Origin of the sequence: Streptococcus sp. KCJ4932 (assembly GCF_004352745.1) — a bacterium.
GTDB lineage: Bacteria > Bacillota > Bacilli > Lactobacillales > Streptococcaceae > Streptococcus > Streptococcus ruminicola.
Window position 1 is genome coordinate 57,672 of record NZ_SJWW01000003.1, and the last position, 57,671, is coordinate 115,342.

Below are 57,671 nucleotides of genomic sequence, written 5' to 3' on the forward strand. Positions count from 1 at the left end.
CGTAGCATAAATAAGTAATATTGAATTTTAACCATCACATTAATGATAGAACTATTGTATCATTTTAAACTTGGATTTCAAGATGACATTGGTCCTATTATTAAAGAAGTAATATTCTGAAAATAACGACAACTTTCCTGTTCTAAATTGAATCACCATTCCAGATTGAATTTTTAACGATAACATAATCAACACGTGTCAAGGCATGCAAATCACGACCACCAGCGTATGAAATTGAGCTTTGAAGATCTTCTTGCATTTCAACAAGTGTGTCTTTCAGATGTCCTTTGACAGGGAGTAAGATTTTCTTACCTTCAACGTTTTTGTGTTCTCCTTTTTGGTACTCAGAAGCAGAACCGTAGTATTCTTTATATTGTTTTCCATCTACTTCTACCAATTTTCCTGGGCTTTCTAAGTGTCCAGCAAAGAGAGAACCAATCATAACCATTGTCGCACCAAAACGAATAGATTTGGCAATGTCACCGTGAGTACGAATACCACCATCAGCGATAATTGGTTTACGAGCTGCTTTTGCGCACCAACGTAGTGCTGCTAATTGCCAGCCGCCTGTTCCAAAACCAGTTTTCACTTTTGTGATACAAACTTTACCAGGACCAATCCCAACTTTTGTGGCATCAGCACCTGCATTTTCCAACTCACGAACAGCCTCAGGTGTTCCAACATTACCAGCGATAACAAAAGTATCTGGCAATTCTTTTTTAATGTGCTTAATCATCTCAATGACACTATCAGAATGTCCATGAGCGATATCAATGGTAATGAATTCCGGCGCATCATCTTTTAAGCTTGAGACAAAGTCGTACTCATAATCTTTAACACCTACTGAGATTGAAGCAATCAAGCCTTGGTCATGCATGCGTTTGACAAAAGGTTTTCGAGAAGCTTCGTCAAAACGATGCATAATGTAAAAGTAACCATTTTTAGCAAGCTTTTCAGCGATATCTTCATCGATAATCGTCTGCATATTAGCAGGAACAACTGGCAATTTAAAGGTAAAATCACCAAGTGTTACATGCGTATCAGCTTCCGAACGGCTTTTAATGATACATTTGTTAGGAATGAGTTGAATATCTTCATAATCAAAGACAGGCATTGCGTTATACATATCAATTTCTCCGTGGTCTTTGTGTCAGTGAACACTCAGACAAGGTCAAAGGACAATCTAAAAAGGTCACCTTTTCTCTGTCAGAGTAGCTCAAAAACACATCGACTCTTTCATTAAAAAATGACCTTCCTATAACTCTATTAAGCATTGACTTAATAAAGCATCGCTAGGTAAAACCTTACCCTTCCATTATCATTCTACAACTTCATTCGTTTTATGTCAATTATTTTTATTTTATATTTTTTATCGTTCGGTTTTTACGGACGATATTTGGCGGCTGCATTTTCACAATTTTTAAGTTTTGTTTCAGTTTTCTTTCAGTTTGACTTAAGATTAATCCCCTAGACTTTTTTGTAATACGATTGCAAAGGAGTTATTGACATGAATTTTATTAAGCGAGCCTGGCTTGCGACAAAAGCTAAAAAAGGGCGCACAGGACTACTCGTTTTGGTGACCAGTGCGATTTTGATTTTTGTCTTAGCTGGGTTAACCATTAAAAATGCGGCAGATTCTGCTGTCACATCAGCTAAAAAACAAGCGGGTGCAACAGTGACTTTATCCGTTAATCGCAAAGCTATGATGAAGGCTTTTAAACCTGACAACGAAAATAGTTCTGACTCAAGTAGCACCACCACAGCTACTACTTCTGTTGAGCTTGCAACAGCAAAATCAATCGCAGAAAAAAGCGATGTCTCATCATACCTTTTCACAACGACAACAACGGCTAGCGCAGGTGACGGCATTTCTGCTATCTCTACTTCTTCATCTTCTGAGAACTCAAGTGATGATGCTTCACAAAATGGCAACCAACCTGAGAACCACGGCGCCATGATGGCATCGGGTGATTTTACCATTACTGGTGTTAACACAACTGACAATGTCAGTGACTTCACTTCAGGCACAAGTGAGATTAAAAAAGGTGTTGGCATTACGTCAGATACTGCCGACAACTCAGCACTTATCTCTTCAGATTTAGCTAGCGAAAACAATTTAAGTGTAGGTGATACTTTCACAGTAACAACTACTGTAGATAGTACTGAGACAAACTACACTCTAACTGTCATTGGTATCTATGACAATTCATCAACAGCAACGACAGCACAAATGATGTCAAATGCCTCAAACCCACAAAACAACATTTACACAACACTGACAACAGCTAATACCATGAAAGGTGAAACAGATAAACTTGATTCAGCTGTCTATACCCTTTCAAATCCCGAAAAAATGAACAGTTTCGTTAAAGAAGTAAAATCAAAAATCGATACTGACACTTACTCTGTGACATCAAGCGATGAAATCTACGAACAAATGCTTTCACCACTTAATAACATTTCATCAATTGCACAAAATATTGTTATTTTGGTGGCTATTGCTGGCGCAGTTATCCTAACCTTGATTGTTATTTTAAGCATTCGTGAGCGCCGTTACGAAATTGGAGTTCTCATGAGCTTGGGTGAAAATCGCCTTAAAATCATCGGCCAATTCTTCACAGAGTTATTCATGGTAACTATTGTTTCTCTTGTGATTGCATCATTTGCAGGAAATTTTGTCGGAAATGCCCTTGGTAATCAACTGTTGTCATCTTCGACTCAGACACAACAAACTACAAACCAAGGACCTAATGGCGGTGGTCCTGGTCAAGAGACAAACTCTTCTAATGATGACAATAAGCAAAATGACTCAAAACCCAAAAATGACAAACCATCCGGCGGTGGTTTTGGCAACATGATGTCAATGGCAACAACCTCACCAAAAGAAATCGATAATCTCGATATCAAACTAACAGGAACTGATGTCGCAAAACTCGGTGGAATTGCCCTTCTCATCTCATTTATCTCAACTATTTTAGCAAGTATCGGTATCATTCGCATGAAACCAAAAGATATCTTATCATCAAATTAGAAAGGACACTCATATGACCTTACACACAAAAAATATTGGCTATTGGTATACTAATAATCCAGATGATTACCTGTTCAAAGATGTTAATTTAAGCTTCGAAAGAGGAAAAATTTATGCCATTCTTGGTCAATCAGGAAGTGGAAAAACCACCTTTCTTTCCTTGCTGGCTGGCTTAGATAGCCCAAAAGCAGGCAAGATTTACTTAGATGACAAAGATATTAATAAGTCTGGCTTGACCAATTACCGTAAAAATGCTGTTTCCACTATTTTCCAAGCTTATAATTTAATGACTTACATGACCGCACGTCAAAATGTTCAAACAGCACTCGAAATCACAAACACTCCCGTTGACAATGCTAAAATCGATGAGCTTTTTGAGCTGGTGGGCATTCCTAAAGAAATGATTGACAAGCCAGTTCTTCAACTTTCCGGTGGTCAACAACAGCGTGTTGCCATCGTCCGAGCCCTAGCAACCAATCATGATGTCATTATAGCTGATGAACCAACAGGAAACTTAGACGAAGAAACTACCCAAGACATTGTCAATATCTTCAAAGACATCGCCCATCAGCAAAATAAAACCGTGATTATCGTGACACATGAAACGGCTGTCGCTAAAGAAACAGATGTCGTTTTTGAACTCAAGAAAAAACAATTCACCCAACTATAAACGAAAAACACCCAGCAAAACTGCTGAGTGTTTTTTCTTATTTTAGTCTGACAAATCTTGTCCGTTACTTGCGATAACTTTTTTATACCAGAAGAATGAATCTTTGCGGTAACGTTCAAGGCTGCCAACTTCTTCATCAGTACGGTCAACGTAAATGAAACCATAACGTTTACGAATGCCTTCGTGTGTTGAGATAAGGTCAATAGCTGACCATGGATTGTAACCGAGCATATCAACACCGTCCGTAATCGCTAATTGAATTTGTTCAATGTGAGCACGAAGATAATCGATACGGTATTGGTCGTGAACTTTACCATCTTCTGTCAAAGTATCGTAAGCTCCAAGACCGTTTTCAGTAACCAAAAGTGGCAAGCGGTAACGGCTGTACATTTCACGAACAGTTGCACGGAAACCGACTGGGTCAATTTCCCAACCAAATTCAGTTTTTGGAAGATTTGGATTGTCAACACCACGGTAGAAACCTGCTTCTCCACGTGCTGTTTGTTGGTCAGCTGATGGGTTCAAGCTTTCTGTACCATCTGATGCAGCTACTGTTGCTGTATTATAGTAGTTAAATCCGATAAAGTCTGGTTTTGCAGCTTTCATGATGGCACGATCTTCATCAGTAATCACTGGTGTAGCATCTTGTTCTTCAAGGTATGCCCAGACAAGGTTATTGTACTCACCTAGGATATAAGCATCAAGATAGAGCCAATTACGAATTGCATTGAAGTTTTGAGCAGCTAGAACATCTTCTGGTTTTGATGAAGCCGCATAAACCAATGAAATGTTTGGCGCTGGACCAATTTTAGCTTCTGGAAGCATTTCGTGACAAAGTTGCATAGCTTTAGCTTGCGCTACCAATTGATGGTGGTTTTGTTGGTAAATTTCTTTTGTAAGGTTTGTTGTTCCTTCTGGCACATGAAGAGTACCGATAACAGGGCCAACCAAAGTAAGCATATTTTGTTCGTTGATTGTTAGCCAATATTTAACACGGTCACCAAAGTTTTCAAACAAGACACGCGCATATTCAGCAAACCAATCTACTGATTCGTGTGTTGACCATGAGCCACGTTCATCAAGCGCTGCTGGCATATCAAAGTGGAACATTGTCACAATTGGTTCGATACCATATTTCAAACATTCATCAATCAAATTGTTATAGAATTCAATTCCTTTTGGATTCACTTCGCCAGTTCCTTTTGGCAAAACACGTGACCAAGAAATTGAAAAACGGTATGATTTAAAGCCCATCTCTGCCATCAAGGCAATATCTTCTTTGTAGTGATGATAATGGTCAACTGAAACTGTCAAATCGGCAGTACCTGCAGGCAATTCTTTCACATCTTGACAAGAAGGTCCTTTACCATCTTCTAAAGAAGCCCCTTCAACTTGATAAGCTGACGTAGATGCTCCCCACAAGAAGTAATCTGGAAATGGTTTTAGCGTTTTGTGTAACATGTCAATCTCCTTTTAACTTTTCATTGACTACAATTATAGCGCTATCATTTCTAAAAAACTAATGCTATCCAACGCTATCCTTGTACTATCATACGAAAAAATGACGACAAATATCAGATATCGAAACAAAATATAAACAATCCGACAATTCCTATCTCAAGTCATTTTCATTCCATCAAACCTAATTTGGCAAAGGCGTTGTAAAGACCATCTTCTTCGACATCGTCAGTCACCATATCAGCCATCGCTAGAATTTCTGGGCCACCATTTCCCATAGAAACACCAATCTTACAACACTCAAGCATTGGAATGTCCACTTTGGCATCACCAAAAGCAATGGTATCCTCACGACTAGCCTGCAAATGCTCTAAAATAACGTCAATGGCATGCGCTTTGGTAATGTCTTTAACGCCGAGGTCGCCAAATAAAGCTGTTTCCCCTCGACCACCCCAAGTGCCAGCTTTTAAGTTTGGAAAAGCCTTAGCAGAATCCAAATGATCTTGGTAAGAATTCAAAATAAAGCTGACTTTATTTAGGTCATCACGGTATAATTCGCCACCATAAACCAAACCATGAAGAGCATCTTCAGCTTCCATGTGTTCTACTTCTGCGGCTGTTTTTCCTTTTTGCATGACGTACTTGCGCATGACTGGGCGAGCAGCTTCTTTAAAGTTTTCTGAAGCAAACAAGCCATTATTAGATTCCAAATAGAATCCTAATCCACGCTCATGCAGCCAATCAACAATCGCTCTCGAATCTTCTTTTGAAATCATCTGGTGCATGATAACTTCTTCATTGTATTCGACATATGAGCCATTACCACCAATCATGCCATCAAGCCCAATTTCCCATAATTCAGGTTGCATTTCTGCACGACTACGTCCCGTACAGACAAAGACTTTATGCCCATTAGCACGCGCTTGTCGAATTGCGATCGCAGCAGATTCTGGAATACGATTGTGATAATCCACCAAGGTTCCATCAACATCTAAAAAAATAATTTTACTCACAGCACTGTCCTCTTCGTTTTTAATGCCTCTATTTTACTAAGAAAAGTTTGAAAACGATAGTTATATCTTACGAAAAACTGATACTTTCCTCTGCTTTTTTTCCAGCTGACAGCTTTCAGACAGCTTGCTTGCATTTCTGATACAAAATCGCTATCCTAAAACCATGAAAAATGTAAAAGACTTACTAGCTCATCTTCCTTACCGAGCTAGTTTTTATGATAAAAATTTAAAACTGATTTATAGCAATAATCGTTCAGACGGCTCTTTTTTCTCTGAACCCGAAGAAAATGAATTACCACAATGGGTTTGGACCAGCCTTGAGCAAGCACCAGAACAATCCCTTCATTTTCAAATTCCTACCGAATCATTTGACCGTATCTTATTTCAAACTTATCAAGCAGTTAAAGATGATTCTGGTGAACTTATGGGTGTTATTACTTTTATCCAAGACTTAAAGCCTGTTCTGGCAAGTTACCTAAATGAATCTGGTCAAGCAATCGTTGGCTGGTCTGATGTCACTTCTGGACCTTCTAGCACTAATCCTATTTTCGATGATTAAAAAAGAGCCCTAAGGCTCTTTTTGCTTATTCTTAATCACGGTAAACAGGCTGTGCACCGTATGTTTGAGACACTGGCATCATTTCAATGCGGTTGAAATTCACATGCTCTGGCTGACTAGCCACCCAAGAAACGGTATTGGGGATATCTTCTGGCGTAATAGCATGCGCTCCTTCACTCATCATAGCTAAGAACAAACAACATAACTCTTATTTTAACCAACTGTATCTATCAATAATACCTTAGCTTCTTTCCTTAATTTTACGTGTTACAACGGCTACCTAAGTTCCATATTCTATGTAAAAGTTTACTTCAATATTTTTAAGAAATCTATTTCACTCATGCCTATTTGTTGCTCAAAACCCTTATAATCACTCACATCATGGGGTATTTTAAGTCCATGTTTTATGAGGCATACATCATCTCTGGCAGAAACATTATCTTCAAAAGATGACCCCTTATTAAGCCATAATTCTTTATCATTCTGATTAGATGCCTCTGGGTAAAAGTAAAATGCCCTCTTAGCGTCAAATCTAAACATATACGCCAACACCTGCAAATAATCCTGATTACCAATATTTCCTATCGGCTTATACTTTGCATCTGCAATAACACGATTTTCATCGTCTTTTCCTATGAAGTCTGGATAAATGAGACCGTTGTTGCCACCAAAGAGCCACTGCTTATCTTCGCCAGCCTTATTCATAGGATGATAGAAATAATCCTCCACGAGAGAATTCACATATTCTTCCCACAGCCAAGCGCCATCAAACAAGATTCCATAGACTTTTTGCTTACCGTATCCCATCTGCTGCTTTTCATTCTGTAAAATCAGAATACAAAGGCGCTGTAAGTCACGGTATTCGTGATAATATGCATGTCTTATAGTATTCTTCTTATTGTCTTCAATAATATCACTTCGGTCAGCCGGTCTATACGATGGTGTTGAATCCACAACAAGCTTTACTTCATCCTTAGTACTTTTCAAAAGTCTACTTCCATAAGGCCTGGCCTTAATATATTCAACCGAATGTCTTACAAGCTCCATCAAATAATTGTCGTAAGAATACTCACGCTGACTGTATGCGATATTTCCAACAAAAGGCGTATTCTTACGTATATGCCTAGCCACATCTATAATGCCTTTAACGTTTCCATCATTGTATTCTCTGTGAATATATGTCTTAAACGCACCTTTCCGAACAGCTTTCTTTAAGTAATATGGAAATAGGAACACCAACAGATTAAACATTCCATTATCCTGTTTAGCCTCAATTTCAAGATCAACAAGATTAGGAAAATCCATAACCCTATTAAGCAGATATTGAAACAGATAATCTTCGTCTCCAGAGCTAAACCTTGATTTGATGACAAGACGTTGATTACCCACTCCAAGAAAACCCATAACATTCCCAGAAACATACATGTCATTATAGCTTTGGAGAATCATCTGATTTCTGGAAATATCATCAGCATCCTTTATTACCTCTGGAAACACAAAGACGCCCTCACGCTCCAGCTGCTCAAACGTTTTATCAGCAACCGCATCGGTAATTGCATTTACATCAGCAAACTCAGCTTTTAAATTATATTGATTATCCTTAATCTTGAACTGCTTCATTTTCATCACCTTCACTTGGTTCCTCATAACCATAAGCTTTGGCAAATCTCTTCATAATACCAGGCTCATCATATAATCCACGCACGTAATCCTGCAAAAGTGGTTTCAAGTAATCTGTCCAAAGTTCATTAACCCCATGTGTCTTAAGCTTTAAGAAATATGATGCACCAATCTGATAGTTCTCATTTAAGTCTTCAACCTTAATAATCTCAGCATTTAAACTATCCATACGCTGAACCGCCTCATTCTTCAACTCCTCGTTGTCCAGAGATTCAAGCATATCCTGCGTATCCTCAGCTTTAACTTCAACAAATCTGAATCTTCTACGCATAGCAAAATCGAATGTATCAACGGATCTATCAATATCATTCATGGTTCCAATGATATAAACATTCTCCGGTATATAAAACTTCTCATCAGGGTTTGCATGCATATTTGAATATTGCGTTGCAACCATTCCCTCTTTGCCTCTATATCCAGGATCGATTGAGAAGAATAGTTCTCCTAATATCTTGGATATTTCTCCACGGTTAATCTCATCAATGATAAAAATATATTTCTTCAATTCTTCTGGTTCTACTGATGCAGTGATAAAACTACTCTGTTCTTTAATCGCCTTATAGAGAGCAAAGTCGTAAGAATAGCTCTGTGTTGCAAACTGCTTTTCAAAGAATCTTGTAATATCACTTACTTTTTCAAAAGTAGCTCCGGATTCAAGCATCTTATGAACCTCATCAATATTAAGGCTCAACTTATCTACAGAATCATTGCCCGGAATAGAAATATAAATATGCTTATCATCAACATTAGTGATTGTAAATTCACTACCTTTAATGGTTTTAAACTTATCTTCACCGAACTCAATATTAGTAAAGAAGTTCGCCATTGCTGCTTTGGCAGATACTTCCTGTTCCCTTAATTTCTTTGATTTCTGGGAATCTTCAAAGTTCTTTCTTGCTCTGTCAACAAACTTCTTAAAGATACCATCTTGCAATTCAAAGCCCATGCTGCCATCGTCATTCATCTTAGGACGTAATCCTTCAACAAAATCCGAGTAGTCATAACTTGGATGAAATTGTACAAATTCCACCTGCTGCCTCTGCTCATCTGTAAGATTTGAGTATCTGTCAGTGTACCCATTGCTGATAATGTCTGCTGCAATTGACTTGGCAAGATACGATTTACCAGTTCCAGGTGCCCCTCTAAAGATGATATTCTTTGACTCTAAAAGCAACTTAGAATAAGGATTATTGCTCTCTTTAGTAGTTTTTGTAACATCCTCAACAACAACCTGTTCCGTTTTATTATGATTAAGCTCTTGATCCGTTTTATCCCTGTATATCAAGATAAACTTATCTCCTGGCTCACCAAAACGTTTTAGACATTCTTTAGCAAATACAAGGGTAGAAAAAATATTCCAAGAATAGATTACAAACTGAGGCCCATTCTCACGCTTATAAATAGAATACTCCATTGTATTCCTAAATTTCTTAAATTCCGCTACAGTAGCAAATATCCCTCGAATAACTTCAGTATCCGGCGTATATTGACAAATAGGAAAATTCGTTTTGTCTTCATCCGATAATGATGCTAATTGTTTTTCAAAAATCTGACATGTAACCCTTGGTAATGTTTGATTCGATATTTTTAGTTCGCCTTTGTTTCTATTTCTACGAATAATTTCTTCTCCGCCCTTCATAAAATAGGCGTCAATCGGCTTATAATTATCTCCTAAGCCGAGATTATCCATGGTAAATCTTTCATCCGTAGACACCACAGAATCAGACGTTATTGTAAGTTCATATTTTTCCTGCTTCATATCAATCGTATCCCCCGACTCTCTAGATAAGATTTTGCTTCTACTACATTATGTACCTGCGTAGCTATCTCCTCGCCATGTTAGCAACACCAATGACATACTTTGATGGATATTCCTTTCCATCTACAACTAATACATATACTCTGAAAAAAGCTACATAGTCACATCGTAATCCATTTTTACAATTTTCCTTACTAGCTTACCTAACAGCGCATTCTGGAATGTTCTATCATAATCTTTCTGCGTTCCTAGTTCCTCAGTATATATCATTGACAACATCTCACAATCGCCAGCAGTAAATGGTTGATTATGACGAAGCCTATAAAAATAGATATAGTATCTACATGCGTTGTAAGGTAAGGATTTACTTTCTTTGCGTAGTCTTCAAAGTCTTCAGAATTATCAAATTTCACACCTTCTGTACGCTCAGTCCAAGTTTCCTCAAATTCTGTATAAGGAATAGCCTTACCTTCGCAAGTGTCTGCTACTGATTCCGATGTTTTTATTTTCAACAAGCTCCATCTTTTTCATGTTCTTGTCGATTAATAATTCATAATCCGTTATAAGATAAAACCATATAATTCCTCTCTTATGGGGATTATCCATATTTGTGAAAAACCTTACGGTTCCCAAAAATAATCCTAGATTGCATTATACTCGCACTTTCGGATATTTTCAAATGTAATTTTAGATTTTCTAAAAATCACTTTCGAATTAATATTTAATTAATTTTTTACAATAATATTTGTGTTTTCCACTTATCTCTTCGTTTAGTTCTTTAACCTTTGATATTTCTTTATATTAAAGTCATCCTTAACTACTTTATGAGATCATTTTTCGTGCATAACTTTTTAAAAAATTCTTGCTAAACTAGCATTTATGCTAATCCATATATATTTATGCTATGAATCTTTAGCATTTGAATCTCAGCTAATCATTTTTCTTTGGTAAATCTCATTGTAAAAAAATATAGGATACTTTTTTGTAAGTACCCTATATAGAATTAGCTTTATATTTAATTTGGAGGTTACTAAATCTTCACACTTTATCACATAAAACCTTTTGAGGATTCCTAATCCACAAATCCTGCCGAAGCGCCTGTTACTAATGCAATTTTTGTCATGTCATTCTCTTTCTATAATCTTCTGGATATAAGAAAGTCAGTTGGTTATCAGCCAACTTATTCTTTCTTATTATTCGTTCATGTCATCAACAGCCTGAGCTGGAGCAGGCAGATGACATATCTTTTATATCACTTGAAGCGATCGACAGTTGGTTTTTTCCAATCGGAAGTGGTCTGCTTGTATGCTTCATTTCCAAAAGCAGGATTTAGATACCATATGAACTATCCGTGATCATATACCACACGATTAACAAAGTTATCAATCACTGTATCAAGAATCTTAGCCCCAGAATCATAAGCAGTCATCTTAATGAACTCAGAAAGACTTTCAATACGTCTATTCTTAGCTTCATTATCTTCCAATTCTAAAATCTGCTATCTACACTCACTATTCATTTTTCAGGGTTTGAAATCTGATCTTCCAATTCCTTTTTCTTACTGTGAAAGACTTCTCTGGAAATATCTCCATCAGCACACATATCAACTAAGTTAGCCATTTGCCTACGAAGCTTCTCAACAATCTGCTTCGTGTTTCTTTCAAGCTTTTCTTTATCATCTCTTTCCGAAGCCTTAACCTCAGCTACATCTTTTAGCATAGACATCGCTTAATTAAAAATTACTTCCTTATAGCCAAAAGTTTCTTAAAGATGAAATCAGCCCGAACCTCATCAACTGCCCCATGATTATTAATTTTCTTCTGAACCAGATAATCCGGAACATATTGCTTACGGTAAACGATTCTGCCGCAATAAAAAGGATTTCTAAGGATTCTATTAATATTGCCGGACTGCCATCTTGTAAGGCCTGTAGCTGTCTTACGCCCTTGCTGCATCTATCCGTAGTAAATACGACTCTCTTCACAAACTCTTGGATGCCAGACGTCACTCATTTGTAAGTCTTTTAACGCTGTACCAGCGACCAATCCAGCAATCTCCCTAGCATCCTCATGAATATTTAATTGTAAAACTTATTGCTACTTATCTAACTTGTTAAGCTTCGCAGCATATCCGGTTAAACGAGCATGCCTTTTCTTGGCAAGCTCCTCCTCGGATCTATTATCATCGAATACGGATACCTTGCCTTTCTTTACGCACACAACAAGGCGAGCACCGCATTCCGGGCAGACCATATACGAAGTTGTACTGGCTGACTCCATAAGAAATCCACCACATCTGTGGCAGCAAACCACGCATTCCCCGATTTTTTCCTCCGCTGAACTCATCAACATCACGCCTCCTTTGACTATCAAGCTTGATATCTCTCATTCGGAAAAGGGAAAGAAACCGATATGATGATCATACTGTAATCTCCCGACAATAGCCTTTCCGTAGTGTAGTCAACACTGCCATTATCAATGCACGACTGGACTTATATGCAGTTCCTCTTGCAATTCCGACCGCATTGGCAATCTCTGTTGTAGACAGTGAGTGGCGATAATTCTTGTAGTATTCCTCTACAAATGCCTTAATAGTACCTATAAGCTCTGTAGATTTACGTCTCATGCGCCGCTCCTTTCTAAAAGAAGCATTCTGCTTTCGTTACTTCCTAATTGAAAGTATATCACTACGAACACTTGTTTGCACCAATAATCTACAAAATAACGAAAATATCTGACAGCCGTGAAAATCGTGCACTCCCCCTTTTATGATTATAATGGTAACAAAAAGCCTGTCCCAATATAGGGACAGGCAATTAAAAATCCTATTTCTCAGTGTAAAACTCTTTAATCTTTTCTAACCAGCTTTTGATATTATTCTCAACATTATCACCCTCAAGATGTGCTAGCACGTGCTTTGAATTTAGTTTATACATGAAGCAAATTACCTCTTGCGCTGTTCTCTCTTTTGCCTCATCACTAATAAAATCAAGATATTCCGGATCTTGAAGTGCTTTTACTCTTTCCTCCATATGGCTTTCGCCATGCAACACAAGTCGATACATAAGATTCTTAAAATACTCTACATAATCTTTGTCATCTATACATGCTAAGATAGACTCATCAATAGATACATCTTCAATACCCTTTTTATATATAAATGTGGAAAAGGCTTCAAGAATACGTCGCATTACATTTCCAATAGTATATTCATACCCACTTGTATTACCACAAGCATAGTCATACACAATTTTAAACAATTCGCTGTACTCATTATATTTTTTTGTTAGTGGAACCAGGTCCTTATTTTTTAATTCACGACCTCTAAAACATAGTCTTTTGTTACCGTTGCTCTTAGCCTTAATTTCTTTTGCAATCTCCCCCGCAATCTTCTGAAAGTCATAATAACACTGCATATCATGAGTTAGTACAGCAACCTGGCTTTCATCATTGTTCTTTATTATCGAAGACACCTTATCTTTTAAAAGGGACATTATTCCAACTTTATTTTCAAAGTCAAAGCTAGAAACAGGATCATCGATAATAATCACTGACTTTTTTGTATATCCATCTTTTGCTTCTTGATTGGAAATTAATTCAATAAAGAAATAGCATAATGCAATAATATTTCTCTCACCTAAAGAAACATTATTAGGCTTAACCGGTATTCCTCTTGGATAAAGTACGTACTTTTCATTCTCAACTTTAATTTCAAGTCTATCTTTTGAAAAAAATACATACCTTAAGCTATTATTAATAAGATTTACAGCAATACGTATATTTTTCTTTTTGGCACGTAAAAGCTCTAACACCTCTCCTTTTTCTTTCAATTCTTTATCCGAGTCTTCAACTACTTTATTTGCAGCTTCAAAATCCTTTTTTGCCTGCTCCCAATGCTTTATATCACTAGCTACTTCATAATGTGCTATTAAAGCATTATCATCGCAAAGCTTCTCTTCTAATATTTCAACCATTCCTACTGCATCATTATACTTGTCAATTTCATTCTGCAGCTTTTTTCTTAATTCCTCATATTCTTCTAACCTGTCCGACAACTCGGTTTCAAAATCAAGAATCGGTGTGTACGGATGATTTCTCTTCTTTAATATGATTTCGCGAATCCGAAATATCGCTTTATTGATTTCTTCGATTTTAGTTTTGCAAGCAAGGACAAGTTTAGTGTCCAATACATCATAACCATTAAAATCGACTTCTACTTCCTGAATAATACTCTTTTCTAGTTTATCCTGATGTTCATCAAACTCTTTCGACAAAACTCTCTCTATGCTTTCAATTAATCCCTTTTTATACTCAGACGAAACCTCTTGAAAGCAAAATGGACAATGCGTAGTTTTTTCTTTTGAAAAAACTCTCCTCATCTCATTTACATTGTCGGCTTTACCATCCTCTATCATTCGTATAATTTTTTCTTCTCTTTCACTTAGCGAAGGACTTTCTACCTTCTGTTTTAACAATGTCTGCAATTGTTCTTCGTTAAATTCAACAGACAACATGCTAGTATTATTAAGTATTAAGCTTTTCAGCCTCATCATCATGCACTTGATTCAACAGTACAAAATTCTTGTCGTATCTATCTCGTATTGTTCCAAAACTTTCCTTCGGCTGTAGACGGATTATTCTATCCATCACAGAATCTGTGACATGTGCATTTTTCCTAAAATTCTTGATTCTTTTTTCTCTGTCAGCCCAATGAGTATCTCCAGATAGACCATCTTTTATTTGATCTCTACAATATGCTACTGACTTCGGATTTTCTTTATCTTTTAGACTTTCAAGTGTAGTTTTTAAATTCTTATTTTTCTTAGTTTCAGCTTCTATTATTAGTTCTGTATCCTGAATTTTCTCTTCTAAACCTCCCAATTCACCTAAAAGAACAATAGTTTTAAGGCCATCTTCCTTTACTTTTACTCTTTCATTGACATAATCTTCATTGAAAATATGGATATCTGCCATATCAGAATAGACCGAACCACTTTCATCATATACGTAAGCATACTCAATGCCTTCAATTGCCGTACTTCCCGTCGCCTTTAAAATAGCGTCGGTTATAGTACTTTTTCCAGATCCATTTTTACCGTATATAATCGATAGCCTATCGTTTTCTGGAAAAACCTCTAGATTTGCCTCATCAGCAAAGTATCTACCTTTAAATTTTATAGCCTTTAACATTGTTTCCTCCCTAAGTCAAAAATACCAAACGAAAAGCCTTGACACATGGTCAAGGCTTTTTTATATCATCATGTATCAATTCTCTAGTGCTATTTCTATTTTAATAAGGCTTTCAGCTTCTCTACCTCATCATCGGTAAGTGTTACTCCCTTACCCATCTTTTTCATGTTCTTGTCGATCAATAATTTCCATAATCCGTTATAAGATACAGCCATATAATTCCTCTCTTATGGGGATTACCCATATTTGTGAAGAACTTTACGGTTCCTATAAATAGTCCTAAGCTACATTATACTCGTACTTTCGTATATTTTCAAATACAATTTTCGACTTCTCGAAAGTCATTTTCGAATTAATATCTAAATAGTTTTATTTTTACAATATAATTTGTAATTCTCTTATCAAAGGCATTCCGCTCTTCGCGCGGCACCATCTTTGATGGTGTTAAGGCGCGTCTTCGCAAAGTGGCGAGCAGTGCTTTCTTGTACAAAAAGCTACTTTTCGCTCGTTGGAGGCACATCCCAAATCCCTTTAAACAGCCTATCCGGCTGGCTACGCAATTCTTACGAATCGCTAAAATCTTCTGTTGGAATTTTTTCAGAAATGAAAAAAGATGGGAAATCTGCAAGTATGAAACTTACAAATTCCCCGATAAATTTATAGAGTGATTCCTCATTTTCTGGTACGTTCTTTCTTCTGCTCTTCATCATCCTTCAAGAACTGGTCAATGTCATATTTTGCTCTTTGGATTTCCTGCATTTCTTTCTTAGCCTGGCGATATTCACCATATAGTTTTTTCTTTTCTGCAAGAACTTCCGCATACTCAGCATTCAGTTCTTTTACCTTTAGAAGCTTCTTGACTCCCAGCTCATCAAAGGCATTCTTGGCAGCCTTATGAAGCAGAATCTCCTGCCGATGTTCCTCCAGGAACTTCTTACTGTATCCGCATTTACGATAATCCGCATATACGTCTTTCGTCTTTACATAATTTATGATGTGAGTCTTCAGAACCTGAATCTCAGCTAATCGTTTCTCCTTAATGGATGACGATAATTCATTAAAAGAAGTCACCGCTGTTTGAACTTTTTTCTCAGAACCCGAAGAAAATGAATTACCACAATGGGTTTGGACCAGTCTTGAATAATCACCTGAAAAAGCCGTCCATTTTCAAATTCCTACCGAATCATTTGACCGCATCTTATTTCAAACTTATCAAGCAGTTAAAGATGACTCTGGTGAATTTATGGGGGTTATCACTTTTATTCAAGATTTAAAGCCTGTTCTGGCAAGTTACCTAAATGAATCTGGTCAAGCAATCGTTGGCTGGTCCGATGTCACTTCTGGTCCTTCTAGCACAAATCCTATTTTCGATGATTAAAAAAGAGCCCAAAGGCTCTTTTTGCTTATTCTTAATCACGGTAAACAGGCTGGGCACCGTATGTTTGAGACACTGGCATCATTTCAATGCGGTTGAAGTTCACATGCTCTGGCTGACTAGCCACCCAAGAAACGGTGTTTGCGATATCTTCTGGCGTAATGGCGTGCGCTCCTTCGTAAAGTTTCTCAGCACGTTCATCGTCACCTTTGAAGCGGACATTTGAGAACTCTGTTCCTTCACAAAGCCCTGGTTCGATATTTGTTACACGAATCTTTGTCCCAGCAAGATCAGCACGCAAATTTAGCGAGAATTGTTTGACGAAGGCTTTTGATGCACCGTAAACATTGGCACCTGGGTATGGAATAGTTCCTGCTGTTGACCCAAGGTTAATAATCATCCCTGAATTACGCTTAACCATGTCTGGTAAGACTTGGCGTGTCAGATAAACAAGACCTACGATATTGGTATTAATCATGGTCATCCAGTCAGTAAAATCGGCCTCATATGCCTTGTCTAAACCAAGTGCCAAACCAGCATTATTAACTAAAAGGTCAATGTGTTGCCAAGCTTCTGGTAAACTTGCTAAAGCTTGATCAATGAGTTTTGGCTCAGAAACATCCATTTGTAAAGGATAAACCTTATCACTACCTAGTTCTGCTTGTAAGCTCTGCAATTTTTCCAAACGACGAGCACTGGCAATAACTTGATAACCATCTGCTACTAATTTCTTAACAATAGCTTTTCCAAAACCAGCTGAAGCTCCTGTTACTAATGCAATTTTTGTCATGTTACTCTCTTTCTATACTCTTCTGGATATAAGAAAGTCAGTTGGTTATCAGCCAACTGATTCTTTCTTATTATTCGTTCATGTCATCAACAGCCTGAGCTGCTGTGATAATAGCTAATTTATAAATATCTTCTGCACTTGAACCACGTGATAAATCATTGACTGGTTTGTTCAATCCTTGAAGAATTGGACCGATTGCCTCAAACATACCAAGACGTTGAGCAATCTTGTAACCAATGTTTCCTGATTGAAGGTCTGGGAAGATAAAGACGTTTGCTTGTCCAGCGACGTCACTATCTGGTGCTTTTACTTCTGCTGTACTTGGAACAAAAGCGGCATCAAATTGCAATTCACCATCGATAGCCAATTCAGGCTGACGTCCCTTAGCCAGTTGAGTGGCTTCACGAACTTTTTCAGCTTGAGGTGCTTTGGCACTTCCTTTTGTTGAAAAGCTAAGCATGGCAATCTTTGGATCAATGTCGAAAATTCTTGCCGTTTCAGCAGTGTTTAAAGCAATTTCAGATAATTCTTGAGCATTCGGATCAATATTGATAGCACAATCTGCGAACATAAAACGTTGATCAGTGCTTTCACGATTCATCAAAAAAACACCTGATGTTCTGGAAATACCTGGTTTTGTTTTGATGATTTGAAGAGCTGGGCGAACAGTATCTGCTGTTGAGTGAATCGCACCAGAAACCATACCATCAGCCAAACCAAGTTTGACCAACATAACACCAAAATAATTAACGTCTTTCAATAGACGATCAGCATCTTCAGGAGTTGCTTTACCTTTTCGGATTTCAAGAAAGGCTTCCTTCATCTCATCAAACTTATCATAAGTTTGCGGGTTAATAATCACATAGTTTTGATCAGCAAAACCGAATTTAGCCAGTAATTCTCGAACTTCCGTAGCTTCTCCTAAAATAATTGGTTCAATCAAACCTTCAAATTTTAAACGAGCGGCTGCACGAAGAACACGTTCATCATTTCCTTCAGGAAAAACAATTTTGAGGTTTTTACCAACAATTTTTTCCCTTAAGCTACCAAATAAAGATCGAATTCCCATAAAAATTAACCTTCCATCTATTTTTGTTGTAGCTTCATGATAACGCTATCAAAGTCATCTGTCAAGTTTGCACTTTGAATAATCTCTTTATTTGTGTAAGGGTCTACAAAACGTAAATAATGGCAATGCAGCGCTTGTCGCGTAATGCCAAGATCCATGCGACCACCATACAAATCATCTCCCAAAAGTGGGAAACCAATGTGAGCAAAATGCACACGAATTTGGTGAGTTCGTCCTGTGTGAAGTCGAATATCTACCAAAGCCACATCGCCAAAGCGTTCCACAACGCGATAACTTGTGTGAGCGTATTTTCCAGACGGATGAACGCGACGTGTGATAATACTATCTTCATCTCGAGCAATCGGCGCAATGATTTCACCCTCATCTTCTAGTTCACCTTGACCAGAAACCAAGGCATAATAACGTTTTTCAATGGTCTTACTTTGTAGTTGTTTATCAAGTCGAGCATGGGCATAACCGTGTTTGGCAAAGAGCATCAAGCCGCTTGTATCCTTATCAAGTCGAGTTACGATGTGAACTTGCTTGTTAGGATAATTTTGCTCCATGTAATAATATTTGACAAAATTAGCAATGGTATTTGAATGCAAAACACTTGGAATGCTTGCATAACCATGGGGTTTATTGATAATCAAAAAATGATCATCTTCATAGGCAATATCAAGGTCATGTTTGACTGGAATAAGGGTTTCATGTTCCTGTTCATCAGGAATTTCAATCGTCACCACATCTCCCACATCCAATAAATAAATGGCATTTTGCTCAACGCCATTTACCCAAATATTTCCACCTTTAAATTTAACTTTGGCTAATAAGCCTTTTGAAACATCATGTCCCTTTAAAAAGGTTTTTACTTTTGTTCGTCGGTCCGCAATAAATTCAAATCTCACGAATCTACTTCTCCTATAAAGGCATCTCTCACGCGCTCCCAGAAACTTGTATGGAAGGGTGTTGCCACAAAACTAATTTTTTTATTGTCAATACAATATTCAATTTTAGACACATTTTTATAATGCATGGTTTTGTTATCGATTGACACTGTATAAACGCCTTGGCGTTTAGGAATGATTTCAATTTTATCTTTTTTCGGCACAATCACAGATGACCCAAGAGTGCGATAAACACGGTTGTTAAGACTAGAAATCTCTGTCAACTGCATCGCTTCCATCGTTGGGTGCAAAATAGCTCCGCCTAAAGATTTATTGTAAGCTGTGCTTCCTGTCGGTGTCGATACCGAAATACCGTCACCACGGAAACGTTCTAACTTCACTTTATCAATGACAACGTCAGCAACCATTGTTTTCTCAATACGTTTGATGGCTACTTCGTTAAGGGCGCGCGCTTTCACCACACGACCATCATCTAAAGTAATTTTAGCTCGCAAAACTGGATAAGATGCCTTACGCCCCTTATCAGCTCGCAAATTCTCAATTAACTTTTCTACTTCAAAATCTCGGTAATCGGTGTAAAACCCCAGATGACCGGTATGAATTCCCACAAAGCGGACTTTATCAAGGATCTTTTCATACGTGTGAAAAGCAGACAACAGCATGCCATCACCACCAATGGAAATGACAATATCTGGATCTTTTTTAGACAAATAGAATCCTTTATCTTCCTTAAATGCCGCAAAAAGCTTTGAGGCAACTCGTCTACTCTGATATTTCCCGTTTGCTACGATAGCAACACGTGTTACTTTATCTGTAATATTCGTCTGTGTCATCACTATTTCCTACACCATCACTTAATTTCCGACTTGCGGGATCAAATAAAAGCTGTGCTTCCCTAATATCCTCGCGAATTTTTCGCATCTCCTCATCCAACTCAAGGGCAATTTTTGCTGTTGTTTCCAAACGTTTTTTAATTTCATCAGGAAACTCGCCTTTATATTTATAGTTCAATGAATGTTCAATCGTTGCCCAGAAGTTCATCGCTAAAGTCCTAATTTGAATCTCAGCTAGAACTGTTTTTTGACCATCAATGGTATCAACAGGATATTCCACAATAACATGGTATGAACGATAACCACTGGCTTTCATATGCGTGATGTAATCACGTTCCTGCACGATTTTCATATCATGTCGACTACGTAAAAGTGCCAAAACTTCATCAACGTCATCAACAAATTGAACCATAATACGAAGACCAGCAATATCTTGCAAATCTTGTTCAATGTTCTCTGGTTTAATCCCGCGTAGCACCATTTTTTCCTTGATACTTTCGACCGATTTTACACGACCAGTCACAAACTCAATCGGTGAATGTCGATTTTGTTTACGAAATTGCTTGCGGATTCCGCGCAATTTAATCTTCAATTCACCAACAGTTTGTATGTAAGGATCTAAAAATTTCTCCCAGTCCATCACATTTCCTTCCTAATGGGATGGGCTTGTCACGCAGACATAACCAATCCTTGTCAAAAAATTGACTTTTGTATAGAATTAATATAACAAACCCATTATACCATATTTCTAATTGAGGAAAAAAGGAAAATTATTTTATGACACACCTTGAAATTGAGTACAAAACATTACTCACTAAAGACGAATTCAATCGTCTCAACAGTCAACTTTCACACGTTACACCAGTAACGCAAACGAATTACTACTTCGATTCAGATAATTTTGACATGAAAGCACATCGCATGTCTCTTCGCATTCGGACATTGCCAAATCGCGCAGAAATCACATTGAAAATTCCAAAAGAAGTTGGTAATTTGGAATACAACTATGATTTGAGTGTGGCTGATGCCAAAGAAATCATCAAATCAGGTCAATTTCCAGAAGTTGATTTTTTGAGACTTATCGAAGAAAATGGTGTTAAACTATCAAGCCTTAAAAATTTTGGTAGTCTGACGACAACACGCCGCGAAACAATGACAGATATTGGTCTTATGGCTCTTGATAGCAATCAATATGCTGATATTAAAGACTATGAACTTGAACTAGAAGTTGAAAATGCTGAAAAAGGCAAAAAAGATTTTGACAACTTCTTAACTCAGCATGACATTGATTTCAAGTATGCTAAAAGCAAAGTTGCTCGCTTTAGCGCAACCCTTAAACGAAATTAAAGGCGCTTTTTCCTTAGAAAATGCTGAATTATTTCAGTTTTTTTGGTAAAATATAAGTATTAATTTTAAAGGAGTTTATTTATATCATGGCAGAACATTACGCCGACAAACAATTCAAGCTTTTTTCTCTTTCTTCTAACGTAGAGATTGCACAAAAAATTGCGGACGAAGTTGGAGTCCCTCTTGGAAAAGTGTCAACACGCAAGTTTTCAGACGGCGAAATCATGATTAACATCGAAGAAACAGTTCGTGGTGATGATATCTACATCATCCAATCAACTAGCTACCCTGTTAATGACAACCTTTGGGAACTCTTGATTATGGTAGACGCTTGTAAACGTGCCAGCGCCCACACTGTCAATGTCGTTATCCCTTACTTCGGATACTCACGTCAAGACCGTATTGCTGCATCACGTGAACCAATCACAGCTAAACTTGTAGCAAACATGCTTGTTAAAGCTGGTGTTGACCGTCTTTTGACTCTTGACCTTCACGCTGTTCAAGTACAAGGTTTCTTTGATGTCCCAGTTGATAACCTCTTTACTGTTCCATTGTTTGCTAAATACTACTGCGACCTTGGTTTGAAAGGTGAAGACGTTGTTGTTGTCAGCCCTAAAAACTCTGGTATCAAACGTGCTCGTAGCTTGGCTCAAACTCTTGATTCACCAATCGCTATCATCGACTACGCTGAAGATGATGCACACCGTGAAGAAGGCTACATTATCGGTGATGTTGCTGGTAAAAAAGCAATCCTTATCGATGACATTTTGAACACTGGTAAAACATTTGCTGAGGCAGCTAAAATCGTTGAACGCGATGGCGCTACTGAAATTTATGCCGTTGCTAGTCACGGTCTATTTGCTGGAGCTGCTGCAGAAAGCCTTGATGCTGCTCCTATCAAAGAAATCTTAGTAACTGACTCAGTTGCTACTAAAGAACGCTTGCCTAAGAACATTAAATACCTTTCAGCAAGCAAATTGATTGCTGACGCGATTATTCGTATCCACGAAAAAACTCCGCTCAGCCCACTATTCTCATATAACGCTAAAAAGGATTAATTTACTATATGATATATCTCGATAATGCTGCAACTACCCCTCTCACACCTTCTGTTATTGATGCAATGACAGAAATTATGGTCAACGATTTTGGTAACCCATCAAGTATTCATGGGATTGGACGTCACGCTAACCAGCGTTTGCGTTCTTACCGCCAGACCATTGCCTCAGCTTTAAAAACTGACCCACGCCGCATTATCTTTACATCTGGTGCTACTGAAAGCAACAACACTGCCATCAAAGGCTATGCTCTTGCTAACCAAGAAAAAGGTAAACACATCATTACCACTTCTATCGAACACCACTCTGTTCTTCATACAATGGAGTATTTGGAAAAACGTTTTGGTTTTGAAGTCACATACCTAAAACCTGAAGATGGTCATATTTCTGCTAAACAAGTGGCTGACGCTCTTCGTGATGATACGATTTTAGTCAGCACAATGTTTGCAAACAACGAAACAGGTGACCTTCTTCCCGTTAAAGAAATTGGCGAACTTCTCTCAGACCATCAAGCTGCTTTCCACGTTGATGCTGTTCAAGCAATCGGAAAAATTGATGTTTATCCTGAAGAGATTAAAGCTGATTTCCTTTCAGCTTCTGCTCATAAATTCCACGGACCAAAAGGTGTGGGTATTCTTTACTCAACACCACAACACTTTGATAATTTGCTCCATGGTGGGGAACAAGAAGAAAAACGCAGAGCTAGCACTGAAAATATGATTGGTATTGCTGGTATGGCAAAAGCCCTATCAGATGCTGTTGCTAACAAAGATGCTAATTACAAACACGTCCAAGAACTACGTCAAGCCTTCCTTGATGCTATTTCTGGCTTAGACTATTACATCAACGGTAGCCAAAACAAAATGCCTCACGTGCTCAACATTGGTTTTCCAAATCAAAACAACGGTATTCTCCTAACTCGCCTTGATTTAGCTGGTATCGCTGTTTCAACTGGTTCTGCATGTACCGCTGGTACTGTTGATCCAAGTCACGTCTTGGCAAGCCTATATGGTGAAGATTCACCACGTTTGGTAGAATCAATCCGCGTTAGCTTCTCAGAACTCAACACTATCGAAGAAGTTCAAGAACTCGCTAAAAAATTAATAGAAATTGTAGGAAAATAGGATGGCATTTGAAAAAGAAATCACTTTAAAAGACTGTCTTTACAGCTATGCTATTAGCGATAATATTAAAAAATATACGCTTCGTGACACAACCTTTACGCAAAACCGTATCGGTAATTACGAATTAACGCGTTTATTGGAAAAAGTCCCTAATTCAGGTGATGGATTCCCACTAAAAATCACTATCAACAAAGATTTGACAGGTTTCAAACTAAGCATCACTGACAAATCAGGGCTTCGTTTCGTTAATATCTTCAAATCTGAAGATAATAAAATCCTCCAAGAAAAATTCTATTTCTTGATGGACAGCCTCGTTGAACGTGATATTTTCACTAAAAAAGAAGCTTAATCAATAAAAACAACTCCCTAGCTACTTCTTATTAGCTTTGGAGTTGTTTTTTTACTCTATTTTGTAAAATTTGTTTTTAATTTCACAAAGTTTTTGTTACAATAGATGTAACAAGTAAAAGGGAGATGGTATTGTGACTACTGAGAAATCTATTCCTAAAGCAACGGCTAAGCGACTTTCGCTGTATTATCGTATTTTCAAACGTTTTAATACAGATAATGTCGAAAAAGCAAGTTCAAAACAAATTGCAGATGCTATGGGAATCGATTCTGCAACTGTTCGCCGAGATTTTTCCTATTTTGGTGAGCTAGGAAGACGTGGCTTCGGCTATGACGTCAAAAAATTAATGAACTTCTTCGCTGATATCCTAAACGACCATTCAACGACAAATGTTTTATTGGTTGGATGTGGTAATATCGGTCGAGCATTACTTCACTACCGTTTCCATGATCGTAACAAGATGCAAATTGCTATGGCTTTTGATACAGACGATAATGAAATTGTTGGACATCAAACATCAGATGGTATTCCAGTTTATGGTATCTCATCACTTAAGGAGCACGCACAAGAAGCTGGTATCGAAACTGCTATTTTAACCGTTCCGAGTACTAAAGCTCAAGAAGTTGCTGATATCTTGGTTGAAGCTGGTATTCGTGGTATTTTAAGTTTTTCTCCCGTTCATCTAAATGTTCCAAAAGGTGTCATCGTCCAATACGTCGACTTAACGAGTGAATTACAGACACTTCTTTATTTCATGAGTCAATCAAATCAATAACAAACTGCAATCCAACTGCTTTTTGCTTAGCTGAGTTTATTTAGTATTAGAATACTTTTTCTTGCCTGAGAGTTTTCCTTTCAGGTTTTTTTTAGTTTTACAGTACATCTGTTTCTTCCCTAAAACTATAATATTGGTATTTGCCTACTATAATGTGATCTAAACAGACTATGCCAATATCATCGCAAGCTCGTTTCATTTTCTCGGTAAATCGTAGATCATTTTCACTCGGTGCTGGTGAACCTGACGGGTGATTGTGAATAATAATCACTGAAGTTGCCATGTTTTTACAAGCATAGTACAAAATCTCACGAGGTTCTGCGATTGAACGACGAACCGAACCAATAAAAATCGTCCGTTGTTCGATAATGCGATTCTGAGTATCCAAATAAATCGCCACCAAATGCTCCTGCTTCTGATCGCTCAACTCTAACATCATCTTTCTAGCCAAACGTTCACTACTCATGATACGCTCTTTTTGGACATATTCTGCTTTGCTAATGCGCTTTGCCAGTTCAATCATTGCTTTGATTTCAATAGATTTGACATAGCCAATTCCTTTAATTTTTTGCAATTCTTGTAAGGATAAATGCTGAAAGTCAGCAAGTGTATCGATGTGTTTTAAAATATCATTAGCTACTTCTAAAACTGGTCTTGTCTTGGTACCTGTTCGTAATAAAATGGACAATAATTCTTGATTGCTTAATTGCTCGGCACCTAAATCTCTCAATCGTTCGCGTGGCAACATGGCATCTGCTTTCATTTCTATTGCATACATAAAAATACCTCCACTTATTTATTCGTAAGTTAGAGGTATTTTTTTCTTTAATTCGCTATTCTAAACGATTTTCTTGGCGTTTAGCGACATTGTCCTTGATAATCTGATAAAGACTAGCTGCTAAAGGTACAGCTACTAGCATTCCTAAAACGCCCCAAAGCGCTGCGCCAATGGTAATAGCCATCAATACCCACATACCAGGTAATCCGATTGAGCCACCAACCACGCGCGGGTAAATAAGATTTCCTTCAAATTGCTGAAGAACGACAAGGTAGATCACGAAGAAAATAGCTTGAGAGACTGACTGAGTTGCGATCAGAATAAATCCAATTGTCAAACCAATGTAAGCTCCTACAACTGGGATTAAAGCCGTGAAGGCCACCAGAATCCCGATAGTTGCTGCATAAGGCAAATGCAACAAAAGCATACCTCCAGCTGTTAAACTACCAAGAATCATTGCTTCCAAGGTTTGTCCGACAAAGAAACCATGGAATCTCTGGTGTAAAATATCTAAAACATAGTGGACAGTCTTAGCGTATTTTCCAAGATAAGAATCAATTAACAGATTAAATTGACGAGATAGTTGTTCTTTGCTAGCTAGCACATAAATTGAAAAGACCAAACTAATAAAGACATTCAGAAGCGTTGAGGCAATGGTACTTACTGACGTTAAAATGCTTGTCAAAACTGATAACACTTGATTCAAAATCTGTTGACTGTAGTCTGATAATGTCGTCGTCACATCTGATGATGTCCCAAAGTATGCCAAAACATCTTTGACAACTTTATTGTCATTAACTTCTTTGATAAAGTTTGCAATACCACTTGTATCAATCTTCAACAGTGAATTGATACTAGCAATCAAATCTGGTAGAACAATTGAAAAGAGCCAACTAATCAACAAGATAAAGGTTAAATAAGCCAAAATCATTGAGACAGCCCGTTTTACCTTCAAAAGGTATTTATTTTTAATCAGACGTGTGAAAATCATCTCATAAAGACTCATGACGATATTTACGATATAAGCAATACCAGCTCCAATCAGAAATGGCTGACTAGCTTTAATCACCGTCGCCACAAGTGATGTTCCCGTATCCCAATATGCCTTAATCGCGTAACATATCACAAAAGCAAGAACTATATAATAGACCTGTTTTTTCTCAAATTTCATGGGGAATAAATTCTCCTTAATAAAGTTATTCCCATTATAACAAATTTTATTAAAATGTCGAAAAGTCTGCTGCTTTACCTACTTTTATCATTTCAATCCCGCTCAAAGATATATTCTTGCGTGCTTGGATTATAAATCGATTGAACACACATTTCTTTTCCATCATAAGTTATTTTGAAAATCGCACAGTTTGCTGGACGTTTTTTAGGAGTCGGCGGATTTTTCGTAGCATGCAAATAAAACTGCATAATAGCTCCACCGTGGCTGACAAATAACAAAGTCTCATCTTCTTTGCTATCTTCCAAAACTTCACGAATAGTCCGCTCCATGCGCTCATAAACCTGAACATTTGACTCTCCACCATAACGTACGAAAAAGTCTCGATAGCCTGAGCCATCTTCGTGGTGAACTGGCGGATTCAAATACTCTTGATGTGCTTCATAAGCTCCAAAATCCATTTCCTTGATGCCTTTTAAGCGAATGTAGTCTACACGCCCAGTCGCTAGTTCAGCTGTGTCACAAGCTCTCTCTTGCGTTGACGAATAGACACGCGTGAAAGTAATCCCTTCTTGCTCAAAATACCGTCTTGCTGCCTTAGCTTGTTCAATCCCTTCCTCTGTCAATGGAGAATCACAAGCTCCTTGAATACGTCCTTGAACGTTAAAGCGAGTTTGTCCATGTCGCATTAGGTAAAATGTTTTAACCATCTTTTCCTCCCTAATCTCAATATAAGCAAACTAACTCAGTTGAATGCCTTCAACCGAGTTTAGCTTATTAATCATTTAAAATATTTGCACCGCGTGTTGCAATCAAATCTTTGTAATAGAAGAATGAATCCTTGCGTGAACGGTCAAAGCTACCATTACCTTGGTCATCCGCATCAACGTAAACAAAACCGTAGCGTTTAGACATTTCAGAAGTTGAAGCTGAAACAAGGTCTGTACAACCCCACCAAGTATATCCCATCAAGTCAACACCATCTTCAATGGCTTCATACATTTGTTTGACATGAGATTCCAGATAATCGATGCGGTATTGGTCATGGATAGAACCATCTTCTTCCACCTTATCAAGAGCGCCAAGACCATTTTCAACAACCATAAGCGGTACTTGGTAACGGTCATAAAGCTTATTTAAAGTGATACGAAGTCCGACAGGATCAATTTGCCAGCCCCAGTCAGAAGCTTCCAGATATGGATTAGGTTCGCTTAGAATAAGGTTCCCTGCAGTTTCTTCACCAGATTTTTGCTTACGCGCAATAGAGCTCATGTAATATGAGAATGACATGAAATCAACAGGGTATTTTTCAAGAATTTCCAGATCACCATCAGCAATTTCTAACTCAATATTGTTTTCTTGGAAGAAACGTTTCGCGTATGAAGGGTATTTACCACGCACTTGAACATCAGAGAAGAAAAGATTTTCATGGTCTTTTTTAATTTCTTCCATGACATCATCAGGATTACATGTAGCTGGATAAGCTTGCATGCGCGCTAGCATACAACCAATTTTAAAGTCAGGATTGATTTCATGACCAACTTTTGTGGCTAAACTTGATGCCACAAATTGGTGATGCGCTGCTTGATACATCTCTTGCAAATTCAATTTACCATCGTCAAATAAGAGGCCACCAGACAAGTAACCTGTCATACCAATAATGTTGATTTCGTTAAAAGTCAACCAGTATTTGACTTTATCTTTGTAGCGATTAAAGACTGTTTCAGCGTAACGCACAAAGCAATCAATCACTTTACGATTCTTCCAACCGCCATATTCTGTGATTAGATGAATTGGAAATTCATAATGTGACAATGTCACAAGTGGTTCGATGCCATGCTTATTAAGCTCATCAAAAACTTTGTCATAAAAGGCTAGCCCTGCTTCATTTGGAGTGGCATCATCACCATTTGGAAAAATACGTGACCAGGCAATTGACATACGGAAAGTCTTAAAGCCCATTTCCGCATAAAGAGCAATATCTTCTTTGTAACGGTGATAAAAATCTGAACCCCAACGTTTCGGATATAAACCTTCTGTGTCATTTAAAGCAGCATCCAATTTAGCACGAGTCATTGGGCTATTGAATTCACTTCCCATTGATTTTCTCTCTTCTGGCGCTACTGCACGTGACGTATCTGAGGTAGCAGGTCCGCGTCCATCAACATTCCACGCACCTTCAAATTGATTGGCAGCTGTTGCACCACCCCATAAAAAATCTTTTGGAAATTGTTTTGTCATATTTTCTCACCTCATACTTTAGTTTACTCTTGTATTATATCTTGAAATGTAAGTGTTTTCTATCACTATTATCTTAAAAAACAATACTATCACATGATAATAAAACTATTTCCTCACCTTAGAGGAAAAATCTTTTCAAAAAATGAAATCAAGTATGAAAACTACTCATTTTTCATTCATTCTATAGAAGAAAATTTGACAAAAGCCCTTTCTCTCTATATAATTAATTAGTTGAAATTATTCTATTTTTTCTGAAAATGGGAAATATATTTTAATAAGTAGTACTGATTTAATGGCTAAAAGATAAAGAGTCACGATGATTTACCCTTTAACCAATGATTACAGTACTATGACTGACTTAGGAGTTTAATTATGTATAATTTTCTATCGTCTTTAGACAGTCTAGTCTGGGGACCACCTCTTCTTGTTCTTCTTGTTGGAACAGGAATTTATTTGTCTTCTCGCTTAGGATTATTGCAAGTTTTCCGCCTCCCAAAGGCCTTAAAACTGATCTTTAAATCTGAAGCAAAAGGTAAAGGGGATATTTCAAGTTTTGCTGCACTAGCCACTGCTCTTGCAGCAACTGTCGGTACTGGTAATATTGTCGGTGTCGCAACTGCCATCAAACTTGGTGGTCCAGGGGCACTTCTTTGGATGTGGATGGCCGCATTCTTTGGAATGGCTACAAAATATGCTGAAGGTGTTTTAGCCATCAAATACCGTACAACAGATGCAAATGGTGAAATTTCTGGTGGTCCAATGCACTACATTGTTAATGGGATGGGAAAACGTTGGAAACCTTTGGCCATTGCCTTCTCAATTTTTGGGGTAATGGTTGCCTTGTTTGGTTCAGGGACTTTCACACAAGTTAACTCAATCACTGATTCACTTAGCAACACTGTTGGCTGGTCACCAAAAATCATCAGTATTGTCTTGGCTGTCCTTGTCAGCATTATCATCTTCGGTGGTATTCAATCAATTTCAAAAGTTGCTGAAAAAATTGTTCCTTTTATGGCAATCATTTATATTCTAGCAACAATTACAATTCTTGCTTTCCATTGTAACCAAATTCTTCCAAGTATTGCTTTGGTTATTAAATCAGCCTTTACTGGAAAAGCAGCAACTGGTGGTTTTGCTGGAGCAACTGTTATCACAGCTATCCAAGCTGGTATCGCACGTGGTATCTTCTCAAATGAATCTGGGCTTGGTTCTGCACCAATCGCTGCTGCTGCTGCGAAAACTGACGAACCTGTTGAACAAGGTCTTGTTTCTATGACTGGTACTTTCATTGATACCATCATTATTTGTACCCTAACAGGACTTTCAATTATTGTTACTGGTGGTTGGTCAAGCAATCTTAACGGAGCAACTTTGACACAATCAGCATTCTCTACTGTCTTTGGAAACTTTGGTGTCTATGCTTTGACATTCAGTTTAATTCTCTTTGCCTTTACCACAATTCTTGGTTGGGGATATTACGGAGAACGTTGTTTTGAATTCCTATTTGGTGTCAAAGCTATTCCAGTTTACCGCATCATTTTCATCGCTATGGTCGCTCTTGGCGGTTACATTAGCCTTGAAACTATTTGGGTTATCGCTGATATCGTTAACGGTTTGATGGCAATTCCAAACTTGATTGCCTTACTAGCCCTTTCACCAATTATTATCAAAGAAACAAAACACTATTTCGATACACATTAAAAAATAAGAGATTAGGGATTATCCTAATCTCTTATTTTTCCTCTTAAAGAAAACGCTTATTAACGGGATTTCTGTGCCAAAAGAGGCGTTTTAGTGATATAATAAAAGGTAGCTCAAATTTAACATAATCTACTGATACATTTATAACCTCATTTGAACAAAGGAGGCATTTCTTATGTCAACACCAGAAGAAAACCTACGCTTAGCAAAACGAGGGCCCATTGTTAGTATTATTGCCTACATGGTCATCACCTTATTGAAGCTAATCACTGGTTATTTTTTGAATTCATCATCATTAATCGCTGATGGTTTTAACAACTTGTCTGATATTCTCGGAAATGTTGTACTTTTAATTGGACTACATTTGGCGAGCAAACCAGCCGATGAAGATCACCGCTTTGGTCATTGGAAAATGGAAGATTTATCAAGTTTGATCACTTCTTTCATCATGTTCTACATTGGCTTTAAAGTTCTCTTTCAAACCATTGAAAAAATCATCTCAGGTAGCATGACACCTCTTGATCCTGAAGGTGCCATTGTCGGAGTCATCTCTGCAGCGATTATGTATGGTGTTTACCTTCACAATAAACGCCTCTCACAACGTGTCAAATCAAGCGCACTCTTAGCCGCATCAAAAGATAATCTTTCTGATGCTGTCACTTCTATCGGTACTTCTGTAGCCATCCTCGCAGCTTCATTTAACTTAGTCATCATTGATAGATTGGCTGCCATCGTTATTACTTACTTCATTTTGAAAACAGCCTATGATATTTTTATCGAAAGTGCCTTTAGTCTTTCAGATGGCTTTGATCAAAAAGAACTCCAAAAATACAAAGAAGCTATCCTCAAATTACCAAAAGTTTCAAATGTCAAATCACAACGTGGTCGCTCGTATGGAAGCAATATTTACCTTGATATCGTTGTTGAGATGAATCCTGACCTATCAGTTTACGAAAGCCACGAAGTCACTGAACAAATCGAAGAAATTCTTCGTAAAGATTTCTCTGTTTACGATACTGATGTTCACGTTGAACCAGGAGCAATCCCTGAAGATGAGATTTGGGATAATGTCTACAAAAAGCTTTATAAAGCCGAAAAAACCATTCTCGCTAAGATTCCAGATTACGAAAACCTTATCTCAGATGACTTCTACCTTATCGATGTTGACGGTCATTCCTATACCAAATCTGAAATGACTGCTCGAGAAAGACACTACATGAGCAATATCGAAGCTTTTGAAATGACATCTATCAGTCAAAAAACAAAGCTTATCACTTACAAGCTCGATAATATGACTCATACAAGTATCTGGCGTCGGAAGGAAAATTGGTTCCTTGTCTTCCACCAAATCACTCCACAAACAACAAATTCTCAAGATTAACCGCAAAACCAGGATTAATACTCCTGGTTTTTTAGATGCTTAGAACTAATCAGTTATTTTAATTAACTGGTTAACTATTTTATATTATAGCACGATTTTATTGATAATCAAGAAAAAAATGAAAACTAAAAAAGTTCTAAGTTTCACTACTTAGAACTCTTTTAATTTATTTTTTAACGGCATCAGTTGCCACGTCATCACCAAACCATTTGTTTGAGATTTCTTGGAACTTGCCTTCTTGATAAAGTTTTTGGAAAGCCTGATTGATTTTCTTAACCAATGTTTTATCAGCTTTTCTAGCCCCTACAGCAAAATCTTCACCATCAAACTCACTAGCAATGATATTGTAGTTATCTAATTCACCTTCTTGTTCAAGGTAATAATTAGCGTAAACTTTATCGATCAAGAGACCATCAATACGATCGTTTTTAAGATCAATGAGGGCTTGTGTGAAGGTTTCATACTGTGTCGCATCACCACCAGATACAATATCTTTCAAAACTTTTGGTTTTGCATTGAAAGCATCGTAACCAGATGAACCTGATTGAGCTCCGAGGACTTTATCTTTCATCCCTGCAAAACTTGTAATTCCTGAAGATTTTTTAGTGACTAGCACTTGTTCATTAACCATGTAAGGATTTGTAAAGAGAACTTTTTCGGCACGTTCATCACTAATAGAATAACCATTCCAAATCAAATCAATCGTACCGTTGTTCAATTCAGTTTCTTTCATATCCCAGTTGATTGATTGCCATTTCACTTTAATACCATACTGTTCAAAGACGGCATTGGCAAGATCGATGTCAAAACCAACATTTTTGCCATCTTCATCTTCGTACCCCATTGGTACAAAAGTGTTATCAAAACCAATCGTAATCTTACCATCTTTTTGATAAGTTTTCCATTGGTCTGTCTTAGCAACTTTTTTTGATGACGATGACCCGCAAGCAGCTAAACTAACTGTCGCAACAAGCGCCATAGCACTTAAAAGAACTTTTTTCAATTTCATAAAGACACCTAATGAGACTTTCTGTTATTTTGGATTAATTTTTAAAATGTGATCTGAAATCGTTTCTGCAAATTGTAAATCATGGGTAACCACAATCTGAGTCATTCCAGCTTCTCGGTTTTGTAAAATCAATTTTTCAACTTCTTGACGTAATTCTGGGTCAAGCGCTGACGTTGGTTCATCATAACCAATGATTTGAGGATCAATCATCATCGCACGAGCAAGGGCGACACGTTGCTTTTGCCCACCTGATAATGAGTAAGGATAAGCATCCGCATGTTCTCCCAAACCAAGACGTTTAAGAAGACCAAGCGCCTTTTCTTTTGCCGCTTCTTTTGTCATTCCCATTGTTTTAACAGGTGACAAAATCAAATTATCTAAAACAGACAAATGTGGGAACAATTGAAAATCTTGGAAAACAAAACCAAGCAAGTTTAGTGTCTCTAAGTGATCAATCGGAACAACTTCACCATTATAGATGATTTCACCCGAATCAATTTTTTCAAGACCAGCAAGCATACGTAGCAAAGTGGTTTTACCACCACCTGAAGGTCCTACAAGAGACAAAATTTTACCATCTTCAATTGTTAAATTAAAATGATCAAAAATTTTCTTTTGACCAAATTGTTTGGATATATTTTTTAATTCTAACATCTGGTCACCTCTTATTTATAATAATCAAATTTTTTCTCAGTTTGTTTTGAAATCAAGGTAACAATACCAATCATAAGCAAGTAAATAGCCCCTGCCACAAACATCGGTGCAAGTGTTGCATCACGGTTGGCAGCTGTCTTACTTGCAAGTAACAAATCACCAACCCCAAGAACATAAACGAGTGAAGAGTCTTTGACAAGGTTGATAATTTCATTGAAAACACTTGGTAAAACAATCTTGAAAACCTGTGGCAAAATAATATAATGAATGGTTTGCAACTGATTTAATTTCAAAACTTTTGCAGCTTCGTATTGACCTTTAGGAATAGCAGCAATCCCACCACGGAAAATTTCAGCAAAATAAGCTGCATAATTCAAGGTAAATGCCAAAATTGCCGCAGGCATACGTTCCATAACCACTCCTACACTTGGTAAAACATAGTAGAAGAAAATAAGTTGCAATAGCAATGGTGTTCCACGCATAATCCATACATATAATGTCAACAACCATTGCAAAGGTTTAAATTTAATCTGCATCAAAAAAGCTAGGATAGCACCAATCGGAATGGAAAGCACAATAACAATACAGAAAACTTGCAAAGTTACCGCAGCGCCATCTAACAAGCTAGGCAGAACTTGTGAAATATATGACATGTTATCTCCTAAAAAGAATTTGTTACTATTATAGTATTATATCAAATTTTCAAACAATTGGGGAGCAAAGAAGAATATTTTATCATTTGACCTTATAAAAATGAATTCGAATAACATAACTATATTTATGTAAATAATATCTTTAAATATAAAAAACGCTACGAGAAAAGCTCATAGCGTTAATGTCATTATAGTTTTTTAACAAACTCTGATTTTAATTTCATTGCACCGAAACCATCGATTTTACAATCAATGTTGTGGTCACCTTCAACAAGACGAATGTTTTTAACACGAGTTCCTTGTTTAAGATCTTTTGGTGCACCTTTTACTTTCAAGTTTTTAACGATAGTAACACTGTCACCGTCAGCAAGACGAGTTCCGTTGCTATCAAGAACAACCAAGCCATCTTCTTCTTCAACTGAATCAGCTGGGTTCCATTCATAAGCGCACTCTGGGCAAACTAACATTAATCCATCTTCGTAAACATACTCAGAGTTACATTTTGGACAATTTGGTAAAGACATCATTTCTCCTTATCAAAAAATAGCTATAACTTTATTACTGTCATAAAGTTAAAAGTTACATTATCCATTCTACCTTAGAAAGTAAATTTTGGCAAGTATTATTCCACAGTAACCGATTTCGCAAGGTTACGAGGTTTATCGACGTCCAAACCACGTTGAAGTGTTGCGTAATAAGCAATCAATTGTGCTGGGACTACCATTGCAATAGCTGACAAGAATGGATGTACAGTTGTTACGATGATATCGTCACCTTCACGAGCCTGACTTTCATCAACAATTGTAAGAACGCTTGCTCCACGTGCTTCAACTTCTTGGATATTACCACGTGTATGTGATGCAAGAACAGGATTGCTTGAGATAAGAGCGATAACAGGCACACCTTCTTCAATCAATGAAATTGTACCGTGTTTCAATTCACCAGCTGCAAATCCTTCACATTGAATGTATGAAATTTCTTTTAATTTCAAACTTGCTTCCATGGCAACATAGTAATCTGAACCACGACCAATGTAAAAGGCATTACGAGTTTCTTTAAGAAGTGACTCTGCTTTTTCAGCAATCGTATCTTTTTCAGAAAGTGTTGCTTCGATAGATTGTGCAACGATAGCAAGTTCGTGAACAACATCAAAATCAGCTGCTGCTTTGTTGCCATTAGCATCGCCTACTGCTTTAGCAAGAATTGCCAATGTTGCAACTTGAGCTGTGTAAGCTTTTGTAGAAGCCACTGCAATTTCAGGACCTGCATGCAAAAGCATAGTGTATGTTGCTTCACGTGACAATGTTGAACCTGGAACGTTTGTAATAGTCAAACTAGGAATGCCCATTTGATTTGCTTTAACCAAAACTTGACGACTATCAGCAGTTTCACCTGATTGTGAAATCATGATGAAAAGTGGTTTTTTGCTCAATAAAGGCATGTTATAGCCCCATTCAGATGCAATACCGAGTTCAACTGGTGTATCAGTCATTTGTTCAAGGAATGATTTTGAAGCAAAACCAGCATGGTAAGATGTTCCAGCAGCCAAAATGTAAATACGATCTGCTTCTTGAACAGCTTTGATGATTTCAGGATCAACAGTGACTTGATTATTGTCATCTGTGTAGGCAGTGATTAACTTACGCATAACTGTTGGTTGTTCATCAATTTCTTTCAACATATAGTAAGGGTAAGTTCCTTTACCAATATCAGATAAGTCAAGTTCAGCTGTGTAAGAATCGCGTTCGATAGTATTGCCATCATAATCCATAACTGAAACAGAATCTTTTGTCAAAACAACCAATTCTTTGTCGTGGATTTCCATAAATTCGCTAGTTTCGCGGATCATAGCCATAGCATCTGAACATACCATGTTGTATCCGTCACCCAAACCAATCAAAAGAGGTGATTTATTTTTAGCCACATAAATAGTATCAGGATCTTCAGCATCAACCAAAGCAAAAGCATATGAACCTTCGATGATTTTCAACGCTTTTTTAAAAGCTTCAAGGACTGACAAACCTTGTTCAACGAATTCACCAACTAAATGAACCGCAATTTCAGTATCAGTTTCACCTTTAAGATGGTGATTTGAAAGATATCTTTCTTTGATTTGTAGATAGTTTTCAATAACACCGTTGTGAACCAAAACGAAACGTCCAGTTTCAGATGTATGTGGGTGAGCATTCAATTCAGTTGGTTGACCGTGAGTTGCCCAACGGGTGTGACCAATACCAGTGTAACCAGCCATATCAATTCCAATTTTCGCACGAAGATCAGCAATACGTCCAACTGATTTAATTAAGCGACCTTGATTAACACCATTAGTAACGTAAATTCCTGCAGAATCGTAACCACGGTACTCCAATTTTTCAAGACCTTGCATTAAGATGTCTGTTGCGTTTTTGTTTCCAACAACACCAACAATACCACACATATTTTTTTACCTTTAATAGGAAAAACCTATTATCTCTTTCTTATTTTTTGAATTGGTATAGTCTAATAAAGACCTTCCAAAACCTTACAGCAACAGTATATAACTTTACTTTTACCTTGTCAACAGAAAGATTGGTATAAAATATACTATACCAATTCTTTATTGGTATAAAAGGAAAATTAAACCAACAAAAAACAGAGTAGCTAAACTACTCTGTTGTAATAAATCCAAATTGATTAAGTGGTAAAACTTTGAAAGTAACAACACCACGAATTTGACTTTCCTTGATTAGTCCAAAACTACGACTATCATTAGTATTCTGACGATCATCATTTAAGACTAGATAATACCCTTTTGGCACTTCGTTATATTTACCATTAGAAACTGTATTAACAGAAAAATCAGAAGTAAATGGCTGTTGGGTATCCGAAGTTGACAAATATTCGGATTTTATCTTGCTAATGTACGGTTCTTCTTTTACTTTGTTATTAACATAAAGAATATCATCCATTACAGTCACACTTTGTCCAGCTGTTGCGACAACACGACTAATGTAAAAAATACCATCTTTCTTGTAAACGATGAAATCTTTATAGCGTGGTTCTCGATTTCGATTAACAACTACGACATCACCATTTGATAGGTATGAATTAGCGGCATCTTCATGCACTCTAAATGTTGAAAAAACAAAAATTCTCAACAAAAATATCGCTAAAATAGCAATTAAGACTAAAATAATGTTTCGAATAAAATCGCGCTTAACCATAATTTCTCCTATTCTTTGTTCTATTATATCATGTTTCTGAACATAAAAAAAGTGGGCATGTGACTTTTGACACAAAGTAAGTAAGTTAGCCTTGTTTTATCTAGATAAAAGAATAAAAAATGAGAATATTTGCCCCTTCTGTGCCCCTCGCTACCATTTTGACATAAAAAAAAAGCCCTATCAGACAGGCTGAAAAGCTTGATATGATAGGCTTTTTATTATTTAGGTTATTTTACAGTGCAAACCTTCATAATTGATGAAAACAATTTTGTGTGTTGGATTGTCAATGTACCTGCTAAATTCTGGATGTTCACGCATTTCTGCTGCCCACTGTTTTGCTACTGATTTAGTTAAACCCTCCCAGCGTTGCATGAGATGATCATAGTCGCCCCATTCAGCATCTTCGTTAACACCGACAGCCTTGTAAGTTATTTCGACCTTTGGCATAGCGTGCTCCTTTTAAATATGCTATAATTTAATTAAGTTAATTTTTGTTAGTGACTGATTGCCGTCAGTCGCTTTTTTTGTGTCAAAAAAATGGTTTCATCTTCTACTCCTTTCTATTGTCTACTGCTCTCAACTAGCAGTTATAGCCCTAGCAAGTCTCTGAATAATGTCATGTATTTTTTGGAGGAAATACATAATTTTTGATAGATATTTATATAGGAGACCATGAATGAATCAATAACTGCTTAAACGTGTAAATATTAAAATAAAGAGAATACTGACTTGCTAGAGCTGTAACTACTAGCTGAGAGATAGTTTTAAATTTTAATCAATTTTGTAATCTTCAATAACTCGTAAGATAAATTGATTAGCTTTCAGGCCGCGAGTTGAGCCACTCAAAATATTAGTAACTTCTTGTCGACTCATTCCATATGCAGCTGCTAAAGCCGCTTTTTTGATATTGTTTTCTTTTAAGAAGTCACAAATTTTTTTGCGTCCATTTGCAATATCTGGCATCTTTCTTCCTCCCTTTTTTAAACTGTAAACAAGAAATAACTATTTTTTAAACTTTTCTTTATATAACACTTGACATTTTTTAAAGAGTTTTATAAAATCAAGGTATACTAAAGAACGCCTATAAATCAATATTCTTAGCTCGCCAAAGCATTTATAAAAACTTATTTGGTTGGTTGTTTTTTTAGTTGTTTCTTACTTACAAAAAATATTTTTACAGAACTCTTTAAAAATTGTCAAGGATTTTTACAAAGTTTTTAAAAATATTTTTTGTCATACCCTAGAAAGGTTGATAAATTAATGTTTCCAACATTTGATATAGTTAAAGAACTATGTAAAAAACAAGGTATTTCTATAAATACTTTAGAAGAAAGAGTTGGTTTCTCTAGAAATTCACTTTATTCTTGGAGAAACAGCTCACCAAAACCTGAAAAACTAAATGTAATTGCAGATTATTTCAATCTATCTACTGATTATTTATTGGGAAGAACTAAATTTCCTTATGTAGCTACATCTGAGAATGCTGCCACTTCTACTAATAATAAGATAGAAGAACAAGCACTTGTCATGTTCCGTAAAGAAACAGCAAACATGACTGACATGGAAAAGCAACGTTTTAACAACGCTCTTTCTGGATTAATGCAAACTGCTCGTAGTCTTATTGAAGACGATTCAAACTGGAAGTAGGTGTTTTTATTTGGAATATCGTTTTATCAATTCTGCTGATTATTATCTTTACCAGCAGAAAGCCAATTTCTTCTTAGCTGAAGCTAGTTATTATTTCAATTTGCCGTTGTCTGAAATAACCAGCAAACATGTTATAGATTACTTCGAAAAGAAATACAATATCTTATTTATCTTTCTTGATGTTGATAAATACGAAGACTATTTTAGAAATATCGGGGGACGTCAGGCTACTAGAGAAGATATTAAATATAGAGGATTGGTTAATAATTGTAGAGTAAAATTTACAAGTAAAGAAGTTTGTAATTCGTTATCTGGTATGACAATGACTTATGATCATTCAGATAGATATATTGTTTACATTAATCAAAGAACTATTCTAGGTCGACTAATGTTTTCAATTTTACATGAACTGAGTCATATTTTTGCCCATTTTGAAGGTGAGAAAAGTCAACGTATGTATGCATCTATGATGTCCAATGCATCTGATATTTCTACTGGATGTTATCCTAGAGAATTACAGCCAATTGAAGATGAAGCAAACACATTAGCTTCGCTGTTTCTATTAAATGATGAAAGATTAAAAGCTAGCATCCTAACTGGAAAAAGTTTCAATGATTTAATCAGAGAAAACTATATGTCTGGTGCAGCAATTATGAATCGTTTAAAGAACTTTTTAGTATATAATTACTGTATTCCAATTCAAGATGCAGTTCGCATTGCGTTAGATTATCGCAATGGCTATAATTATACAATTCAATCAATTGTATTTTGATAAAACGATATAAAGGAGAAATTATGGATTTTGAAAAATTAAAAGGATTCGCAAAAACATTGAAGGCAAATATTACATTTGTGGATATAATGAAGAACCTGTACTGTTTGAATTTGCTGGCTCTCAAGTTGTAGAAAAAACTGTAACTAAAGGGAAAACTAAAAAGCAAGGTCGTGCAGGAAGTGTTCTCGGTGGTGCTGCACTTGGTAGTGTTATTGCTCCTGGTGTAGGAACAATTGTTGGTGGTATGGCTGGTGGGGCTCGTAAGAAAAAAGGAACAATTGACACTACTTCTGTTACTATTGTCGAAGAGAAACCAGGTAAAGCTACTGTCAAACTTCGTAACATTGAAACTGGTGAAATTACATCAATTCAAACTAAATTAACACAAGCTGAAGCAAACAATGTTCAAATGTTCTTTTTAAGCTAAACAGTTAAAAGTAATAAAGATTTATGAATAATACTTTTAGGGGACTTGTTTAAGAATTACTACAGAAACTTAAGAAAAAATAAAGTTTTTTACTCAAAAGAGTTGACAAAAAAAGTAAAGTGTTCTAAAATGAATACACAATAAAGTTAGTTCAGCTCTTGAGAGTAGACCCCCCACCATAAGGGGAGTGCCGAAATCAAGAGCTTTTTTGTATTTTTAGGAGGAATAAAGATTGAAAATAGCAATTTTGGTAGATGGTGGCTTTTATAGAAAACGTGCAGCAACTGTCTTAGGACGTTTGACTGCTAAGCAGAGAGCAACCGAATTATATAGTTATTGTAATAGGCATCTAAAAGATACAAACTACGGTGATGAAGTCCGTCATAATTTATACAGAATTTTTTATTATGACTGTCCTCCTATTTCAAAACAAGTTTATCATCCTCAATTAAAAAGAACTATAGATTTTAGTAGGAGCGAAACTAAGGCATGGACTGAAGATTTCTTTAATGAATTGAGCCATAAACGTAAAGTTGCTCTTAGGCTCGGTGAATTAAGTGAGGGAACAGTACATTATAATTTAAAACCAAGTTCAACTAAAAAATTATTAAATAATACTATAACTGTTGAAGATTTAACTGAAAAAGACTTTAGTTTATCTATGCAACAAAAAGGTGTTGACATGCGTATAGGTCTTGATATAGCTTCTTTAGCTTATAAACACCAAGTCGATAAAATTGTATTGATAGCTGGAGATAGTGACTTTGTTCCTGCTGCAAAGCTTGCTCGCAGAGAAGGGATTGATTTTGTCTTAGACCCTCTTGGTAGCCATATAAAAGATAGTCTGAGTCTTCACATTGACGGTCTACGCACCTGTGATAATGCTTATAAACAATAAAGCAAAAAACCTTACACTTCCTGTCGCCAAACTTAGAGTGTAAGGAATAATTGGTAGTATAGTAAAAACCTGCATACTGCAGGCCTCTTTACTATACCCATTTTACCATAGAAATGAGGTATTAACAAATGTGGTCAGAAAATCATAAAAGTGGAAAAATTAATTTTGTCGAAAGATACAGAGATCCATATACAGGCAAGTGGAAGAAAGCGTCTGTATTGATGGAAAAAGATACTCCTCGCATAAGAAAATAAGCTCAAAAAATACTTGATGAAAAAATTGCTGCAATCTTACAAGAGCTAAATTCAAGCGAAGTTTTATACACTGATGTCTTAAACAACTGGTGGAAATTCCACCAAAAAGAACTTAGGCGCACTTCTATAAGCTCGCTAAAAAGTAATGTTCAGTATGTGAGAGAAAATTTTGGTATTGATGTCAAAATATCTAAAATAGATACTTATTATGTTCAACAATTTATAAACAGTCTTGAATTATCAAGACCAAGACTTGAACGTGTTAAATCAATATTAAATCAATCATTTGATTATGCCGTTTCTCTTAATCACATTAAAACCAACCCAGCAAGACAAGCTAAACTTCCTAAAAAGGTGCTAACCATTGAAGGCTATGAAAAAATCAAAAATAAATATCTGGAAATTGAAACAGAGCTTATTCCATTAATTAATGAATTACGACGCACGAAACGGACTTACTTGAATTCACTGATTGCCGAATTTCTATTTTTAGATGGTGCACGTATTGGTGAAGTCGTTGCTTTAGAAGATATTAATTACCGTAAAGACGATAATTTTGTAGATATTTTTGGCACTTTAGACAGTGTCCAAGGATACAAAGAAGGCCAAAAAAGAACCACCCAAAACACCTGCTGGCTATCGTAGCAATAAGTTATCAAAACGTGAATCAGAAATATTAGATGAAGCTATTAAGATTCGAGATTTAAACAAAAGCTTAAATCCTAATTGGATTACTATGGACCGTAGCTATATTTTTGTAACAAACCGTGGCGTACCTATCCAACGTAATTCGTTCAATGAATCTATTAAAGCAGCAAACCAACGTCTTGAACATCCTATTAATAAACCGATAAGTTCACACATTTTTAGACACACACTTGTCAGTTATTTAGCCGAAAAAGGTGTACCGCTAAAGGCAATTATGGACAGAGTTGGCCACGAGGACAGCGAGACCACAATGAAAATTTATACACATGTCACAAACAAGATGAAAGACAAAGTTGTTGACATGATTAACGAATTACCGCTTTAGTTTGCCCCTTCTGTGCCCCTCGCTACCATTTTGATATAAAAAAAGCCCTATCACACAGGCCATAAAGCTTGATATGATAGGAACTTTTTATTTTCGTCGTAGACTGCTGGATGTTCTTCGTTCAACGAACTGTGACCATCCTAGCATTCCTGACGGGGGTGCGTCAACGAAATCAAAGATTTCTGACTTACCACCTTATTTTACAGTGCGGATACGCATTGTGTTTGTACCACCTGAACCAACAGGAACACCAGCGACGATAACGATGTTATCACCTGATTGAACCAATCCTGATTCAAGAGCAGCTTTTTCAGCAACTTCAAACATGTCATCAGTTGATGCAGGTTTTTCAGTTACGACTGGAATAACACCCCAGTTAATCATCAATGATTTTTGAGTTTTTTCGTCGAATGTTACAGCCAAGATGTCAGCATCTGGACGGTATTTAGAGATAAGACGAGCAGTGTTACCAGATTCAGTAAGAGCAACTACAAGTTTGATATCCATTGAGCTTGTTGCATCTTTAACTGCAGAAGCAACAACTTCTGTTTTAGAAGTACGAGCGAATGATGATGAATCAAGACGTCCGTATTCGTTAAGAAGAGTTTGAGCGTTTTTATCGATTGTAGCCATTGCACGAACTGCTTCAACTGGGTATTTACCGTTTGCAGATTCACCTGAAAGCATTGTTGCGTCAGTACCATCGATAACAGCGTTGAACACGTCAGATACTTCTGAACGAGTTGCACGTGGTTTTTCAGTCATAGATTCAAGCATGTTTGTTGCTGTGATAACTGCTTTACCAGCTGCGTTAACTTTAGTGATGATCATTTTTTGGTAAACTGGAACCATTTCGAATGGAACTTCGATACCCATGTCACCACGAGCAATCATGATACCATCAGCAGCTTCGATGATTTCGTCGATGTTTTCGATACCTTGTTGGTTTTCGATTTTAGCGAACAAACGAACGTGTCCGTTACCAGTTTCTTCACAGATTGCACGAACTTCTTCAACGTCTTTTGCAGTACGTACGAATGAGATAGCGATGAAGTTAAGACCTTGTTCAAGACCAAAACGGATATCAGCGTTATCACGTTCAGCAAGAGCTGGGAATGGGATTTTAGTGTAAGGAATGTTTACACCTTTTTGTTTAGCGATAATACCATCGTTTTCAACTTCAACAACAAATTCACGAGTTGCATCGTCTTTAGCGACAACACGAAGACCAAGTTTACCATCGTCAACAAGAACTTGTTTACCAACTTCAACGTCATCGTAGATGTCAAGGGCACCAGCAACGTTCAAAGCGATAACTTCACGAGTTGATTTGATACCTTGTTTAGTAGCAACACGGATTTGTTCACCAGTTTTGTATGAATATTCTTTAGCTTCGCCTTCAAAAAGTTCAGTACGGATTTCAGGACCTTTAGTGTCAAGAAGGAAACCAACTTTTTGTCCAGCAATTTCTTCGGCACGACGTACAGTTGCCATACGTTCACCTTGTTCTGCGTGGTCACCGTGTGAGAAGTTGAAACGGAATACGTTTGCACCTTCTTTAATCAATTGAGCGATTTTTTGTGCTGATGCTTCAACATCAAGGCTTTCACCCCAATATCCATCTTCACCGAATTTTTTACCACCACGGATTTCAACCGCAGGACCAAGTGTTGCAACGATTTTTACGCGTTTATTCATGATAATATGAAACTCCCTTTATTTTTAAGCCGAATGAACGACTATTAATAACAATAATTTTTAATCTAATACTATACTATATTACAAATGAGCAATGTCTCGATTTAATTGAGCAAAGTCAAGACGTGCTTTGTGTGGCATGTTGACGATAATGCTACCATCTTCTGCCAATGAGAATAGAGCACCTTCTTCTTTAGTACCAAGAATTGGGCTTTCTACTAATTCTTCGTTGTGGATACCAACGGCAAGTCCACCACGACCTTGTTGAAGCAATTCAACAGCGTGAGCACCCATCCAAGAAGCAAGAACACGATCACGAGGTGATGGTGCACCACCACGAAGGATGTGACCAAGGTTAGTTGCACGAAGGTCGCTAGTATCACCAGCTTCTTTCATCAACTCTGCAAATTTTTCAGCATGCATTACACCTTCAGCAAGAACGATAAGGTGACGTTCTTTACCTTTGTTTTCGTAACCATCTTTAACTTTTGCAACAACTTCGTTGATGTCATATTCTTCTTCAGGAATAATGATTTGGTCAGCACCTGCAGCAATACCTGCCCAAAGAGCGATATCACCAGCGTTACGTCCCATTACTTCAACAACGAATGTACGTTTGTGACTGTAAGATGTATCACGGATTTTGTCAAGAGCTTCCATAGCTGTGTTTACAGCTGTATCAAACCCAAGAGTGTAATCTGTACCAGCGATATCGTTATCGATTGTACCTGGGATACCAACTGCTGGGAATCCGTGTTCTGTCAAGCGCATAGCACCGTGATAAGAACCGTCACCACCGATAACAACGACACCTTCGATACCGTGTTTTTTAAGTTGTTCGATACCAGCAAGTTGTCCTTCAAGAGTTGCAAACTCAGGGTAACGAGCTGATTGAAGGAAAGTACCACCACGTGACAAAATGTTTGAAACACTTTGAGCGTCCAATGGGAAAATGTCGCCATCGACCATACCAGCATAACCGCGGTTGATTCCGAAGACTTCCATTCCTTCTTTAATTGCTTTACGAACAACTGCACGAACAGCAGCATTCATACCAGGAGCGTCGCCGCCACTAGTCAAAACAGCAATACGTTTCATTTTGCTAATACTCCTTTTATTAATCTAACGTTCTTATTATAGCACATTACTTTGTAAAAAGCTTTACTTTATTTTATTTTTACTAAATTTTTATTGATAAATCGTTTTCACTGTATATGGAGTTAAAGCTTGTAAAAGTTCTTCGTCCTTTTTAACCAAATGTCTCTCACTTTGCAAGGTTTGCTTACTATCTTGATAATGCAAAATCACGGGAATATTTCCTGGATATTGTGACAAGATTTCTGAAACTTCTCTATCATGTAAATGATTTGGAAGTAATAACCACAAGCGTTCACTACTTGCTTCTTGAACATGATTTAACACCATCTGCAATCGATTGTTGCGATTTTGAATCTTACCTGTTAAATAATAAAATCTTCCTTCTTGCAATTCGTCTTTATAATGTGTAAAAACTTCTGGAAAGAGAGTGACGTCAAATTTTTTCTGTGTGTCTGTCACATTTAGAAAAGCCATCTGCTCACCCTTGGTTTTTGTTCGAATCACACGAATCTGACTTAATTCAACAAGAATAGTCGCTTCAGTATTTTCATGCAAATCGGACAAAGCCGTAAAAGCAATAGATGAATTCTTGGCAATTTCAAGAAGAGGATGAGGACTGATTCCCACACCTAGCAATCCCTGTTCCTGACGATATTTTTCAGTATTTGGAAAGTCTTCTACTTCAATCCAATTATAGGAATTCTCTGCAAAAAGACTTCCTAACTCATTAACAAACATGAAAAGAGGTTCCAGATTTTCAATAATCTTGCGACGATTTTTTTCAAAATTATCAAAAGCACCGACTTCAACCAATGGTGTGATAAGTTCCTTCTTCTGGTAATTCTCAGGCAACTTGGTCAAGAAGTCCTCAATACTTGAAAATGGTCGATGATCAATAATCCAGTAACATAAATCACGTGGAAGTGCGCGTAGATTTTTCAAGCCAAGATAAATTTGACCATCAGCTATCTTATCGTTATAAGGCACTGTATTGATGTCGATTTTCTTGATGCGAAACTCTGATTCCATAGCATCCGTAATATAATCGGCACTTGAATAATTCAGCATGACATCATAAAAAACTGCAGGATAGTGTGCCTTAAAATAAGCTAGTTGAAAAGCTAATGCTGAGTAAGCAAAGGCGTGACTTCTATTAAAACCGTAGCCTGCAAATTTAGCCATGCGAGAAAATAAATCTTTAGCTGTTTCAAGCGGTCGACCAAGAGACTGTGCACCTTTTAAGAACTCGCTTTCCATTTTTTGCATGTCTTCTGCCTTTTTCTTAGACATGGCACGACGCAATAAATCCGCTTTTCCTAAAGTAAAGCCTGCATAGACTTGCGCAATTTGCATAACCTGCTCTTGATAAAGCATGATGCCATAGGTTGGCTCCAAGATTTTTGCCACCAAAGGATCGATTAAATCAATCGCTTCTTGTCCAAAACGACGTCTAATAAAGTTCTCGGTGTAATCACTAGCCCCTGGACGGTTCAAACTCGTTGTTGCCACAATATCTTCAAATTTTTGTGGTTTAATACGTTTTAACAGATTAATGGCGCCAGCTTGTTCAAATTGAAAAATTCCTTTTGTCTTTCCTGCAGCAAATAAAGCTAGCGTTTGCTGATCTTCTAAATCAATCAATTTGATGTCAATAGTGATGCCGTATTCTTTAACGACCTTTTCTTGCATGCGTTGCACAAAAGTAAGGTTACGAAGCCCAAGAAAGTCCATTTTAAGAAGACCATTTGCTTCAACTGCAGCCGCATCGTATTGCGTAATCATCATATCTTCGCCAGCTTTTAATGGAATATGCTCGGTCAAATTATCATCGCTCATCACTACTCCTGCAGCGTGGATTGAAGTCTGACGAGGATTTCCTTCGATACGTTTGGCAATCGCAAAAGCTTTTTGATACTCGATTTTAGAATTAATAATTTGACGGAAAGATAAGTTCTTTTCATAAACTGTAGTCAAATTATCTCTAAAACTGATTTTTTTAGTGATATTAGTCAATTCATGCTCTGGTGCACCGAATCGTTTAAAAACATCACGAATAGCTTGTTTAGCACCAAAAGTTGAAAAAGTCACAATTTGAGCCGAATGAAGACTACCATAACGATTACGAACATAATGAAGAAACTCACTACGATAAACATCTGGTAGGTCAATATCAATATCAGGCATGCTATAACGTTCTTCATTTAGAAAACGTTCAAAGAGCAGATTGTTCTTTACTGGGTCAATCCCAGTAATATCAAGAGCATAGGAAACTAAACTTCCTGCTGCAGAACCACGCCCCATTCCCATGTAATAGCCTCGACTGCGACCAAAACGCAACAAATCCCAAACAATGAGGAAATAATCATCAAAGCCCATCTTGTGAATGACTGAAAGCTCTTTTCTTAATCGTTCTTGGTACTCTGGCAACCAAAGATTTTTAGCCTTAAGCCCTGCTTCAGTTAATTCTATCAATTCCTCCTGGGCAGGTTTTTGACGATTAAAGCGCGGCAATTTTAGTTCGCTATTAAAGTCATAGTGAATATCAGAAACTAATTTTTCTAGATTCTCTAGAGCTTGTGGAAATTTTTGCTCAAAAGCTTGTGTTAAAATATCACAAGCCATCAACTGCTGTCCTTGCGGTGCAGCCGGCGCATCCTTCAAGCTAATATTATCTCGAATAGCATGAAGCATGTGAAGCGTTTCGACTTCGTTAGTATTAAAATACCGTACTGTATGAAGTGGAATTAAAGGCTTGTCATAATCCCTTTCCTCTGAGTGAACATTTACTCCGATATAATACTCAAAAGGAAGCGACAGGCTCTCTAAACCATCAAAATACGGGATAACAACCACTAAGCCTGACAAGTAATCCTTTAGATCTTCTAGCTGAATCCCAGAGGTCATCTGACGGCTAGACACTTTCATCAAGTTTTTGTAACCTGTCGTATCACGCGCAATTAAGTACACACTTAAGGAAAGATTTTCCTGTAAATTAAGCGTCAACTCAAGACCTAAAACAGGGCGTAAGCCTTCGCTTTTAGCTTTTGTAATAAAATGAAAGGCGGCATAGAGATTATCTTTGTCCATAATCCCAATGGTTTGGTAGCCTAATACTTTTGCTTCTTTGACATAGCCCTCTAAGTCAATTAAGCTATCCATAAAAGAATAAACAGTCTTGGTATCTAATTGGGCAAACATAAAAGCACTCCTTTCTCCGATTGATTTCTGTATCTATTATACACTAAAAATGGTGGTCGTTTGACTTTAACCCTAAATTAGATGTCTCAATGATTGATTCCTTGACATTTCAAACTTATTTTTGTACCATTTATTTAGTACAAGACTTCTTTCAAGACTTCTTCTAATTAATACAATTAAGACTTCTTTAAATTTTAATAGAAAGGGGTTATCGTATGTCCTGGAAATTTGATGAAAAATCACCTATTTATGTCCAAATTGCACAACATATTAAGATGCAAATCATCAGTCAAGAAATCAAAAGCGGTGATCAACTCCCAACCGTTCGCGAATTAGCTGAAGAAGCTGGTGTCAATCCCAACACAATGCAACGCGCTTTTTCAGAACTAGAACGCGAAGGCATGGTTTACTCTCAACGAACTTCTGGCCGCTTTGTTACAGATAACACTGACCTCATCATGCAAAAACGTTGCGAAGTTGCTGAGGCAGAGTTGCAATCATTTGTTAATAACATGCAAAAAATAGGATTTGAAATCGACGATATTGTGACTACACTAGAATCGTATATTAAGGAGAAAAAATAGGATGAGTCAATTACTCCAACTACATCACGTTACCAAAAAATACAAAAAACATGTAGCTGTTGACGATGTGACACTTAGTTTACCTGCTGGTAAGATTATTGGCTTACTTGGCCCAAATGGAAGCGGAAAAACAACGCTAATTAAACTAATCAATGGACTTCTTCACCCAACAACTGGAGAAATCGTCATCGATGGTTACCGTCCTTCAGTTGACACTAAAAAAATCATTTCATATCTTCCAGATACTTCTTACCTCAGAGAAGATATGAAAATCAAGGATGCCCTTGCTTTCTTCGAAGATTTTTATGAAGACTTCTCTCGTGAAAAAGCTGAACACCTTTTAGAAGATTTAGACCTTAATCCAAATGACATCCTCAAAAATCTATCAAAAGGGAATAAAGAAAAAGTACAGCTAATCTTGGTCATGAGCCGACAAGCAAAACTTTATATTCTTGATGAACCAATCGGGGGTGTCGATCCAGCCGCGCGTGACTACATTTTACGCACTATCATCAATAATTACTGTGAAGAGGCTTCTGTTATTATCTCAACGCACTTAATTTCAGAAATCGAACCAATCCTTGATGAAATCATTTTCCTTAAAGACGGAAAAATTATTTTGCAAGGCAATACGGATGATATTCGTGAAGAGCACGGTCAATCCATTGATTCACTCTTCCGTGAGACTTACAAAGCTTAGGGAGGAATTATGTTTTCAAAACTTTTAAAATACGAACTAAAATCTGTCGGTAAATGGTACTTCGCACTTAATGCGTCAATTATCGCTATTTCCATCTTCCTTGGCTTTAGCATCAAGACACTTACAGACTATGCTGAAAACTATACAACAAGTACTGCTAATCATTACACACAACTGATTCCAATCATCTTAGCAATCATGTTTGGTGTTGTGGTTGCCAGTGCTTGGATTGCTACACTAGCTATCATCGTGCGACGTTTTTATAAAAATATCTTTGGTCGCGAAGGTTACCTTACTTTAACCTTGCCAGTATCTACTCACCAAATCATTTTATCTAAACTGATTGCTTCACTGATTTGGACTGCCTTTAACACTATCGTTGTTACTATTGGTGTGACGTTGCTTATTATACCGATTTTTGGCCTAGGTCATTTTCTAGCTTTCCTACCACAATTAGCTAAAATGCTCACTCCTGCCGAATGGGGAATTGGGTTCCTTTGGTTAGCAATCTCTTCTATTTCAGGAATTCTGCTCATCTACTTAGCTATTACAATTGGTCAATTATTTGCTAATAGACGTGGTCTTATGGCATTCGTTGCCTACTTCGTCGTTTCATTCATCGTTTTATTAGTGTCTGAAATCCTCGGAAGCCACGAACTAAATAGTGACCTTACTATCCATTTCTTTATCTATTCTTGTATTGAGTGCTTTATCGAAGGTGCCATCTTCTACTTAGCAACACATTACTTGCTTAAAAACAAAATTAATATTCAATAAATATTATAGCCACCAAATTCTGGTGGCTATTTTTATATCTGGAATTATGTCTGGGTGAAAGCACAAAAAATCATTCTCGCAGTCTTCCTACTACTGATAGTAAAAAAACTTTTTTGGGTCTCTTTTTGGGTCTCTCCAAAAGGCAAAACTAGGCAAAATTAGGCAAAACGTAAAAATAAAAAACGTTGATATATCAACGTTTTGCGTAACTTTGCTAAACTATGAAAAGCTTTTATGGAGCCGGTGGGAGTCGAACCCACGTCCAAACACCTGCCAATACATTCGTCTACAACCATAGGTTATGTCTTTTATTTAACTTAAGCTCGATACATAACTCAAACCTAGATTAAGCGAGCCTATAAATCTCTTTTTGACTAGCTAGGCAATAATCAAACGTAGCTTGCTAATCAATGAAACCTCTAGCAAAACACAAGCAATCCTGTAGAGATCACGCGAGCTGGTTTTTAGGCAGCTACAGCGTAAGAATTTGTATTTTTTGCAGTTATATTTAACTGGCATTTTTACATCTGCCGATGAGTCGCAGAATGTACCTCATAATGCCTGTCGAATCCGTAACGACCCCAGATATTATAAAGTAGTCAAAAGCTACGTTTGTTATTATAGCAAATAATGTTTAAAATAGCAAAAAAGAAATTCTTATGATATGATAAGAATTATGAAAATGAAGATGTTCGACCACTATACCTTTTGGCAGCGACTGATCAAGTTTCTGGGAGTATTAGCCTTGCTGGGAACGTTTGTTTTAGTCATCTGGTTCTACCATTTAGGGATTCTAAACGATAGTAATGCACTCAAAGATTTTGTTAATCAGCACAGTGTCTGTGGGCCTTTAGTTTTTATCTTAGTGCAAATCTTTCAAGTCGTCTTCCCAGTGATTCCAGGTGGTGTCACAACAGTTGCTGGCTTTTTAATTTTTGATCCAATCCTTGCCTTCTTTTACAACTATGTTGGTATTGTGATTGGTAGTATCATACTATTTATTCTTGTTAGACTATATGGCCGCAAGTTTATTCTACTTTTTGTCGATGAGAAGACTTTTTACAAATACGAAGCAAAACTAAACACTCAAAATTATGAAAACTTCTTCATCATTTGCATGTTATCACCCATTTCACCAGCCGATATCGTGGTGATGATAACTGGATTATCTCGCATTTCATTAAAACGTTTCATCTTCATTATCCTACTAACCAAGCCATTTTCAATTATTTCTTATAGTTATATCTGGATTTTTGGAGGAAATATCCTAAAATTACTATTAGGTCACTAAAGCCTGAGCTTAGCCCGGCTTTTTCTTTTTTCATTACAACTGTAATTTTTCAAAAAAATTTCATGTAAACATTTTCACAGTATTGAAAAATTCTTACATAGTAGTAGACTTATAATGAAGGAGTTTACTAATGAAGTTATACGTTCAATTTATGATAATTCTCATCTTTTCATTTATTGGGGAGGCGATTTCTAATTTACTCAATTTACCTGTTCCTGGTAGCATTATTGGGTTAGTGCTACTTTTTCTTGCCCTGGAATTCAAGGTAATTCGTTTGAGACACATAGATGTTGTGGGAAATTTCTTGCTCAATAATATGACCATTCTGTTCTTACCTGCAGCTGTCGGAATCATGGATCGATTCAATGACATCAAGGATTATTTGCTCCCTATCACCATTATCATTCTTGTAGCTATCTTTTTGAATGTTGCTACTATTGGTTTTGTTGTTCAATTCATCAAAACACGCTTTGAAGGAGACTATGTTGATAAAGGAGGTCATCATGACTGATATTCTTACAAACCCAATCTTTGGTATCATGCTATCAATCCTAGCATACCTTATGGGCATGCTTATTTTTAGGCGTTTTCCACACCCAATTACTACCCCTTTACTATTGGCAACCTTTTTTATTATTGCCTTTTTAAAGATTACTAAGATTTCCTACCATGATTATTACATCGGCGGAAGTTATCTTAACACATTGATTGTTCCATCAACAGTAGCACTTGGTATTCCACTCTACCGCTCATTCCACTTGATGAAGCATCATATCAGAAGTATCCTAACTGGTATTCTTGCTGCTTGTATCGTCAACACGACTTTTACCGCTCTTGTTGCGAAAACATTTGGTATTAAATATTTGCTAGCTATTTCATTATTCCCTAAATCAGTAACAACTGCAATGGCTGTTGGAATCACTGAAAAAATGGGAGGAATTACAACTGTAACACTTGTTGTCGTTGTTATTACTGGAATTTTGACAAGTGTTCTTGGACCCGTTTTTTTAAAACTCTTACGAATCGAAGACCCTGTTGCTATCGGGCTTAGTCTTGGAGGAACAGGGCACGCAATCGGTACTGGAACAGCTCTAAAATACGGTCTCGTTGAAGGTGCGATGGGCGGACTTGCTATCGGAGTTACCGGAATCGTTTATGTTATTATCAGTCCAATCGTAGCTCAAATTATTTTAAAATAAGCTTTTTTATAAGTGCCTGTGGTGAAAATCACAGGCTTTTTATTTGCCCTTAAATTGCTCGTAATGCCATCCAATATTAACTTGCGACAACTTTCCTTAAATTCTTCTACAAGCTTCACAACACGGCTTTTATGGGCATATATAAAAAGAAAAAGCCAGTTATTGACTTTTTCTAATTGGTATAATACTCCACTCTAAGGGAATCGAACCCCTATTTCAAGAACCGGAATCTTGCGTGATATCCATTACACTAAGAGTGGCAACTACTATATTATACCACATCGAAGTAAAAAGAAAAGACTTACAAAGTAAGTCTTTTTCTCATTTATAATTACAATTCAATATCGCCAAACAAGTCAGCCATTGAGAATCCAGTTTGAGTTTCTGGAAGTTCGTAATCACGTTTAGCTTCACGTTTTGGACGACGTGGACGTGATTGACGTTTTTCTTCGTTTTCAGCTTGTGCTGGACGTTCTTCAAGAGCTTTGATTGAAAGTGATACACGTTCTGCAGCAGCGTTAACATCAAGAACTTTAACGTTAACTTCTTGACCTACTGAAAGAACATCTTTTGGATTTTCAACACGTTTGTGTGAGATTTGTGAGATGTGAACAAGTCCATCGATACCAGGCAATACTTCAACGAAAGCACCGAAGTCAGTCAAACGTTTAACTTTACCTTCAACAACATCGCCAGCAGCAAGTTTTTGTTCTACGCCATCCCATGGTCCAGGTGTTGTAGCTTTAAGAGAAAGTGATACACGACCTGCTTCTTCATCGATTGAAAGAACTTTAACTTCAACTTCTTCACCAACAGAAACAACTGATTTAGGTGAAACGTTGCGTTCGTGTGACAATTCAGTTACGTGAACAAGTCCGTCAACACCACCAAGATCGATGAAAGCACCAAAGCTTGTCAAGCGAGCAACTTTACCTTTAACGATTGCGCCTTCTTCAAGTTTAGAGAAGACTTCTTTACGAGCTGCAGCAGCTTTTTCTTCAACAACTTCACGACGTGAAAGGATGAAGCGGTTTTCAGCTGGAACAACTTCTTTGATTTTAGCTTCAAATTCTTGACCAACGAATTTTTCAGTGTTACGTACGAAACGTGTATCGATCATTGAAGCAGGGATGAATCCGCGAAGTCCTTCAAATTCAACTGAAAGACCACCTTTAACAGCGCGTGTACCTTTAACAGTAACAACTTCGCCTTCGCGACCAACAAGTTTATCCCAAGCTTTGCGAGCTTCCAAGCGTTTTTTAGAGACAAGGAAAGTAACTGTATCAGTATCTTTACCTACTACTTGACGAAGAACAAGTACTTCAACTGTGTCGCCAGTTTTAACGAAATCGTTAATATCAGCATCGCGATCGTTAGTCAATTCACGAAGTGTAAGAACACCTTCAACACCTGTTCCTTCGATAACAACGTTTGCTTGATCATTATCAACAGTTAAAACTTCCGCAGTGACAACATCACCAGGGTTTACTTCGCTAACACTGTTTAGCAAATCTTCAAATTCATTCATTCTAAAAAATCCTCCAACAAAAGCTAGCTTAAGCTAGCTTTTGACAACAATAATATTTCTCAAGGTAACCCGCAACGACAACAACTTTTATCTTTGACGGTGTCAAGCCGAAACTCGATACCTTTGACTGGGGTAGCTGGATTCGAACCAACGCATGAGGGAGTCAAAGTCCCTTGCCTTACCGCTTGGCTATACCCCAAAAACAAGGTTCAATTAATTCTAAGATAAAATCTTAGAAATGGAAGGGGAGGGATTCGAACCCCCGAACCCGAAGGAGCGGATTTACAGTCCGCCGCGTTTAGCCTCTTCGCTACCCTTCCGTTACGACAAAAACTATTCTAGCATAGTTTTTGTTCTCTGACAAGTACTTTTCGCTATTTTTTAGCGATTTAAGTTGTAATTTTCAATAATACTTTCAATTGCTTGCTCTAAAGTTTTGAAAAGTGCTTCCACTTCTCCGTTTTTGACAACAGCAAATTTGTTATCTAGTTCAGCAATTTCACCGATAACTTTTTTTCCAGCAGTCAAATTATAACCATCGACATTGGCATTATTGATAGCAACTTTGGCGTCAGCAAGTTGAATTTCGATTTTTTTATCTTTTTTGCTCATTTTTCCACCTCACGCTATTCATTTTACCGAAAAACAAAAAAGCTTGCAAGAGCAAGCTTTAATTTATTAGTCAACTTTGTAAATCCAGCCTTCTGGAGCTTCAATGTCACCGAATTGGATACCGACTAGTTCGTCGTACAATTTACGAGTAACAGGTCCTACTTCTGTTTCACTGTAGAAGACATGGAAGTCATCACCGTGTTGAACACCACCAATTGGGGAAATGACGGCTGCTGTACCACAGGCACCTGCTTCAACAAATTTATCCAATTCATCAAGTTTAACATCTCCTTGGATAGCTTTCATGCCAAAACGGTGTTCTGCCAAATAAAGGAGTGAATATTTTGTAATAGATGGCAAGATAGATGGACTAAGTGGTGTGATAAATTCGTTATCCGCTGTAATACCAAAGAAGTTTGCAGAACCAACTTCTTCAATCTTAGTATGTGTCGCTGGATCTAGGTAAATAACATCAGAGAATTTGCGATCATGAGCCATTTTACCTGGAAGAAGACTTGAAGCATAGTTACCACCAACTTTAGCAGCCCCTGTACCATGTGGAGCAGCGCGGTCATATTCGTCTTGAATTAAGAAATTAGTTGGTACCAAGCCACCCTTGAAGTAGTTACCAACAGGCATTGCGAAAATAGTGAAAATGTATTCATCTGCAGGGTGAACACCAATAATGTCACCGACACCAATTAAAAGAGGACGTAGATAAAGTGTTGCACCAGTGCCGTATGGTGGTACAAATTCTTCGTTAGCACGAACGACTTGTTTTGCAGCATCAATAAATTTTTCTGTAGGCACTTGTGGCATAAGAAGACGATCTGCAGTGCGTTGCAAACGTTCAGCGTTCATATTTGGGCGGAACAATTGTACTGAACCATCTTTTGTACGATAGGCTTTCAATCCTTCAAAGGCTTGTTGGCCATAGTGCAAAGCTGGTGATGCTTCAGAAATGTGAAGCATTGAATCTTCTGTTAATTTTCCTTCATCCCATTTACCATCTTTGTAGTAAGAGATGTAACGAAATGGTAATTTACGATAGGCAAAGCCTAGATTTTCCCAGTCTAAATCTACTGTCATAACTATTCCTCTTTCTTTGTTTTTATCCTATTGTACGCTTTTTAAATCTTTTTTCAAGTACTTTTTCATAAAATTCTGAAAATTTGTTCAAAAAATAAATCGGAGAAAATCTCCGACTTATTATCGCTATTTAATTCTTGCGCTAAAGACACCTTCATCTGAAATTTTATCTGAGATAAAGGAACCATTACTTGTGCGCTCTGACAAGGTCAAATCTTCAAGAATGGCTTGATAATGATTGCCTTTATTTGAATAAACTTCTAAGGTTTCGATCTTATCTGAGTCTAATGGCTCAATAGTGAATAAATCAATATTTTGCACATCATTTGAGGCATGGACTGATCCTGCCATAAAGATGCGATGTGGTTTTGATTTGAGTTCACGAAGGACTTGCAAGCCTCGATTAGCACGACTTGTTGCTGGAATTAGCTCAGTCGCCATACGTTTAAGGCTACCACGTTGCGTTAAGATAAAGAAGCTTTCTGTATTGGCGATAAAGGCTGACACAACAAAATCATCATCCTTAAGGTTAATTGATTTAACCCCAGCCGCTTTGGCACCGACTACTGGTACTTCGTCAATATTGAAATGCAAAGCATAGCCATTATGCGTAATGACCATGACATCATCAAGTGCAATTGGCGCAATAGTCACAACAGTATCATCGGCTTTTTTCAACTTAGCGTACTTAACAGCTTTTGATTTGTAAGTGCGCCATGGCGTGAATTCTTTGCGTTCAAAGCGTTTGATTTGACCATATTTTGTGGCTGCAAAATAAGTTTGCGAACCAAATTCATCGACAATTTCAGCATACAAGACATACTCGTCTGTCGCAAAATTAGTGATGGTTTGTGATAAATGTTCCCCAATGTCTTTCCAGCGAATATCTGTTAATTCATGGACTGGACGATAGATTACATTACCAAGATTTGTGAAAATCAACAAATGTTGAGTTGTCTTAGCTTGTGAGACGAAGACTAGTTCATCATCATCACGTTTACCAATTTCTTCAACCGTAGAGGCGTTGTAAGAGCGAGGACTTGTACGTTTGATGTAACCACCTTTTGTCACGCTAACATAAGTATCTT

The 57,671-nt window shown here is 37.1% G+C and carries 53 protein-coding genes, 3 tRNA genes, 1 other RNA gene, 4 pseudogenes and 1 riboswitch (2 of these 62 cut by a window edge); of the genes and pseudogenes, 21 read left to right on the forward strand and 40 right to left on the reverse strand.

Annotated features, from left to right (window positions below):
* Positions 1-34: riboswitch (purine riboswitch) on the reverse strand (it extends 62 nt beyond the left edge of the window).
* A gap of 108 nt (positions 35-142) precedes the next feature.
* Positions 143-1,126 carry a GMP reductase gene (gene guaC, locus E0E02_RS02085; RefSeq protein WP_133017726.1) on the reverse strand — a complete coding sequence of 328 codons (984 nt, stop codon included), beginning with the start codon at positions 1,124-1,126 and terminating at the stop codon, positions 143-145.
* A gap of 381 nt (positions 1,127-1,507) precedes the next feature.
* On the opposite strand from guaC, the gene E0E02_RS02090 reads away from it, so the two are divergent.
* Both E0E02_RS02090 and E0E02_RS02095 read left to right on the forward strand, forming a co-directional pair.
* A complete protein-coding gene (locus E0E02_RS02090; protein WP_133017727.1) occupies positions 1,508-3,031 on the forward strand; it encodes an ABC transporter permease in 1,524 nt (507 codons plus the stop codon).
* A 13-nt stretch (positions 3,032-3,044) separates the two neighbouring features.
* Positions 3,045-3,701 carry an ABC transporter ATP-binding protein gene (locus tag E0E02_RS02095; RefSeq protein WP_074868807.1) on the forward strand — a complete coding sequence of 219 codons (657 nt, stop codon included), beginning with the start codon at positions 3,045-3,047 and terminating at the stop codon, positions 3,699-3,701.
* Between the two features lie 42 nt (positions 3,702-3,743).
* On the opposite strand, the gene E0E02_RS02100 is transcribed toward E0E02_RS02095, so the two are convergent.
* Together E0E02_RS02100 and E0E02_RS02105 are read right to left on the reverse strand one after the other, a co-directional pair.
* Positions 3,744-5,162, reverse strand: coding sequence for a glycoside hydrolase family 1 protein (locus E0E02_RS02100; RefSeq protein ID WP_133017728.1), 1,419 nt, complete (start codon positions 5,160-5,162; stop codon positions 3,744-3,746).
* 167 nt (positions 5,163-5,329) lie between these two features.
* Positions 5,330-6,172, reverse strand: a complete 843-nt coding sequence (locus E0E02_RS02105) for a Cof-type HAD-IIB family hydrolase (protein ID WP_133017729.1) — start codon at positions 6,170-6,172, stop codon at positions 5,330-5,332.
* Positions 6,173-6,335: 163 nt separating this feature from the next.
* Here E0E02_RS02105 and E0E02_RS02110 point away from each other — a divergent pair, with 163 nt between their 5' ends.
* A complete protein-coding gene (locus E0E02_RS02110; protein WP_133017730.1) occupies positions 6,336-6,731 on the forward strand; it encodes a sodium transporter in 396 nt (131 codons plus the stop codon).
* Between the two features lie 31 nt (positions 6,732-6,762).
* On the opposite strand, the pseudogene E0E02_RS02115 reads toward E0E02_RS02110, so the two are convergent.
* From E0E02_RS02115 to E0E02_RS02185, 14 genes and pseudogenes are all read right to left on the reverse strand, one after another.
* Positions 6,763-6,912 (reverse strand): annotated as a pseudogene (locus E0E02_RS02115) (NAD(P)-dependent oxidoreductase); the annotation flags it as partial.
* Between the two features lie 125 nt (positions 6,913-7,037).
* Positions 7,038-8,357, reverse strand: coding sequence for a hypothetical protein (locus E0E02_RS02120; protein ID WP_240789009.1), 1,320 nt, complete (start codon positions 8,355-8,357; stop codon positions 7,038-7,040).
* Positions 8,332-10,170 (reverse strand): AAA family ATPase, encoded by a 1,839-nt coding sequence (locus tag E0E02_RS02125; RefSeq protein ID WP_133017732.1) that lies wholly within the window; start codon positions 10,168-10,170, stop codon positions 8,332-8,334. Before E0E02_RS02125 ends, E0E02_RS02120 begins: the two co-directional genes overlap by 26 nt.
* A 266-nt stretch (positions 10,171-10,436) precedes the next feature.
* Positions 10,437-10,682 carry a hypothetical protein gene (locus E0E02_RS02130; RefSeq protein WP_133017733.1) on the reverse strand — a complete coding sequence of 82 codons (246 nt, stop codon included), beginning with the start codon at positions 10,680-10,682 and terminating at the stop codon, positions 10,437-10,439.
* Positions 10,683-11,515: 833 nt separating this feature from the next.
* Positions 11,516-11,656, reverse strand: a complete 141-nt coding sequence (locus E0E02_RS09405; protein ID WP_165937130.1) for a hypothetical protein — start codon at positions 11,654-11,656, stop codon at positions 11,516-11,518.
* Positions 11,657-11,685: 29 nt separating this feature from the next.
* Complete coding sequence (locus E0E02_RS02135; protein WP_133017734.1) at positions 11,686-11,889, reverse strand: hypothetical protein; 204 nt, start codon at positions 11,887-11,889, stop codon at positions 11,686-11,688.
* Between the two features lie 1,105 nt (positions 11,890-12,994).
* Entirely contained in the window at positions 12,995-14,683 is a 1,689-nt protein-coding gene (locus tag E0E02_RS02150) for an AAA family ATPase (RefSeq protein WP_206282011.1), read from the reverse strand.
* 10 nt (positions 14,684-14,693) lie between these two features.
* The gene (locus E0E02_RS09500; RefSeq protein ID WP_206282012.1) at positions 14,694-15,359 is read right to left on the reverse strand and encodes an AAA family ATPase; all 666 of its coding nucleotides are present in this window, start codon (positions 15,357-15,359) and stop codon (positions 14,694-14,696) included.
* A gap of 672 nt (positions 15,360-16,031) precedes the next feature.
* A pseudogene (locus E0E02_RS02155) lies at positions 16,032-16,418 on the reverse strand (relaxase); the annotation flags it as partial.
* Positions 16,419-16,768: 350 nt separating this feature from the next.
* A complete protein-coding gene (locus tag E0E02_RS02165; RefSeq protein ID WP_074601781.1) occupies positions 16,769-17,524 on the reverse strand; it encodes an SDR family oxidoreductase in 756 nt (251 codons plus the stop codon).
* Between the two features lie 70 nt (positions 17,525-17,594).
* The gene (gene pta, locus E0E02_RS02170) at positions 17,595-18,593 is read right to left on the reverse strand and encodes a phosphate acetyltransferase (RefSeq protein ID WP_039696970.1); all 999 of its coding nucleotides are present in this window, start codon (positions 18,591-18,593) and stop codon (positions 17,595-17,597) included.
* A 17-nt stretch (positions 18,594-18,610) separates the two neighbouring features.
* Entirely contained in the window at positions 18,611-19,501 is an 891-nt protein-coding gene (locus E0E02_RS02175) for an RluA family pseudouridine synthase (protein ID WP_074868817.1), read from the reverse strand.
* On the reverse strand, positions 19,498-20,334 hold the full coding sequence (locus E0E02_RS02180) for an NAD kinase (RefSeq protein WP_039696972.1): 837 nt from the start codon (positions 20,332-20,334) through the stop codon (positions 19,498-19,500). Before E0E02_RS02180 ends, E0E02_RS02175 begins: the two co-directional genes overlap by 4 nt.
* Positions 20,309-20,974 (reverse strand): GTP pyrophosphokinase family protein, encoded by a 666-nt coding sequence (locus E0E02_RS02185; RefSeq protein WP_039696973.1) that lies wholly within the window; start codon positions 20,972-20,974, stop codon positions 20,309-20,311. Before E0E02_RS02185 ends, E0E02_RS02180 begins: the two co-directional genes overlap by 26 nt.
* 137 nt (positions 20,975-21,111) lie before the next feature.
* On the opposite strand from E0E02_RS02185, the gene E0E02_RS02190 reads away from it, so the two are divergent.
* The 5 genes from E0E02_RS02190 (at position 21,112) to E0E02_RS02210 (ending at position 24,987) form a co-directional block, all read left to right on the forward strand.
* Positions 21,112-21,681: a CYTH domain-containing protein gene (locus E0E02_RS02190; protein ID WP_133017736.1), complete on the forward strand. Its 570-nt coding sequence runs from the start codon at positions 21,112-21,114 to the stop codon at positions 21,679-21,681.
* 86 nt (positions 21,682-21,767) lie between these two features.
* Positions 21,768-22,739, forward strand: a complete 972-nt coding sequence (locus tag E0E02_RS02195) for a ribose-phosphate diphosphokinase (RefSeq protein ID WP_039696974.1) — start codon at positions 21,768-21,770, stop codon at positions 22,737-22,739.
* Positions 22,740-22,747: 8 nt separating this feature from the next.
* The gene (locus E0E02_RS02200) at positions 22,748-23,863 is read left to right on the forward strand and encodes a cysteine desulfurase family protein (protein ID WP_133017737.1); all 1,116 of its coding nucleotides are present in this window, start codon (positions 22,748-22,750) and stop codon (positions 23,861-23,863) included.
* A gap of 1 nt (position 23,864) precedes the next feature.
* Positions 23,865-24,212 carry a DUF1831 domain-containing protein gene (locus E0E02_RS02205; protein WP_039696976.1) on the forward strand — a complete coding sequence of 116 codons (348 nt, stop codon included), beginning with the start codon at positions 23,865-23,867 and terminating at the stop codon, positions 24,210-24,212.
* Between the two features lie 133 nt (positions 24,213-24,345).
* Complete coding sequence (locus tag E0E02_RS02210; RefSeq protein ID WP_039696977.1) at positions 24,346-24,987, forward strand: redox-sensing transcriptional repressor Rex; 642 nt, start codon at positions 24,346-24,348, stop codon at positions 24,985-24,987.
* A 97-nt stretch (positions 24,988-25,084) separates the two neighbouring features.
* Here E0E02_RS02210 and radC read toward each other — a convergent pair whose 3' ends face one another.
* The 4 genes from radC to E0E02_RS02230 all read right to left on the reverse strand — a co-directional run bounded on the left by radC (position 25,085) and on the right by E0E02_RS02230 (position 29,174).
* Positions 25,085-25,765: a DNA repair protein RadC gene (gene radC, locus E0E02_RS02215; protein ID WP_014334663.1), complete on the reverse strand. Its 681-nt coding sequence runs from the start codon at positions 25,763-25,765 to the stop codon at positions 25,085-25,087.
* 55 nt (positions 25,766-25,820) lie between these two features.
* Positions 25,821-26,936 carry an AI-2E family transporter gene (locus E0E02_RS02220; protein ID WP_074563535.1) on the reverse strand — a complete coding sequence of 372 codons (1,116 nt, stop codon included), beginning with the start codon at positions 26,934-26,936 and terminating at the stop codon, positions 25,821-25,823.
* Positions 26,937-27,028: 92 nt separating this feature from the next.
* Positions 27,029-27,643, reverse strand: a complete 615-nt coding sequence (locus E0E02_RS02225) for a histidine phosphatase family protein (RefSeq protein ID WP_133017738.1) — start codon at positions 27,641-27,643, stop codon at positions 27,029-27,031.
* 67 nt (positions 27,644-27,710) lie between these two features.
* Positions 27,711-29,174, reverse strand: coding sequence for a glycoside hydrolase family 1 protein (locus E0E02_RS02230; protein WP_133017739.1), 1,464 nt, complete (start codon positions 29,172-29,174; stop codon positions 27,711-27,713).
* A gap of 372 nt (positions 29,175-29,546) precedes the next feature.
* Between E0E02_RS02230 and E0E02_RS02235 the strand changes: the two genes are divergently transcribed.
* Together E0E02_RS02235 and E0E02_RS02240 are read left to right on the forward strand one after the other, a co-directional pair.
* Positions 29,547-30,875: a sodium:alanine symporter family protein gene (locus E0E02_RS02235; RefSeq protein WP_074601767.1), complete on the forward strand. Its 1,329-nt coding sequence runs from the start codon at positions 29,547-29,549 to the stop codon at positions 30,873-30,875.
* A 175-nt stretch (positions 30,876-31,050) separates the two neighbouring features.
* The gene (locus tag E0E02_RS02240) at positions 31,051-32,256 is read left to right on the forward strand and encodes a cation diffusion facilitator family transporter (protein WP_133017740.1); all 1,206 of its coding nucleotides are present in this window, start codon (positions 31,051-31,053) and stop codon (positions 32,254-32,256) included.
* A gap of 166 nt (positions 32,257-32,422) precedes the next feature.
* Here E0E02_RS02240 and E0E02_RS02245 read toward each other — a convergent pair whose 3' ends face one another.
* The 8 genes and pseudogenes from E0E02_RS02245 to E0E02_RS02280 form a co-directional block, all read right to left on the reverse strand.
* A complete protein-coding gene (locus tag E0E02_RS02245) occupies positions 32,423-33,265 on the reverse strand; it encodes an amino acid ABC transporter substrate-binding protein (protein WP_074601763.1) in 843 nt (280 codons plus the stop codon).
* A gap of 24 nt (positions 33,266-33,289) precedes the next feature.
* The gene (locus E0E02_RS02250; RefSeq protein ID WP_074482136.1) at positions 33,290-33,919 is read right to left on the reverse strand and encodes an amino acid ABC transporter ATP-binding protein; all 630 of its coding nucleotides are present in this window, start codon (positions 33,917-33,919) and stop codon (positions 33,290-33,292) included.
* A gap of 11 nt (positions 33,920-33,930) precedes the next feature.
* On the reverse strand, positions 33,931-34,572 hold the full coding sequence (locus E0E02_RS02255; protein ID WP_133017741.1) for an amino acid ABC transporter permease: 642 nt from the start codon (positions 34,570-34,572) through the stop codon (positions 33,931-33,933).
* A 188-nt stretch (positions 34,573-34,760) separates the two neighbouring features.
* The gene (locus E0E02_RS02260) at positions 34,761-35,096 is read right to left on the reverse strand and encodes a zinc ribbon domain-containing protein YjdM (RefSeq protein ID WP_039696985.1); all 336 of its coding nucleotides are present in this window, start codon (positions 35,094-35,096) and stop codon (positions 34,761-34,763) included.
* 98 nt (positions 35,097-35,194) lie between these two features.
* The gene (gene glmS / locus E0E02_RS02265) at positions 35,195-37,009 is read right to left on the reverse strand and encodes a glutamine--fructose-6-phosphate transaminase (isomerizing) (protein ID WP_133017742.1); all 1,815 of its coding nucleotides are present in this window, start codon (positions 37,007-37,009) and stop codon (positions 35,195-35,197) included.
* A 208-nt stretch (positions 37,010-37,217) separates the two neighbouring features.
* Complete coding sequence (lepB, locus tag E0E02_RS02270; RefSeq protein WP_074625822.1) at positions 37,218-37,775, reverse strand: signal peptidase I; 558 nt, start codon at positions 37,773-37,775, stop codon at positions 37,218-37,220.
* Positions 37,776-38,018: 243 nt separating this feature from the next.
* Positions 38,019-38,222: pseudogene (locus tag E0E02_RS02275) on the reverse strand (excisionase); the annotation flags it as partial.
* A 324-nt stretch (positions 38,223-38,546) separates the two neighbouring features.
* The gene (locus E0E02_RS02280; protein ID WP_001112861.1) at positions 38,547-38,738 is read right to left on the reverse strand and encodes a hypothetical protein; all 192 of its coding nucleotides are present in this window, start codon (positions 38,736-38,738) and stop codon (positions 38,547-38,549) included.
* Between the two features lie 297 nt (positions 38,739-39,035).
* On the opposite strand from E0E02_RS02280, the gene E0E02_RS02285 reads away from it, so the two are divergent.
* The 5 genes and pseudogenes from E0E02_RS02285 to E0E02_RS09410 all read left to right on the forward strand — a co-directional run bounded on the left by E0E02_RS02285 (position 39,036) and on the right by E0E02_RS09410 (position 42,809).
* Entirely contained in the window at positions 39,036-39,422 is a 387-nt protein-coding gene (locus tag E0E02_RS02285; protein ID WP_133017743.1) for a helix-turn-helix transcriptional regulator, read from the forward strand.
* 10 nt (positions 39,423-39,432) lie between these two features.
* Positions 39,433-40,194, forward strand: a complete 762-nt coding sequence (locus tag E0E02_RS02290; protein ID WP_133017744.1) for an ImmA/IrrE family metallo-endopeptidase — start codon at positions 39,433-39,435, stop codon at positions 40,192-40,194.
* 247 nt (positions 40,195-40,441) lie between these two features.
* Positions 40,442-40,624, forward strand: coding sequence for a hypothetical protein (locus E0E02_RS09505; RefSeq protein ID WP_206282014.1), 183 nt, complete (start codon positions 40,442-40,444; stop codon positions 40,622-40,624).
* 232 nt (positions 40,625-40,856) lie between these two features.
* Positions 40,857-41,522, forward strand: coding sequence for an NYN domain-containing protein (locus E0E02_RS02300; RefSeq protein ID WP_133017745.1), 666 nt, complete (start codon positions 40,857-40,859; stop codon positions 41,520-41,522).
* A gap of 128 nt (positions 41,523-41,650) precedes the next feature.
* Positions 41,651-42,809, forward strand: a pseudogene (locus tag E0E02_RS09410) (site-specific integrase).
* A gap of 195 nt (positions 42,810-43,004) precedes the next feature.
* Here the strand turns inward: E0E02_RS09410 and pyk are convergent.
* The 3 genes from pyk to E0E02_RS02325 form a co-directional block, all read right to left on the reverse strand.
* Entirely contained in the window at positions 43,005-44,507 is a 1,503-nt protein-coding gene (gene pyk / locus E0E02_RS02315) for a pyruvate kinase (RefSeq protein WP_074563519.1), read from the reverse strand.
* Between the two features lie 81 nt (positions 44,508-44,588).
* Positions 44,589-45,605: a 6-phosphofructokinase gene (gene pfkA / locus E0E02_RS02320; protein ID WP_074559978.1), complete on the reverse strand. Its 1,017-nt coding sequence runs from the start codon at positions 45,603-45,605 to the stop codon at positions 44,589-44,591.
* Between the two features lie 90 nt (positions 45,606-45,695).
* The gene (locus tag E0E02_RS02325; RefSeq protein ID WP_133017748.1) at positions 45,696-48,803 is read right to left on the reverse strand and encodes a DNA polymerase III subunit alpha; all 3,108 of its coding nucleotides are present in this window, start codon (positions 48,801-48,803) and stop codon (positions 45,696-45,698) included.
* Between the two features lie 215 nt (positions 48,804-49,018).
* Here E0E02_RS02325 and E0E02_RS02330 point away from each other — a divergent pair, with 215 nt between their 5' ends.
* From E0E02_RS02330 to E0E02_RS02340, 3 genes are read left to right on the forward strand one after another with little or no spacing between them, the layout of a single operon-like run.
* Complete coding sequence (locus E0E02_RS02330) at positions 49,019-49,387, forward strand: GntR family transcriptional regulator (RefSeq protein WP_133017749.1); 369 nt, start codon at positions 49,019-49,021, stop codon at positions 49,385-49,387.
* A 1-nt stretch (position 49,388) separates the two neighbouring features.
* Positions 49,389-50,087, forward strand: coding sequence for an ABC transporter ATP-binding protein (locus E0E02_RS02335; protein ID WP_039696991.1), 699 nt, complete (start codon positions 49,389-49,391; stop codon positions 50,085-50,087).
* Between the two features lie 9 nt (positions 50,088-50,096).
* Positions 50,097-50,864, forward strand: coding sequence for an ABC transporter permease (locus E0E02_RS02340; protein ID WP_133017750.1), 768 nt, complete (start codon positions 50,097-50,099; stop codon positions 50,862-50,864).
* 232 nt (positions 50,865-51,096) lie between these two features.
* On the opposite strand, the gene ssrA is transcribed toward E0E02_RS02340, so the two are convergent.
* Positions 51,097-51,447, reverse strand: a transfer-messenger RNA (tmRNA) gene (gene ssrA, locus E0E02_RS02345).
* Positions 51,448-51,540: 93 nt separating this feature from the next.
* On the opposite strand from ssrA, the gene E0E02_RS02350 reads away from it, so the two are divergent.
* The 3 genes from E0E02_RS02350 to E0E02_RS02360 all read left to right on the forward strand — a co-directional run bounded on the left by E0E02_RS02350 (position 51,541) and on the right by E0E02_RS02360 (position 53,354).
* The gene (locus E0E02_RS02350; RefSeq protein ID WP_133017751.1) at positions 51,541-52,155 is read left to right on the forward strand and encodes a TVP38/TMEM64 family protein; all 615 of its coding nucleotides are present in this window, start codon (positions 51,541-51,543) and stop codon (positions 52,153-52,155) included.
* 130 nt (positions 52,156-52,285) lie between these two features.
* Positions 52,286-52,666 carry a CidA/LrgA family protein gene (locus E0E02_RS02355; RefSeq protein WP_039697045.1) on the forward strand — a complete coding sequence of 127 codons (381 nt, stop codon included), beginning with the start codon at positions 52,286-52,288 and terminating at the stop codon, positions 52,664-52,666.
* Positions 52,659-53,354 (forward strand): LrgB family protein, encoded by a 696-nt coding sequence (locus E0E02_RS02360; protein ID WP_039697046.1) that lies wholly within the window; start codon positions 52,659-52,661, stop codon positions 53,352-53,354. The genes E0E02_RS02355 and E0E02_RS02360 overlap by 8 nt, the downstream gene beginning before the upstream one ends.
* Positions 53,355-53,542: 188 nt before the next feature.
* Here the strand turns inward: E0E02_RS02360 and E0E02_RS02365 are convergent.
* From E0E02_RS02365 to parC, 7 genes are all read right to left on the reverse strand, one after another.
* A tRNA-Arg gene (locus E0E02_RS02365) sits at positions 53,543-53,614 on the reverse strand.
* A gap of 71 nt (positions 53,615-53,685) precedes the next feature.
* Positions 53,686-54,882 carry a 30S ribosomal protein S1 gene (gene rpsA / locus E0E02_RS02370; protein ID WP_009854084.1) on the reverse strand — a complete coding sequence of 399 codons (1,197 nt, stop codon included), beginning with the start codon at positions 54,880-54,882 and terminating at the stop codon, positions 53,686-53,688.
* A 127-nt stretch (positions 54,883-55,009) separates the two neighbouring features.
* A tRNA-Gln gene (locus E0E02_RS02375) sits at positions 55,010-55,081 on the reverse strand.
* Between the two features lie 40 nt (positions 55,082-55,121).
* Positions 55,122-55,202, reverse strand: a tRNA-Tyr gene (locus E0E02_RS02380).
* 61 nt (positions 55,203-55,263) lie between these two features.
* Positions 55,264-55,494: a DUF2969 domain-containing protein gene (locus tag E0E02_RS02385; RefSeq protein WP_039697048.1), complete on the reverse strand. Its 231-nt coding sequence runs from the start codon at positions 55,492-55,494 to the stop codon at positions 55,264-55,266.
* A 66-nt stretch (positions 55,495-55,560) separates the two neighbouring features.
* On the reverse strand, positions 55,561-56,583 hold the full coding sequence (locus E0E02_RS02390; RefSeq protein ID WP_039697049.1) for a branched-chain amino acid aminotransferase: 1,023 nt from the start codon (positions 56,581-56,583) through the stop codon (positions 55,561-55,563).
* Between the two features lie 126 nt (positions 56,584-56,709).
* Positions 56,710-57,671: the final stretch of a DNA topoisomerase IV subunit A gene (parC, locus tag E0E02_RS02395; protein WP_133017752.1), read on the reverse strand. 1,498 nt of this gene lie beyond the right edge of the window; the window shows 962 of its 2,460 coding nt (coding positions 1,499-2,460); its start codon lies beyond the right edge, outside the window; its stop codon occupies positions 56,710-56,712.

Coding starts and splice junctions, on each gene's coding strand:
- guaC (WP_133017726.1), bottom strand. CDS start 1,126: ATGTATAACGCAATGCCTGTCTTTGATTATGAAGATATTCAACTCATT.
- E0E02_RS02090 (WP_133017727.1), top strand. CDS start 1,508: ATGAATTTTATTAAGCGAGCCTGGCTTGCGACAAAAGCTAAAAAAGGG.
- E0E02_RS02095 (WP_074868807.1), top strand. CDS start 3,045: ATGACCTTACACACAAAAAATATTGGCTATTGGTATACTAATAATCCA.
- E0E02_RS02100 (WP_133017728.1), bottom strand. CDS start 5,162: ATGTTACACAAAACGCTAAAACCATTTCCAGATTACTTCTTGTGGGGA.
- E0E02_RS02110 (WP_133017730.1), top strand. CDS start 6,336: ATGAAAAATGTAAAAGACTTACTAGCTCATCTTCCTTACCGAGCTAGT.
- E0E02_RS02120 (WP_240789009.1), bottom strand. CDS start 8,357: ATGAAAATGAAGCAGTTCAAGATTAAGGATAATCAATATAATTTAAAA.
- E0E02_RS02125 (WP_133017732.1), bottom strand. CDS start 10,170: ATGAAGCAGGAAAAATATGAACTTACAATAACGTCTGATTCTGTGGTG.
- E0E02_RS02135 (WP_133017734.1), bottom strand. CDS start 11,889: ATGCTAAAAGATGTAGCTGAGGTTAAGGCTTCGGAAAGAGATGATAAA.
- E0E02_RS02150 (WP_206282011.1), bottom strand. CDS start 14,683: ATGTTGTCTGTTGAATTTAACGAAGAACAATTGCAGACATTGTTAAAA.
- E0E02_RS09500 (WP_206282012.1), bottom strand. CDS start 15,359: ATGTTAAAGGCTATAAAATTTAAAGGTAGATACTTTGCTGATGAGGCA.
- E0E02_RS02165 (WP_074601781.1), bottom strand. CDS start 17,524: ATGACAAAAATTGCATTAGTAACAGGAGCTTCAGCTGGTTTTGGAAAA.
- pta (WP_039696970.1), bottom strand. CDS start 18,593: ATGGGAATTCGATCTTTATTTGGTAGCTTAAGGGAAAAAATTGTTGGT.
- E0E02_RS02180 (WP_039696972.1), bottom strand. CDS start 20,334: ATGACACAGACGAATATTACAGATAAAGTAACACGTGTTGCTATCGTA.
- E0E02_RS02185 (WP_039696973.1), bottom strand. CDS start 20,974: ATGGACTGGGAGAAATTTTTAGATCCTTACATACAAACTGTTGGTGAA.
- E0E02_RS02190 (WP_133017736.1), top strand. CDS start 21,112: ATGACACACCTTGAAATTGAGTACAAAACATTACTCACTAAAGACGAA.
- E0E02_RS02195 (WP_039696974.1), top strand. CDS start 21,768: ATGGCAGAACATTACGCCGACAAACAATTCAAGCTTTTTTCTCTTTCT.
- E0E02_RS02200 (WP_133017737.1), top strand. CDS start 22,748: ATGATATATCTCGATAATGCTGCAACTACCCCTCTCACACCTTCTGTT.
- E0E02_RS02205 (WP_039696976.1), top strand. CDS start 23,865: ATGGCATTTGAAAAAGAAATCACTTTAAAAGACTGTCTTTACAGCTAT.
- radC (WP_014334663.1), bottom strand. CDS start 25,765: ATGTATGCAATAGAAATGAAAGCAGATGCCATGTTGCCACGCGAACGA.
- E0E02_RS02220 (WP_074563535.1), bottom strand. CDS start 26,936: ATGAAATTTGAGAAAAAACAGGTCTATTATATAGTTCTTGCTTTTGTG.
- E0E02_RS02225 (WP_133017738.1), bottom strand. CDS start 27,643: ATGGTTAAAACATTTTACCTAATGCGACATGGACAAACTCGCTTTAAC.
- E0E02_RS02230 (WP_133017739.1), bottom strand. CDS start 29,174: ATGACAAAACAATTTCCAAAAGATTTTTTATGGGGTGGTGCAACAGCT.
- E0E02_RS02235 (WP_074601767.1), top strand. CDS start 29,547: ATGTATAATTTTCTATCGTCTTTAGACAGTCTAGTCTGGGGACCACCT.
- E0E02_RS02240 (WP_133017740.1), top strand. CDS start 31,051: ATGTCAACACCAGAAGAAAACCTACGCTTAGCAAAACGAGGGCCCATT.
- E0E02_RS02245 (WP_074601763.1), bottom strand. CDS start 33,265: ATGAAATTGAAAAAAGTTCTTTTAAGTGCTATGGCGCTTGTTGCGACA.
- E0E02_RS02250 (WP_074482136.1), bottom strand. CDS start 33,919: ATGTTAGAATTAAAAAATATATCCAAACAATTTGGTCAAAAGAAAATT.
- E0E02_RS02255 (WP_133017741.1), bottom strand. CDS start 34,572: ATGTCATATATTTCACAAGTTCTGCCTAGCTTGTTAGATGGCGCTGCG.
- E0E02_RS02260 (WP_039696985.1), bottom strand. CDS start 35,096: ATGTCTTTACCAAATTGTCCAAAATGTAACTCTGAGTATGTTTACGAA.
- glmS (WP_133017742.1), bottom strand. CDS start 37,009: ATGTGTGGTATTGTTGGTGTTGTTGGAAACAAAAACGCAACAGACATC.
- lepB (WP_074625822.1), bottom strand. CDS start 37,775: ATGGTTAAGCGCGATTTTATTCGAAACATTATTTTAGTCTTAATTGCT.
- E0E02_RS02280 (WP_001112861.1), bottom strand. CDS start 38,738: ATGCCAGATATTGCAAATGGACGCAAAAAAATTTGTGACTTCTTAAAA.
- E0E02_RS02285 (WP_133017743.1), top strand. CDS start 39,036: ATGTTTCCAACATTTGATATAGTTAAAGAACTATGTAAAAAACAAGGT.
- E0E02_RS09505 (WP_206282014.1), top strand. CDS start 40,442: ATGGCTGGTGGGGCTCGTAAGAAAAAAGGAACAATTGACACTACTTCT.
- pyk (WP_074563519.1), bottom strand. CDS start 44,507: ATGAATAAACGCGTAAAAATCGTTGCAACACTTGGTCCTGCGGTTGAA.
- pfkA (WP_074559978.1), bottom strand. CDS start 45,605: ATGAAACGTATTGCTGTTTTGACTAGTGGCGGCGACGCTCCTGGTATG.
- E0E02_RS02325 (WP_133017748.1), bottom strand. CDS start 48,803: ATGTTTGCCCAATTAGATACCAAGACTGTTTATTCTTTTATGGATAGC.
- E0E02_RS02330 (WP_133017749.1), top strand. CDS start 49,019: ATGTCCTGGAAATTTGATGAAAAATCACCTATTTATGTCCAAATTGCA.
- E0E02_RS02335 (WP_039696991.1), top strand. CDS start 49,389: ATGAGTCAATTACTCCAACTACATCACGTTACCAAAAAATACAAAAAA.
- E0E02_RS02340 (WP_133017750.1), top strand. CDS start 50,097: ATGTTTTCAAAACTTTTAAAATACGAACTAAAATCTGTCGGTAAATGG.
- E0E02_RS02350 (WP_133017751.1), top strand. CDS start 51,541: ATGAAAATGAAGATGTTCGACCACTATACCTTTTGGCAGCGACTGATC.
- E0E02_RS02355 (WP_039697045.1), top strand. CDS start 52,286: ATGAAGTTATACGTTCAATTTATGATAATTCTCATCTTTTCATTTATT.
- E0E02_RS02360 (WP_039697046.1), top strand. CDS start 52,659: ATGACTGATATTCTTACAAACCCAATCTTTGGTATCATGCTATCAATC.
- rpsA (WP_009854084.1), bottom strand. CDS start 54,882: ATGAATGAATTTGAAGATTTGCTAAACAGTGTTAGCGAAGTAAACCCT.
- E0E02_RS02385 (WP_039697048.1), bottom strand. CDS start 55,494: ATGAGCAAAAAAGATAAAAAAATCGAAATTCAACTTGCTGACGCCAAA.
- E0E02_RS02390 (WP_039697049.1), bottom strand. CDS start 56,583: ATGACAGTAGATTTAGACTGGGAAAATCTAGGCTTTGCCTATCGTAAA.